The sequence below is a fragment of the Mycobacterium sp. 1274761.0 genome (assembly GCF_001668615.1).
Classification (GTDB): domain Bacteria; phylum Actinomycetota; class Actinomycetes; order Mycobacteriales; family Mycobacteriaceae; genus Mycobacterium.
The window spans coordinates 1-57055 of sequence record NZ_LZMC01000056.1; the positions used below are offsets into that span (position 1 = coordinate 1).

At 66.4% G+C, this 57055-nt stretch carries 53 protein-coding genes and 2 pseudogenes (1 of these 55 cut by a window edge); 34 read left to right on the forward strand and 21 right to left on the reverse strand.

What is annotated here, in order from left to right; all coding sequences use genetic code 11:
- From A5651_RS10030 to A5651_RS10050, 5 genes are all read left to right on the forward strand, one after another.
- A partial coding sequence (locus A5651_RS10030) for an acyl-CoA dehydrogenase (protein WP_066979091.1) occupies positions 1–1719 on the forward strand: 1719 nt, incomplete at its 5' end.
- A 21-nt stretch (positions 1720–1740) separates the two neighbouring features.
- A complete protein-coding gene (locus A5651_RS10035; RefSeq protein WP_082943682.1) occupies positions 1741–2436 on the forward strand; it encodes an esterase in 696 nt (231 codons plus the stop codon).
- A gap of 63 nt (positions 2437–2499) precedes the next feature.
- Positions 2500–2775 carry a hypothetical protein gene (locus tag A5651_RS10040; protein ID WP_066979092.1) on the forward strand — a complete coding sequence of 92 codons (276 nt, stop codon included), beginning with the start codon at positions 2500–2502 and terminating at the stop codon, positions 2773–2775.
- Between the two features lie 16 nt (positions 2776–2791).
- Complete coding sequence (locus A5651_RS10045; RefSeq protein WP_066979093.1) at positions 2792–3115, forward strand: hypothetical protein; 324 nt, start codon at positions 2792–2794, stop codon at positions 3113–3115.
- Positions 3116–3202: 87 nt separating this feature from the next.
- Positions 3203–3694, forward strand: a complete 492-nt coding sequence (locus A5651_RS10050) for a hypothetical protein (protein ID WP_156662788.1) — start codon at positions 3203–3205, stop codon at positions 3692–3694.
- Between the two features lie 11 nt (positions 3695–3705).
- On the opposite strand, the gene fadD2 is transcribed toward A5651_RS10050, so the two are convergent.
- Complete coding sequence (gene fadD2 / locus A5651_RS10055; protein WP_066979095.1) at positions 3706–5397, reverse strand: long-chain-fatty-acid--CoA ligase FadD2; 1692 nt, start codon at positions 5395–5397, stop codon at positions 3706–3708.
- 65 nt (positions 5398–5462) lie between these two features.
- Between fadD2 and A5651_RS10060 the strand changes: the two genes are divergently transcribed.
- The 3 genes from A5651_RS10060 (at position 5463) to A5651_RS10070 (ending at position 7966) form a co-directional block, all read left to right on the forward strand.
- The gene (locus A5651_RS10060) at positions 5463–6716 is read left to right on the forward strand and encodes a DNA polymerase domain-containing protein (protein WP_066979096.1); all 1254 of its coding nucleotides are present in this window, start codon (positions 5463–5465) and stop codon (positions 6714–6716) included.
- Between the two features lie 83 nt (positions 6717–6799).
- Entirely contained in the window at positions 6800–7213 is a 414-nt protein-coding gene (locus A5651_RS10065) for an STAS domain-containing protein (protein WP_066979102.1), read from the forward strand.
- Positions 7214–7318: 105 nt separating this feature from the next.
- Positions 7319–7966 (forward strand): GAP family protein, encoded by a 648-nt coding sequence (locus tag A5651_RS10070; protein ID WP_066979103.1) that lies wholly within the window; start codon positions 7319–7321, stop codon positions 7964–7966.
- Positions 7967–7975: 9 nt separating this feature from the next.
- Here A5651_RS10070 and A5651_RS10075 read toward each other — a convergent pair whose 3' ends face one another.
- From A5651_RS10075 to A5651_RS10085, 3 genes are all read right to left on the reverse strand, one after another.
- Positions 7976–8887 carry a mycobacterial-type methylenetetrahydrofolate reductase gene (locus tag A5651_RS10075; protein ID WP_066979104.1) on the reverse strand — a complete coding sequence of 304 codons (912 nt, stop codon included), beginning with the start codon at positions 8885–8887 and terminating at the stop codon, positions 7976–7978.
- 75 nt (positions 8888–8962) lie between these two features.
- Positions 8963–9586, reverse strand: coding sequence for a TIGR03085 family metal-binding protein (locus A5651_RS10080; RefSeq protein ID WP_066979105.1), 624 nt, complete (start codon positions 9584–9586; stop codon positions 8963–8965).
- A 21-nt stretch (positions 9587–9607) separates the two neighbouring features.
- Positions 9608–10087: a hypothetical protein gene (locus tag A5651_RS10085; RefSeq protein WP_066979106.1), complete on the reverse strand. Its 480-nt coding sequence runs from the start codon at positions 10085–10087 to the stop codon at positions 9608–9610.
- 132 nt (positions 10088–10219) lie between these two features.
- On the opposite strand from A5651_RS10085, the gene A5651_RS10090 reads away from it, so the two are divergent.
- From A5651_RS10090 to A5651_RS10100, 3 genes are all read left to right on the forward strand, one after another.
- Positions 10220–12019: a thiamine pyrophosphate-requiring protein gene (locus tag A5651_RS10090; protein ID WP_066979107.1), complete on the forward strand. Its 1800-nt coding sequence runs from the start codon at positions 10220–10222 to the stop codon at positions 12017–12019.
- Positions 12020–12102: 83 nt separating this feature from the next.
- Positions 12103–12465: a group 1 truncated hemoglobin gene (locus A5651_RS10095; protein ID WP_066979113.1), complete on the forward strand. Its 363-nt coding sequence runs from the start codon at positions 12103–12105 to the stop codon at positions 12463–12465.
- 85 nt (positions 12466–12550) lie between these two features.
- Positions 12551–12793, forward strand: coding sequence for an acyl carrier protein (locus A5651_RS10100; protein ID WP_066979115.1), 243 nt, complete (start codon positions 12551–12553; stop codon positions 12791–12793).
- 7 nt (positions 12794–12800) lie between these two features.
- On the opposite strand, the gene A5651_RS10105 is transcribed toward A5651_RS10100, so the two are convergent.
- Both A5651_RS10105 and A5651_RS10110 read right to left on the reverse strand, forming a co-directional pair.
- Entirely contained in the window at positions 12801–13682 is an 882-nt protein-coding gene (locus A5651_RS10105) for a mycofactocin-coupled SDR family oxidoreductase (protein ID WP_066979128.1), read from the reverse strand.
- A gap of 57 nt (positions 13683–13739) precedes the next feature.
- Positions 13740–14622, reverse strand: a pseudogene (locus tag A5651_RS10110) (LysR family transcriptional regulator ArgP).
- A gap of 72 nt (positions 14623–14694) precedes the next feature.
- On the opposite strand from A5651_RS10110, the gene A5651_RS10115 reads away from it, so the two are divergent.
- A complete protein-coding gene (locus A5651_RS10115) occupies positions 14695–15294 on the forward strand; it encodes a LysE/ArgO family amino acid transporter (protein WP_066979131.1) in 600 nt (199 codons plus the stop codon).
- A gap of 6 nt (positions 15295–15300) precedes the next feature.
- Here the strand turns inward: A5651_RS10115 and A5651_RS10120 are convergent, their stop codons facing one another.
- Together A5651_RS10120 and A5651_RS10125 are read right to left on the reverse strand one after the other, a co-directional pair.
- A complete protein-coding gene (locus A5651_RS10120; protein ID WP_066979335.1) occupies positions 15301–15651 on the reverse strand; it encodes a heme-binding protein in 351 nt (116 codons plus the stop codon).
- Positions 15652–15695: 44 nt separating this feature from the next.
- Positions 15696–15962 carry a hypothetical protein gene (locus tag A5651_RS10125; RefSeq protein ID WP_082943683.1) on the reverse strand — a complete coding sequence of 89 codons (267 nt, stop codon included), beginning with the start codon at positions 15960–15962 and terminating at the stop codon, positions 15696–15698.
- A gap of 212 nt (positions 15963–16174) precedes the next feature.
- Here A5651_RS10125 and A5651_RS25695 point away from each other — a divergent pair.
- The 4 genes and pseudogenes from A5651_RS25695 (at position 16175) to A5651_RS10145 (ending at position 18996) form a co-directional block, all read left to right on the forward strand.
- Positions 16175–16452 (forward strand): annotated as a pseudogene (locus tag A5651_RS25695) (hypothetical protein).
- Positions 16453–16568: 116 nt separating this feature from the next.
- Positions 16569–16856 carry a hypothetical protein gene (locus tag A5651_RS10135; protein WP_231988641.1) on the forward strand — a complete coding sequence of 96 codons (288 nt, stop codon included), beginning with the start codon at positions 16569–16571 and terminating at the stop codon, positions 16854–16856.
- A gap of 60 nt (positions 16857–16916) precedes the next feature.
- Positions 16917–17714: an SDR family oxidoreductase gene (locus A5651_RS10140; protein WP_066979138.1), complete on the forward strand. Its 798-nt coding sequence runs from the start codon at positions 16917–16919 to the stop codon at positions 17712–17714.
- 151 nt (positions 17715–17865) lie between these two features.
- Entirely contained in the window at positions 17866–18996 is a 1131-nt protein-coding gene (locus tag A5651_RS10145; RefSeq protein ID WP_066979139.1) for a YeiH family protein, read from the forward strand.
- Positions 18997–19057: 61 nt separating this feature from the next.
- Here A5651_RS10145 and A5651_RS10150 read toward each other — a convergent pair whose 3' ends face one another.
- The 3 genes from A5651_RS10150 to A5651_RS10160 form a co-directional block, all read right to left on the reverse strand.
- Positions 19058–20020, reverse strand: a complete 963-nt coding sequence (locus A5651_RS10150) for a hypothetical protein (RefSeq protein ID WP_066979140.1) — start codon at positions 20018–20020, stop codon at positions 19058–19060.
- 102 nt (positions 20021–20122) lie between these two features.
- The gene (locus tag A5651_RS10155) at positions 20123–20785 is read right to left on the reverse strand and encodes a hypothetical protein (protein WP_066979338.1); all 663 of its coding nucleotides are present in this window, start codon (positions 20783–20785) and stop codon (positions 20123–20125) included.
- A 13-nt stretch (positions 20786–20798) separates the two neighbouring features.
- Positions 20799–21365, reverse strand: coding sequence for a general stress protein CsbD (locus A5651_RS10160; RefSeq protein WP_066979142.1), 567 nt, complete (start codon positions 21363–21365; stop codon positions 20799–20801).
- Positions 21366–21495: 130 nt separating this feature from the next.
- On the opposite strand from A5651_RS10160, the gene A5651_RS10165 reads away from it, so the two are divergent.
- The 8 genes from A5651_RS10165 (at position 21496) to A5651_RS10200 (ending at position 28114) form a co-directional block, all read left to right on the forward strand.
- Entirely contained in the window at positions 21496–22452 is a 957-nt protein-coding gene (locus A5651_RS10165; protein WP_156662790.1) for an ABC transporter substrate-binding protein, read from the forward strand.
- Positions 22453–22460: 8 nt separating this feature from the next.
- Positions 22461–23156, forward strand: a complete 696-nt coding sequence (locus A5651_RS10170; RefSeq protein ID WP_066979144.1) for a queuosine precursor transporter — start codon at positions 22461–22463, stop codon at positions 23154–23156.
- A 74-nt stretch (positions 23157–23230) separates the two neighbouring features.
- Positions 23231–23896 carry an allophanate hydrolase subunit 1 gene (locus A5651_RS10175; RefSeq protein WP_066979147.1) on the forward strand — a complete coding sequence of 222 codons (666 nt, stop codon included), beginning with the start codon at positions 23231–23233 and terminating at the stop codon, positions 23894–23896.
- Positions 23893–24783: a 5-oxoprolinase/urea amidolyase family protein gene (locus A5651_RS10180; RefSeq protein WP_066979149.1), complete on the forward strand. Its 891-nt coding sequence runs from the start codon at positions 23893–23895 to the stop codon at positions 24781–24783. Before A5651_RS10175 ends, A5651_RS10180 begins: the two co-directional genes overlap by 4 nt.
- Positions 24784–24852: 69 nt before the next feature.
- The gene (locus A5651_RS10185) at positions 24853–25404 is read left to right on the forward strand and encodes a GNAT family N-acetyltransferase (RefSeq protein WP_066979151.1); all 552 of its coding nucleotides are present in this window, start codon (positions 24853–24855) and stop codon (positions 25402–25404) included.
- A gap of 19 nt (positions 25405–25423) precedes the next feature.
- Positions 25424–26209: a class I SAM-dependent methyltransferase gene (locus tag A5651_RS10190; RefSeq protein WP_231988643.1), complete on the forward strand. Its 786-nt coding sequence runs from the start codon at positions 25424–25426 to the stop codon at positions 26207–26209.
- Positions 26210–26297: 88 nt separating this feature from the next.
- On the forward strand, positions 26298–27446 hold the full coding sequence (locus tag A5651_RS10195; RefSeq protein ID WP_066979153.1) for a uroporphyrinogen-III synthase: 1149 nt from the start codon (positions 26298–26300) through the stop codon (positions 27444–27446).
- On the forward strand, positions 27443–28114 hold the full coding sequence (locus A5651_RS10200) for a sirohydrochlorin chelatase (protein WP_066979155.1): 672 nt from the start codon (positions 27443–27445) through the stop codon (positions 28112–28114). The genes A5651_RS10195 and A5651_RS10200 overlap by 4 nt, the downstream gene beginning before the upstream one ends.
- 3 nt (positions 28115–28117) lie before the next feature.
- Here the strand turns inward: A5651_RS10200 and A5651_RS10205 are convergent, their stop codons facing one another.
- From A5651_RS10205 to nirB, 3 genes are all read right to left on the reverse strand, one after another.
- On the reverse strand, positions 28118–28309 hold the full coding sequence (locus A5651_RS10205) for a hypothetical protein (protein ID WP_066979158.1): 192 nt from the start codon (positions 28307–28309) through the stop codon (positions 28118–28120).
- 94 nt (positions 28310–28403) lie between these two features.
- Positions 28404–28751 carry a nitrite reductase small subunit NirD gene (gene nirD / locus A5651_RS10210; RefSeq protein ID WP_066979164.1) on the reverse strand — a complete coding sequence of 116 codons (348 nt, stop codon included), beginning with the start codon at positions 28749–28751 and terminating at the stop codon, positions 28404–28406.
- Positions 28748–31324, reverse strand: coding sequence for a nitrite reductase large subunit NirB (nirB, locus tag A5651_RS10215; RefSeq protein ID WP_066979168.1), 2577 nt, complete (start codon positions 31322–31324; stop codon positions 28748–28750). The genes nirD and nirB overlap by 4 nt, the downstream gene beginning before the upstream one ends.
- A 202-nt stretch (positions 31325–31526) precedes the next feature.
- Between nirB and A5651_RS10220 the strand changes: the two genes are divergently transcribed.
- A complete protein-coding gene (locus A5651_RS10220) occupies positions 31527–31955 on the forward strand; it encodes an Hsp20/alpha crystallin family protein (RefSeq protein ID WP_066979349.1) in 429 nt (142 codons plus the stop codon).
- 24 nt (positions 31956–31979) lie between these two features.
- Here the strand turns inward: A5651_RS10220 and A5651_RS10225 are convergent, their stop codons facing one another.
- Complete coding sequence (locus tag A5651_RS10225) at positions 31980–32477, reverse strand: hypothetical protein (RefSeq protein ID WP_066979171.1); 498 nt, start codon at positions 32475–32477, stop codon at positions 31980–31982.
- 38 nt (positions 32478–32515) lie between these two features.
- Here A5651_RS10225 and A5651_RS25325 point away from each other — a divergent pair, with 38 nt between their 5' ends.
- A complete protein-coding gene (locus tag A5651_RS25325; RefSeq protein WP_156662792.1) occupies positions 32516–32674 on the forward strand; it encodes a hypothetical protein in 159 nt (52 codons plus the stop codon).
- On the forward strand, positions 32675–32896 hold the full coding sequence (locus A5651_RS10230; RefSeq protein WP_066979174.1) for a hypothetical protein: 222 nt from the start codon (positions 32675–32677) through the stop codon (positions 32894–32896). It begins immediately after the preceding gene.
- On the opposite strand, the gene A5651_RS10235 is transcribed toward A5651_RS10230, so the two are convergent.
- Positions 32893–33654, reverse strand: a complete 762-nt coding sequence (locus A5651_RS10235; RefSeq protein ID WP_066979176.1) for an isocitrate lyase/phosphoenolpyruvate mutase family protein — start codon at positions 33652–33654, stop codon at positions 32893–32895. The two genes, A5651_RS10230 and A5651_RS10235, sit on opposite strands and share 4 nt — an antisense overlap.
- Before the next feature lie 108 nt (positions 33655–33762).
- Between A5651_RS10235 and A5651_RS10240 the strand changes: the two genes are divergently transcribed.
- The 5 genes from A5651_RS10240 (at position 33763) to A5651_RS25330 (ending at position 37978) form a co-directional block, all read left to right on the forward strand.
- Entirely contained in the window at positions 33763–34065 is a 303-nt protein-coding gene (locus A5651_RS10240; protein ID WP_066979179.1) for a hypothetical protein, read from the forward strand.
- A 79-nt stretch (positions 34066–34144) separates the two neighbouring features.
- Positions 34145–34966 (forward strand): hypothetical protein, encoded by an 822-nt coding sequence (locus tag A5651_RS10245; protein ID WP_066979182.1) that lies wholly within the window; start codon positions 34145–34147, stop codon positions 34964–34966.
- Between the two features lie 49 nt (positions 34967–35015).
- The gene (locus tag A5651_RS10250) at positions 35016–37013 is read left to right on the forward strand and encodes a fumarate reductase/succinate dehydrogenase flavoprotein subunit (RefSeq protein WP_066979184.1); all 1998 of its coding nucleotides are present in this window, start codon (positions 35016–35018) and stop codon (positions 37011–37013) included.
- Entirely contained in the window at positions 37013–37762 is a 750-nt protein-coding gene (locus tag A5651_RS10255; RefSeq protein WP_066979186.1) for a succinate dehydrogenase/fumarate reductase iron-sulfur subunit, read from the forward strand. The genes A5651_RS10250 and A5651_RS10255 overlap by 1 nt, the downstream gene beginning before the upstream one ends.
- A 60-nt stretch (positions 37763–37822) precedes the next feature.
- A complete protein-coding gene (locus tag A5651_RS25330; RefSeq protein WP_156662794.1) occupies positions 37823–37978 on the forward strand; it encodes a hypothetical protein in 156 nt (51 codons plus the stop codon).
- A gap of 4 nt (positions 37979–37982) precedes the next feature.
- Here A5651_RS25330 and A5651_RS10260 read toward each other — a convergent pair whose 3' ends face one another.
- Positions 37983–38468 (reverse strand): flavin reductase family protein, encoded by a 486-nt coding sequence (locus A5651_RS10260; protein WP_066979189.1) that lies wholly within the window; start codon positions 38466–38468, stop codon positions 37983–37985.
- 134 nt (positions 38469–38602) lie between these two features.
- On the opposite strand from A5651_RS10260, the gene A5651_RS10265 reads away from it, so the two are divergent.
- Positions 38603–39274: a GAP family protein gene (locus A5651_RS10265; protein WP_066979192.1), complete on the forward strand. Its 672-nt coding sequence runs from the start codon at positions 38603–38605 to the stop codon at positions 39272–39274.
- Here A5651_RS10265 and pe read toward each other — a convergent pair whose 3' ends face one another.
- The 4 genes from pe to A5651_RS10285 all read right to left on the reverse strand — a co-directional run bounded on the left by pe (position 39275) and on the right by A5651_RS10285 (position 46667).
- Positions 39275–40414 (reverse strand): acyltransferase PE, encoded by a 1140-nt coding sequence (gene pe / locus A5651_RS10270; RefSeq protein WP_066979194.1) that lies wholly within the window; start codon positions 40412–40414, stop codon positions 39275–39277.
- On the reverse strand, positions 40414–42126 hold the full coding sequence (locus A5651_RS10275; protein WP_066979197.1) for an AMP-binding protein: 1713 nt from the start codon (positions 42124–42126) through the stop codon (positions 40414–40416). Before A5651_RS10275 ends, pe begins: the two co-directional genes overlap by 1 nt.
- A 78-nt stretch (positions 42127–42204) precedes the next feature.
- Positions 42205–45210, reverse strand: a complete 3006-nt coding sequence (locus A5651_RS10280) for an RND family transporter (RefSeq protein ID WP_066979200.1) — start codon at positions 45208–45210, stop codon at positions 42205–42207.
- 35 nt (positions 45211–45245) lie between these two features.
- The gene (locus A5651_RS10285; protein WP_066979351.1) at positions 45246–46667 is read right to left on the reverse strand and encodes a condensation domain-containing protein; all 1422 of its coding nucleotides are present in this window, start codon (positions 46665–46667) and stop codon (positions 45246–45248) included.
- 214 nt (positions 46668–46881) lie between these two features.
- Here A5651_RS10285 and A5651_RS10290 point away from each other — a divergent pair, with 214 nt between their 5' ends.
- Positions 46882–57055, forward strand: the 5' portion of a protein-coding gene (locus tag A5651_RS10290) for a type I polyketide synthase (RefSeq protein WP_082943686.1). Its footprint extends 926 nt past the window's final position; only the first 10174 of its 11100 coding nucleotides appear in the window; the start codon lies at positions 46882–46884; its stop codon lies off the right edge, out of view.

Below are 57055 nucleotides of genomic sequence, written 5' to 3' on the forward strand. Positions count from 1 at the left end.
GATAGCGGTGGGGAGTGGGTCGTGCTCGACGCCGACCAACTCGAGATCGAACCGGTCCAAAGCGTCGACCCGCTGCGCCCACTTGCGCACGTCCGCGTCAACGCCGTCGAGGTCGGCGACGACCGGGTGCTGGCCAACCTGAGCCGCGACCTGGCCCACGCACTGATCACGACGCTATTGGCCGCCGAAGCGATCGGGGTGTCGCGGTGGGCCACCGACACCGCCGCGGCCTACGCCAAGATCCGCGAGCAGTTCGGCAGGCCGATCGGCCAGTTCCAAGCGATCAAGCACAAGTGCGCGGAGATGATCGCCGACACCGAGCGCGCGACCGCAGCGGTATGGGACGCGGCCCGCGCCATCGACGAACACCGAAATGGCTCCGAGGACAGCGCTTTCGAGTTCGCCGCGGCGGTGGCGGCGACGCTGGCCCCGACCGCAGCACAGCGATGCGCGCAGGACTGCATCCAGGTGCACGGTGGTATCGGCTTTACGTGGGAGCACGACACGAACGTGTACTACCGTCGCGCGCTGGTGTTGGCCGCTTCGTTCGGCCGTGGCGCGGATTATCCGCAGCGGGTCGTCGACATCGCGACCTCGACCGGGATGCGCAAGCTCAACATCGATTTGGACCCCGAGACCGAGAAGCTCCGCGAGGAGATCCGCGCTGAGGTGGCCGCGCTGAAGAATCTCCCTTCGGGCGCGGAGCGCAACGCCGCGATCGCCGAGGGCGGCTGGGTGCAGCCGCACCTGCCGAGGCCGTGGGGACGCGCCTCCGACCCCGTCGAGCAGATCATCATCGCCCAGGAGTTCACCAGCGGCCGGGTGAAGCGCCCGCAGATGGGGATCGCGGCGTGGATCATCCCGTCAATCGTCGCGTTCGGCACCGACGAGCAACAGCAGAGGTTCCTGCCGCCGACGTTCCGCGGCGAAATGATCTGGTGCCAACTGTTTTCCGAACCGGGCGCCGGTTCCGATCTGGCCAGCCTGTCGACCAAGGCCACCAAGGTGGACGGTGGCTGGCGCATCACCGGCCAGAAGATCTGGACCACCGCCGCGCAGTATTCGCAGTGGGGTGCACTGCTGGCCCGAACCGACCCGAGCGCGCCGAAACACAACGGCATCACCTACTTCCTGCTCGACATGAAAAGCGAGGGCGTCGAGGTGAAGCCGCTGCGCGAGCTCACCGGCAACGCGATGTTCAACACCGTCTTCATCGACGACGTGTTCGTACCCGACGAATACGTGCTCGGCGACGTGAACCGCGGTTGGGAGGTCAGCCGCAACACGTTGACCGCCGAGCGCGTCTCGATCGGCAACAGCGAGCCGCCGGGCATGGCGAGCCTGGACGGTGTGGTCGAGTTCGTCCGTGCCGGGCAGTTCGATCAGATTGCACAGAACCAGGCGGGGCGACTGATCGCCGAAGGGCACGCGGCGAAGATCCTGAACATGCGCTCGACGCTGCTGACGCTGGCCGGGGGCGATCCCATGCCGGCGGCTGCGATCTCCAAGCTGCTGTCGATGCGCACGGGCCAGGGCTACGCGGAGTTCGCGGTGGCGTCCTTCGGCACCGACGGGGCACTCGGGGATCCAGATTCCGTGCAGGGCAAGTGGGCCGAGCATCTGCTCTACAGCCGGGCCACCACGATTTATGGCGGCACGTCTGAGGTGCAGCTCAACATCATCGCCGAGCGGCTGTTGGGATTGCCCCGCGATCCGTAATCTCGGGGCTACGCTCCGTCCATGATGCGGACGGTGCGCTCGGCCAGCTGGGCGGCGGCGGCGGCGATGGGATTGGTCTTGGGCCCGACGGTGATCCCCGCCAGCGCCTACGCCGCGGACGTGTGTGCAGATATCGGCGGAGCCGTCGACCGGGGCGGGTTGTGTCAGGTGCACGAATCGACGCCGAACTACACGCTCGACATGTCGTTTCCCGTCGACTTCCCCAATCAGGCGGCGGTCAATGACTTCATCACCCAGACACGCAATGGCTTTCTCAACGAGACGAGATCGCCGAATTTCGCGAACGTTCCCTACGTGCTGGACATGAAGGCCACGAGGTGGGCTTCGCACACCACCACCTCGGTTTCGTTCGAAACGTATGAGGACCTCGGCGGCGCGCACCCCACCACGTGGTTCCGCACCTTCAACTACGACATGGTGCGCAACCGGCCGATCACCTTCAGCGACCTCTTCGCGCCGGGCACCGATCCGTTGAAAGCGATTCTCCCGGTCGTGACAAAAAAACTGGAAAGCGAAATGGGAACGGCACCACCGATATTGGATGGTGCAGGGACGGATCCCGCCAATTACCAGAATTTCGCGGTCACGCCCAGCGACGTGGTGTTCTTCTTCGACCGCGGCGCGCTGATGCCCGGCGCCGCAGGCACATATACCGTTTATGTGCCCAGAAATGTCATTCCGCCGTTAAACGTCTAGGCGGCGCAGACGAGGTCTACCCTGGGAAATAGATTCATATTCGACGTCGTTGGCGGTAGTGAAATGACAAGATTCCGACAACGCATAGCGCACGTGATCGTCGGTGTTGCCGCCGCTGCCGCGTTTTTGATCGTCACCCCGGTGTTCAGCCAGGCCGTCCCGCAAGCATCGGCTCAGCCGTGTGTCAACGGGGTCATCCCGTGGAACCCGTATGTGGTGAACTGCAACCTGCCACCGCGAGGACCCCGCGTGCGGGGCGCGGCACCTGATGCCGGCGCGATCATTGCCTGCCACGACCACCCCGGATGTTTGTCGTGGTACGTCAACGGCCCCTGGTAAGCGGTTAGGCCCTCGCATGAGCGACGCCAAAGACGTCGAGAAGAACTGGCGCGACCCTGCTGCGCTGCGCCAAGCCGTGGCATACGGCATCGGTGTCATCGTGGTGGCCGCTATCGCGTTCGCGGTGTTCGCCTTTGTCGACAAGGGCTCGGTCCTGCTGGCCTCCCTGGTGCCCGCGATCCTGTTCCTCGGCGCGATCGGTGCGCTCGTCAAGGCGTACCGCACCTGGAGAGAGGGCGGTACGTGGCCGATCTGGCAGGGCGCAGGCTGGTTTCTGCTGACTCTCATGCTGGTCTGCCTGTCGATTCCCTGGTCAGCTGCCTCTTTTGCTGGTGGGTGAACAACAGAGTTGTTGCGATCGCAAGTAGAAGAAAAGAGTGCGTAAATTGGCCTGTGCTGATCTTGTGGTACTGACAGTCTCGAACGCATGCCAACGCACACCCTGACTCTTCCGGCTTTGCTGATGGGCGCGGCCGCCGCAGGTGCCATCGCCTACGCGCCGATCGCAAGCGCAGATGACCCGCCCTGCGCTGCCGACAATCCGCAATGTCAGCAACAGCCCCCGGTCGGAGCCGGCCAGTTCATCAACCCCGCACTCGACGCCGCAGGACAGCTGCAAGGTATCGGGCAGGGCGGGGTCCCCGGTGCCTACACCCCCAGCGGGGTAGGGACTGGCGGTGAGGCTCTCATCAACGGCGTCCCGACCTACATCCCACCGGAGGGCCTGCGGCTGCCGCCCGGCGCGCAGGTCGGCCCTCCCACCGCGTGGATCGAGAGTGTGAAGCAAACCGGTTGCGCTCCCGGGTGTGTGCCCGAGATGTACCGCTATCTTTTCGAGAAGGCCGGCGGCGCCGCGCAGGATGCGGTCGGCAGCGCGATTCCGCCGCAGCAGCATGAGCAGAAGTCACCCGGCCAGTAGAACCGAAAGCTTTACTCCACTTCCATTTCACGGAGTTCTCGCTTGAGGATCTTGCCCGTCGGGTTGCGCGGCAGTTCGTCGAGGAAGATCACCTCGCGCGGCACCTTGTAGCGGGCCAGGTTCTCGCGCACGTAGCTCTTGATGGTGTCCTCGTCGATGCTGGCCCCGTCGGCCTTGACGACGAAGGCCCGCAGCCGATGCCCCCACTCCTTGTCCTCGACACCCAATGCGGTGGCCTCGACGACCTCGGGATGACCGCTGATCAGGTCCTCGACTTCGGCCGGGAAAACGTTCTCACCGCCGGAGACGATCATCTCGTCGTCGCGGCCGCTGACGTAGAGCAGACCGTGCTCGTCGAAGTAGCCGACATCGCCTGAGGACATCAGCCCGTCGACGATCTGCTTGTGGCCGCCGCCGGTGTAGCCCTCGAATGGGAAGGTGTTGCCGACGAAGATCCGGCCGACTTCACCCTGGGGCAACTCGTTGCCGTTGTCGTCGAGGATCTTCACCTTCACGCCCTTGACGAGCGGCCCGACCGTCGCCGGGTTGATCGACAGATCCTGCGGCCGCGCGATCGTCGCGAACGCGATCTCCGTCGACCCGTACATGTTGTAAACCACCGGACCCAGGTCCTTCAGGGCCCGCTGCGCCAGCTCGGCGCCCAGCTGGGAACCGGACACGAACACGATCCGCAGCGATGACAGGTCGGGCTTCTTGTCGGTCTTCTCGAGCTCGTCGAGGATCCGCGACAGCATGACGGGCACGACGATCAACGCCGTCGCCTTGTTCTTCTCGATGTCGGCGAGCAAGATCGGCGGCTTGAAGCGTCGGCGCAGCACCAACGTGGAGCCGAGCATCATCGCGATCGTCGCGTGCAGGAAACCCAGCGCGTGAAACATCGGCGCGGGCAGCGACGTCACTTCCCTAGCCTTGAACGGGACATGGGACAGGATTCCGCCGATGGGCGCGAGCGTCGGCGGCGTGCTGCGGTTGGCGCCCTTCGGCGTCCCCGTGGTGCCGCTGGTGAGGATGATGATCGACGAGTGCTTGGTCACCTTCGGTGCGGGCCTGCCGCTGCTGCGTGCGATGAGGTCGGCCAGGGTGTCATCCGTGCTGCCCGACGGTTCGTCTTTGTCGGGATTGGTGCCGAGTGCGCGCAGCTTGCCCTGCGGCGGATCGGCCTGTGACACGGCCTTGGTGTACTCGTCGTCGTAGATGATCAGCTTGGCGTCCTCGCGCTCGGACACCTCCTTGATCTGTGGCCCGGAGAACTCACTGTTGAGCAGGATGATGCGGGCGCCGGTACGCGCGGCGCCGTAGACCGCGATCAGAAACCAGCGATGGTTCCTGGCCAGGATCGCCACGCCGTCGCCGCCCTTGATCCCCATGGCCAGCAACCCGTTTGCGACCGCGTGGGCGGCCTCGTCGAGCTCTTTGAACGTGATCTCGCCGTCGTCGTCGACGGCGGCTATCCGGTCGGGCGTGCGGCGCGCGTTGAGCGCCGGGATCATGCCGAACTCGCCCCAGCGTCGCATGTCGGCGAAGAACGCGGCGATGGCCTGAGGTGGCTCCACCCGTAGCGCGCCCGCTTCGAACATCTTGCGGGCGTAGTGGAGTTCGGCTGCCCCGCGGTCGACATATTGTCCGACGGTCTTCTGGATTTTGGCCGCTGCCTGGAAGGGTAAATCGGTGAGCTTCGGCATGACACCACCATATGTGACGGGCGTCGCACCGCGTCGAGAAAGTGCTGCGTACCTACCATGGCGGTATGGCGGCATCATCCTCTTCGGCGGCGGAATTCCTCGAAGTAAATGACGAGCAAGTGCCGGTCAGCCACCCCGCCAAAGTCGTCTTCCCGGCCCTGGGCGTCACCAAGGGAGACCTGATCCGCTACTACCTGGCCGTGGCGCCGGGCGCGCTGCGCGGCGTGGCCGAGCGCCCGATGATCCTCAAGCGGTTCGTCAAGGGCATCGCCGAGGAGGCCGTCTTCCAGAAGCGGGCGCCCGAGAAGAACCGGCCGGACTACGTCGATGTCGCTGAGCTCAAATACGCCTCCGGCACGTCGGCGAAGGAGGCCGTCATTCACGACGCGGCCGGGCTGGCGTGGGTGATCAACCTCGGCTGCGTCGACCTCAACCCGCATCCGGTGCGCGCCGACGATTTGGCCCATCCCGACGAGTTGCGCGTCGACCTCGATCCGATGCCCGGCGTCGACTGGCGTCAGATCATCCACGTCGCGATGGTCGCCCGCGAGGTGCTAGAAGACCACGGCCTGACAGCGTGGCCGAAAACGTCCGGGTCGCGCGGATTTCATATCTACGCGCGGATCGAGCGGCGGTGGCCGTTCAAGTCGGTCCGGCTGGCCGCCCAGGCGGTGGCCCGCGAAGTCGAACGGCGGGCGCCCGATATGGCCACGGCGCGCTGGTGGAAGGAAGAACGCGAAGGGGTGTTCGTCGACTTCAACCAAAACGCGTTCGACCGCACGGTGGCGTCGGCCTACTCGGTGCGAGCCACGCCCGACGCCCGGGTGTCCACGCCGCTGCGTTGGGACGAGGTAATCGACTGCCGTCCGGAAAACTTCACAATCTCGACGGTGCCCACGCGGTTCGCCGAGCAGGGCGACCCGTGGGAGGGCATGGACGATGCGGCCGGCAGGCTCGACCAGTTGCTCGAGCTCGCCGAGCGGCTCGGTCCGGCGGAGAAGGCGCCGAGGGGCGCCAGCCGCAGCGCGGACGGCAGACGTCAATCATCGAAGCCGCTGATCGAAATCGCGCGCACCAAAACCAAGGACGAAGCACTGGCCGCGCTGGAGCGCTGGCGCGCCAAATATGAGGAAGTAGCTAAGAAACTTAAGCCCGCAGACGTGTTACTGGACGGTATGCGTGGCCCGAGTTCCATTTGGTACCGCATCCGAATCAACCTGCAGCACGTGCCGCAAGACCAGCGTCCACCGCAGGAACCGCTGCTCGCGGACTACAACCCGTGGGAAAACTACACCGGCGCGCAGTTCCGAAATCGATAAGCACAGCTCACCAACAATGGTTCTTAGCAAAGTATTACCGGACGCTCCCCAATGCCTTAGATCGGCCGCTTAGCTTTTAAGTCATGTACGGGAACGAAGCAATCGACTGCGACGGCGCACAGATTCGCGCGGTGTGCCGTCAGCTGGCCACCGTGGTGACGGTGACCGGTGACGTCAACGACACCAACGTCGATCACATCAGTGCCTACGCACGGCGCTTCGTTCTCTCCGAGAAGCCCTTTGTGTTGGATCTGACTGGTGTGAATTCCCTTTCACCGGAAAGCATTTCACTGCTGTACACCGTCGACGAGCATTGCCGCAACGCCGGTGTGGAGTGGACCGTCGTCGCCAGCCAGCCGGCGAACCGGACGCTGCGGCTGTTCGGCGAGGGTGACACCTTCCCGATCGTCGGTTCCGTCGCCGAGGCGCTTCACGACTTCGCAGACAGCATCTGTGCCCGCCGCCGCCTGCTGCCCCTCCTGACCAAGACCGCCTAGAGAAAGGGCGATCACGTGCTTATCGATCTCCGTTGGCTGACCGGCCTGCTGCACGGCAGGCACCATTCCGCCGCTCGTCCTGTTTCGCGGTAGTCGGCCACTTACTTGCTCGGCGAGCTGATACCGCTCGCCCTCGTCGTCGCTCTCTCTCCGGTATCGATCATTCCCGCGGTTGTGCTGGTCTTGCACTCCGCCCGTCCGAGGCCTACCGGGCTGGCGTTCATGACCGGATGGCTCGCCGCCCTGGCCGCGTCGACAGCCCTGTTCGTGCAGGTGCCGAACATGGTCGACGGGCTCGGCACATCCCCTCCGTGGATGCCCTGGGTGCGGATCGGTATCGGCGTCGTGCTGATCGGCCTGGGCGTCGGACGTTGGGTGTCCCGCAAGCGCACCACGCGTACGCCCGAATTCCTCGACCGGCTGAGCCGCATCACCCCCACAAGCGCGGCGGTCATCGGCTTCGGGCTGGTGATCGCCAACCCAAAAGTGCTCGTGATGAACGCAGCCGCGGGTCTGATCATCGGGACCGGCGCTACAGGTGTCGGTATCTGGATCGCCACCGCGGTCTACACCGCGCTCGCCGGATCGACGGTGATCGCCCCGATCGTCGCCTACGCGGTGGCGGGTGAGCGGGTCGACCCCCAGCTCGAACGTGCCAAAGACTGGATGCAGCGCGAGCACGCCGCCGTGACCGCCGTCATCTTGCTCGTCGTCGGTGTCCTGTTGTGCTACACCGGGTTTCGCGCGCTCTAACGGGCGGCATCAATCCCCGGCCGCTTCGCGCCTACCCTCCGGAGACCAGTAGTCGAGCATCTCCGCGAACGTCTCGAACGCCGCACCGGAGACCCCGTAGGTCGCCTCGAAGTGCACGCTCAACGGGAAGCCGAGGTCGGCGACACCGTCGATGACCCGCTTGTACAGATCGACCATCAGCTGACGTTTGTCGGCGGGGTCACGACCGGCCAGCGACCGGACGAACGCCTGCTCCTCGGCAACGGCCGCGTTGCCCGGATCCTGGATCAGCCATTCGATCAGGCCCACCCTGGACTCCACCTTCGGCACGAAGCCGAACGACAGCAGGATCTCGGGACGGTGATCGGTGCTCTCGGCGAAATCTTTGAGGAAACCAACGATCGCGTCGGAGTACAGCAGCTGGGTCAGGCCAAAGTTCGCGCCCTGCTTGCACTTGAAGTCGAACCGGCCGCGCTCGCCCTCACGGGTCGGGATCAGAATCACGCCACGGTTTTCCACCGTCTGGCCGTATATCGACAGCGCATCGGTGGGGGCGACGCCGGAACCCTCGCCGTCGTTCATCGTGCGCGGCACCCCGACGAACACGATGCCCTCGAAGCCGGCCTCGCCCAGGGTGGCCAGCCGTCGCCCGAGCGCTTCTTCGTCCATGAACGCGGTGACCTGGGTGCACAACCCGCGCATCCCGGGCAGTTCCGGCCGGATCAGCGTCCAGTAGTCGAGCACGTCGAGCTTCGGCAGCATCGGCACCGGCCGGTCGTCGTCCTCGGCGATCATGCCGGGGATCATCACGTGTTTGATCCGGCTGTCGAGCCCCGACTCGGCGGAGATCCGCGCCACTTTGCGCGCCTCCTCAACCGCATACTCCGGTCCGCGCTCGGTGTTGGAAGGCACGAGTTCGAGCGCGATGGTGTTGAGGGTCACAGCATTGCTCCTGATCAAGACGACCGAACCACGATACAGAGCGCAGCTGCGTAGCCCGAAATCGCCGAATCCGACTCAGAGGCCGCGGCGGGCCGCCCGCACCTGCTCGGCGATGCCGTCATCGCCGCCGAATTCCACCCGGGCGGCGTCGCGGCCGGACAGGAACAGCAGCAGTTCGGGCGCCGACCCCGTGATCGTGCACTGCGGGCCTTTGCCGACCGACGCCAGCGTCGTACCCTCGGGCTCGCGCAGCGTCACCCGCGCCGGGGCGCCGCCGAGGGACATGCGGACCAGGAAGCGCACCTGCCTGCGCAACGCTGATGAAAGGTCATCGTCCAGCTCCCGCGGCTGCCAGCCCGGTGCCGCGCGGCGGACATCTTCGTGGTGGATGAACATCTCCGTGGTGTTGACCAGCGGATCGAGCAGCTTGAACGGCGAATACCACGGCGGACCCGAGGAGACCATCTGCAGCAGGTTGGCCCATTCCGTCCCGTCGGCGAGCTGCTGTTGCTTGCGTGCCGTGTAGTCGGCCAGCTGGGACACCATGATCCCAGCCGCGGCGTCGGGGCGGCGTTCCCGCAGCACGAGGTGGGCGGCGAGGTCGCGGGTCGTCCACTCGCCGCACAGGGTCGGGGCGTCGGGGCCGGCGGTCCGCATGGTCTCGACCAGTGCGGCGCGTTCACGGGCGGCTGCTGTCATGGGGCCCATTCAACGCGCGAATCAGCGATCGCCGCTACCTTTCTCGGCGGCCAGCGGGGGCGGCAACGGCGTCGTCGAGGTCGGCGTGGTGGCTGCCGGGGCGGGCGCCTGCTGGCCGTGATAGTCCACCATCGGTTCGTCGCGGATCAGCTTGTTGCCGGCGCTGATCACGAGTGACTTCGCGGTCACCATGTAGCCGATGCCGTTGTTCTCGGCGAAGAAGTTGCCGTCGCCCGACGGTTCGGCCGCCACGGTCAGCTTCGCACCGTCACTCAGCCGCACGCCGCGGTACTGGTACGCGCCGGCGGGTGTCTTGCAGATGGCGACGCGCGAGGAATCCGTGGCGCCGAATACCACCGCGGTATCGGGAGCGGTGCACCGCGCGGTCGAGTTGACATAGCCACCGTCGTCGGCGGTAGGGGCTGCTGTCCCCGAGGGCACAGCACCGAGCACGCCGATCGCGCAGGCCGCCAGACCGGCCGCGACCAGAACCATCCGCATCACCCGTCCACCAGACCATTGCGACGGCGGATCGGAAGAACCGGCTCCGGTAACGCCGGAAATTGTTAGCCGGTCGAGACCACAGTGAGCTCCAAGGCGTAGATGCTCCCGCGTGCGGGTACGGCTCACCTCATGAGCCAACACGTCGCCGACTTCGTCCTCGACCGGTTGCGGCGATGGGGTGTCTCGCAGGTGTTCGGCTATCCGGGCGACGGCATCAACGGGTTGGTCGCAGCATTTGGGCGCGCCGACAATCAGCCGCGCTTCGTGCAAACCCGCCACGAGGAGATGGCCGCATTCGCCGCGACGGGCTACGCGAAATTCTCCGGCGAGGTCGGCGTGTGCATGGCCACGTCAGGACCGGGCGCGATCCATCTGCTCAACGGCCTCTACGACGCCAAGTTGGACCACGTTCCCGTGGTCGCCGTCGTCGGTCAGACCGAACGCAGCGCGATGGGCGGCAGCTACCAGCAAGAGGTCGACCTGCAGGCACTGTTCCGCGACGTCGCCAGCGACTATCTCGTCGAGGTCAACGTGCCCCAGCAGCTGCCCCTGGCGATCGACCGGGCGATCCGGACCGCGCGCGCCAGGCGGTCACCGACGGCCGTCATCATGCCGTCCGACCTGCAGGACGAGAAGTACAGCCCGCCGGCGCACGCATTCAAGCAGGTGCCCTCCAGCGATCCCGTCGACGATGTCGGTCGGGTGACGCCGACCGACGAGCAGGCACGCGCCGCGGCCGAGATCCTCAACGCCGGTGAGAAGGTCGCCATCCTGATCGGCCAGGGCGCCCGAGGAGCCGCCGACGAGGTCGCCACCGTCGCGGAGTTGACGGGCGCGGGTGTGGCGAAAGCGTTGCTGGGTAAGGACGTCCTGCCCGACGACCTGCCGTATGTGACCGGGTCGATCGGTCTGCTCGGCACCCGGCCCAGCTACGAGCTGATGCGCGACTGCGACACGCTGCTGATCGTCGGATCGAACTTCCCCTACAGCCAGTTCCTTCCGGACTACGGGGCGGCGCGGGCGGTGCAGATCGATGTCGACGGCAGCGGCATCGGTATGCGCTACCCCACCGAGCTCAATATCGTCGCCGACGCGAAAGCCGCTCTGAGCGCGGTGATTCCGCACTTGCGGCCCAAAGCCGATGGGTCATGGCGGGCCGGGGTGGAGCGCAATGTCGCCCGCTGGTGGGAGGTCCTTGAACGACAGAGCAAGTTGACCGCCAAGCCGGTCAACCCGATGCGGGTGGCCTGGGAGTTGTCTGAGCGGCTGCCCGACGGCGTGATCGTGACGGCCGATTCCGGGTCCTCCACCAACTGGTTCGCGCGCTGCGTCAAGCTGCGGGCCGGTATGCGCGCCTCGGTGTCGGGCACCCTGGCCACAATGGGTTGCGGTGTGCCGTACGCGATCGGCGCGAAGTTCGCACACCCCGACCGGCCGGTGATCGCGCTCGTCGGCGACGGCGCCATGCAGATGAACGGCCTCGCCGAGCTGCTGACCATTCGTCGCTACCGCGAGCACTGGGCGGACCAGCGACTGGTGATCTGTGTGTTCCACAACAACGACCTGAACCAGGTGACCTGGGAGCTGCGCGCGATGGGCGGCGCGCCGAAATTCGAAGAGTCACAATCGCTTCCCGACCTGTCCTACGCCGATGTGGCCCGAACCATGGGGTTGCGGGCGGTCGCGGTCGACTCCGACGACGCCGTGGCCGCCGCCTGGGACGAGGCGCTGTCCTACGACGAGCCGGTGGTCCTCGACGTCAGGTGCGATCCGGAGGTGCCGCCCATTCCACCGCATGCCACCTACGAACAGGCCAAGGAGCTGATGTCGGCAATACTCGGCGGGGACCCCGCCGCCTGGCACCTCATGTATCAAGGCGCCAAGACCAAGCTGGCTGAGTTCGTCCCCGGTAGTCGCTCCGGCGAGTGAGCGCTGGTGCTGTGAGCCGTCGTTTGCGTCGACGCAACCGCGGGACAACGGCCATGCAATGGCGCAGTCGTTCACTGAGCCACATGACAACCGTCTACGACCAGATCGGCGGTCAGGAAGCCCTCGAGGTTGTCGTCGCCGACTTCTACGAGCGCGTTCTCGCCGACGACGAGCTCGCCGGGTTTTTCACCGGGACCAACATGTCGCGGCTCAAGGGCAAGCAGGTGGAGTTCTTCGCTGCCGCGCTCGGCGGGCCGCAGCCCTATACCGGCGCAGCCATGCGCCAGGTGCATCAGGGCCGCGGCATCACCATGCACCACTTCGACTTGGTGGCTGGTCATCTCGCCGCCAGCCTCGGTGCCGCGGGCGTGCCACAGCAGACGACAGACCAGATTCTGGCGGCGATCGCACCGCTATCGAAGGACATCGCTACCAGCGTGGCCTGACGCAGAAATGCTGTCGCCGTGTCGTTTATGTCCACGCCGACTGGGTAGCCGACGGCTTCCACACCCATCTATATAAGGAGTCGACATGCCTGCTGGTGAAACAGGGTTCGATGATGTGACGTTCGACCTGATCTCGGTTCAGTACCACTCGTTGAAGGCGGGTCACGACTACGGGCAGTACGTGCGAGACGCCAAGAACGCCGGCTTGGACGACGTCGCCTCGTTCTTCGAAGAGGTGATGAGTCAGGACGCGCAGCGCGCACGCCGGTGCCACGAATTGCTCGGCAAAGTGCAGGGTTCGACCGTAACCGGTCCGGCGATCAGCTAAAGCGTGGCTAGGCCCCGGGACCATTGGGCCACTTGAGCATCGAACCGGCATCCACCCGGATGTGCTGGCCGGTGATGTAGCGGCTCTCCTCGCTGGCCAGGAACACCCCGAGGTTGGCGATGTCCTCGGGCTCGACGTACGGGATCGGCATGGCGTTGAAGTAGGTGAAGGCCGGCTCGGCGTCCTCGCGGGTCGGCTTCTTGCCCTCAGCTGTCATGTCGGGGCGGAACACGCTGTAGATGCCGTCGTTCTGCAGGAGGTGGGTGTTGACGTTGGTGGGGTGAATCGCGTTGACGCGCATCATCTTCGGCGCCACCTGCAGACACAATGTGTCGACGTACTCGATCAGCACGCGCTTGCTCCAGCCGTAGCCGGCACCGCCGGGGCCCATCATCGGGTTGTCGCTGGTGCCCTTGATCATGCCCGCGGTCGAACCCGTGATGATGATCGAGGCACCGTTCGGGAGGTGCGGAAGCGACACCGCGACGGTGTTCATCACGCCCAGCAGGTCGACGTCGGTGGCGTCGACGAAATGCATCGGGTCGAACTCCTTGCCGTATGCCATCGGAAGGATGCCCGCGTTGGCCACCACGATGTCGAGCTTGCCGAGGTCGGCGACACCGGCTTCCAGTGCATCGCGCAGCTCATGGCGTTCGCGTACGTCGGCGATCCTGGCGAAGACGCGGCGCCCCAACTCCTTGATCGACCGCTCGACTTCGGAGAGGTCGTCGGGGGTGGCCAGCGGGTAGGGATTCGAATCGATGTTCCGGCAGATGTCGACCACGATGATGTCGGCGCCTTCTTTGGCCATCGCGAGCGCGTGCGCACGTCCCTGACCACGGGCTCCGCCGGTGATGAAAGCGACTTTGCCCTCGAGCCGTCCAGCCATTGTTCCTCCGCGTAAATGATGTTCTCTTGATACGCGAACCTAATTTACGTCGGCCGTTTAATCAATGGCAGGGCCCAGGCCCGTTGCGGCGAATCGCACCGCTTCGGTGATGGTGTCGACCAGCGGACTGTCGAGCTTCCAGCACTGCCAGAACAGCGGAACGTCGAGATATTCGTCGGTGATCCGGACAAAGGTGCCGTTTGCGATGTGCGGAGCGGCGAGTCTCATCGGGAACATTCCCCATCCCAGGCCCGCACGCACCGCGGCTTCGAAGCCCTCGGCGGTGGGAACGTAGTGCACCGGTCGCGTGATGGCGCGCCGAAACACCTTGCGTACCAACATTTCCTGTAGCGCGTCGTCACGGTTCCACGCCAGAGACGGCGCCGTAGCCACGGCCCCGGCGGTGAAGCCGGCGGGAAGATTGTCCTGGACATAGCCGGGGGCTGGCCACGGCGACGTAGCGCATGACCCCGATCGGCAGGACCCGGCAACCGGGGACAGGGCGTCGCTCGGTGGTGACGGCTCCCATCACGGTTCCTTCGCGCAGCAGGCGCGCCGAGTGGTCCTGGTCCTCGATCCGGATATCGAACAACACATCGGGTACCCGGGCGAGGACATCGGTGAACCATGAGCTCATCGAGTCGGCGTTGACCGCGATCGCCACCCGGGCCCGATCGCCGGGGCCGCCGCGCATGTCGGCCAACGCCTCCGACTCCAGCAGCGCGGTCTGCGCGGCGAGTCGCAAGAGCGGAATCCCAGTCGGGGTTGCCGTGCAAGGCTTTTCGCGGCGGACCAAGACCTGGCCGACGCGCTGCTCGAGCGACTTGATGCGCTGGCTCACCGCCGACGGCGTGATGTGCAGGCGTTCTGCCGCGGCGTCGAAGCTTCCGTGCTCGATCACGGCGGCGAACGCAGTGAGTTGCTGGCCGTCGAGCTCCACATTAGAGATGCTAATCCACCCGAAGAAACATTAGCTGTACTGATGTTCCCCATTAACCCTAGCGTCGGTGACGTGGACTCGCCCCTGATCATCGGCTTCCTGGCCTCGTTCACACTGATCGCCGCCATCGGCGCGCAGAACGCATTCGTCCTGCGGCAGGGCGTTCGCGGCGAGCACGTGCTGCCGGTGGTGGCGATGTGCACGCTGGCCGACGTCGCGCTGATCGCCGCGGGGATAGCGGGCGTGGGCGCGTTGATCACTGCCCACCCGGCGGCGATCAACGTCGCCAGGTTCGGCGGCGCACTGTTCCTGTTCTGCTACGGGGTACTCGCCGCACGGCGTGCCTGGCGGCCGTCGTCGCTGACACCGTCGGACGCCGCGCCGGCCCGGCTGGCCGAGGTCCTGGTGACCTGTGCGGCGATGACGTTCCTCAACCCGCACGTCTACCTCGACACCGTCGTGCTGCTGGGCGCGCTGGCCAACCAGCATCACGACGGGCGGTGGCTGTTCGGCGTCGGCGCCGTCACCGCCAGCGCGGTGTGGTTCGTCAGCCTCGGCCTCGGCGCACGCCGGCTGGCCGGGTTGTTCGCCACGCCGCTGACATGGCGCATCCTTGACGGGCTCATCGCCGCGACGATGATCGGCCTCGGTTTCGCGATGATCGCGTCGTGAGCCCTATCAGGGTGTTTCGGGCGTCACCCCGCACCGGTTGCGGAAGTCGACCGACGGCTGACGGATGGCCTGCAGGTCGCTCTTGGTCGTCGGGTTCGCGTTGAGGTAGTCCTGCACCTTCTGGCCGATCTGGTCCTTCGGCTGCCCTTTGAGGCTGGTGAAGAAGTCGTTGACGTCGGGATGCTCGGTCAGATAATTCGACGTTTCGAACGTCACGCCCGACATGACGCGCGCCAGCTCGGCGGCGGTGCACGGTGGCGGCACCGGCGGGTCGGCGGAGGCGACCGCGGTGCCAAAAGCGGCTGCGCCGGCGACGGCTCCGATCCCGATCACTGCCTTGATCGCTGGGGACAACATGTTGGCTCCTCGGTGGTGTGGTTGACGCTTCACGATGCGCTTGGTCATCGACGTGGACCGATCCCGCCGGGACGCCCGGGGCCGCCGATGCCGGGACGGCCCGGATCCCAAGAGATGTCGAGATCCCAGTCACTGCCGCAGTACCAGTCGTACTCACACGGATACGGCACGACAGGCGTGGCGGCCCTCGGCACGCCGTCGGCTCCGCGTACGTCGCCCTGGGCGCACACCGTTGCGCCGCCGTTGTAGGTGCAGTCGGCCGCCGCCGGGGGCGCGACCACGAGCGCCGTCGGAACGATGGCGATCGCCATTGCTGTGATGCACCGATATCGAAGTCGCACGGCCGCTCCCTAGTTGTTATTCGAAAGACTAGGTAGATGCTCGACAAACCGTGGCGGAATCGCTCATTCTCCGGATTTCCGTTGATTCGCTTCGCGGCTACATACATCTGCGTCAATGGCCAGCCCAGACGCGGTGCGCGGCGTTACGCTCGCCGCACCGGGCGCTCGAAATGAGGCAGTAGATGGTTGCGACTCAACAGGATTGGGCGCGGCCGGCGGCTATGCCCCTTCCCAAGGACGGTTACATCGAACTCGAACGGGGCCGGTACGGGCCGGTTTTCCCGAGCACACCTGCCTGTCAGGGCTTCTCGATCATCGCCACGATCATCAAGTTCGTCCGCGATCACCAGGTGCCCAGCTTCCTGGAATACGGTGAGCACCCCTACGTCCCGCCGACGAAATAAAGAAGGCATTGCGCCCGAAGGCCGCCTTCTCGGCCATGCTCGACCAGATGCAATAGATCGTGAGCGCTCCGAACCCACTGGCCGCCGTCGCCCAATACATCGATGCGTTCAACTCTGGCGCGTCGAGACCATGACAGCGACGTTCGCAGATTCAGCTGCGATTCTCAACGGCATGGCACCGCATCTGTGGATGGGGCCGTCCGCAACCCGCGACTGGTACCGCGACGTGCTGGCCGAGGCCCAATTGCACGGCGCGTCAGACTATTTCGTCACCATCGAAGAACCTCTACACAACCAGGTGACCGGCGACAGCGCGTACGTCGTGGTACCCGCAACCATGACATTCCAGCTGAACGGCCAGCAGGTTACCCAGACTGGCGCATCGTTCACCGTGGCGTTGCACGAGCAGTCGGACGGGTGGCGGATCGCTGCGTGGGCATGGACGAAGGGCCGGCAGTAGCCCCATGCTCGAGCTCCACGACATACAGCACAAAACCTCGCGACGATGCGATCATGACGTATGCCCGTCACCAAAACCGTCTTCATCACCGGCGCAGCCGCAGGTATCGGGCGCGCCACCGCGCTGACGTTCGCCCGTCGCGGCTACACCGTCGGAGGATATGACCTCGACCAGGCGGGCCTGACATCGCTCGCCGACGAGATCGCAGCGCTGGGCGGCACAGCGGTCATCGGCCACCTCGACGTCACCGATTACGACGAAATGGCCCAGCGGCTGGGCGAATTCGCCGCGCGGACCGATGGCCGGCTGAACGTGATGATCAATAACGCGGGCATTCTGCGCACCGGCCTCTTCGAGGACATCCCCATCTCCGAACAACTCAAGGAGATCGACATCAACGCCAAAGGTGTCGTCAACGGGTTGCACGCGGCGTTTCCCTATCTGCGGGCCACGCCCCGGCCCGTCGTCGTCAACCTGGCCTCCGCGTCGGCCGTCTACGGTCAGGCGGAGATGGCCGTCTACAGCGCCACCAAGTTCTTCGTCCGCGGACTCACCGAGGCGCTCGACATCGAATGGGATCGATACGACATCAGGGTCATCGCGGTGTGGCCCGTCTACGTGCAGACCGCGATGACCGAAACGATCAAGACGGGCACGGCGGAATCGCTGGGCATCCGGCTGACTGCCCAGGATGTCGCCGACGCGATCCTCGCCGCCGTCGAACCGTCGGTTGTGCGCCGCGTGCTGCACCAGGTGCACTTTCCGGTCGGCGCGCAGACGAAGGCGTCAGCGGTTTCCACCAGGTTGCTTCCCGCCTGGTTGCAGCGGACGCTCAACAAACGCGTGGCAAAGATGTGATCGTTTGAATTCGCTGTGATCGCAATCGTTCACGGCGACGGGCCCGGTCATTACCGTCTGCGCGCATGAATGAGGATTGGCTCGCGGTCATCGTCGGCCTGACCCTGTTGGCGCTGGTACTCGTGGGCGCCATCCCGGGCAGCGTGATCCCGTGACCGAACAGACCGAGCAGAGCGCCAACCAGACCACCACCGAGTCGGCCCCATCGCGACCCGTCGCCGGCTATGCGATCGCCGGCGTCATCGTCGTCATCGCGCTCGGGGCGCTGACCCGTTTCCTCGAGCAGGAAGTTCCGTTGTGGGCGGCGGGTACACCGTTCGCACGGGTGGCCAAGTCGATCGAATTCCCGGTCTATGCCATCGCTTTGGGGCTCATTGGCAACGCCGTACTGACCAAGCTCGCGCTGCGCGACGCCCTCTCTGGGGGATTCCGCACCGAGTTCTTCATCAAGACCGGCCTAGTGCTGCTTGGGGCGTCAATCAACCTGAAAGTGCTCGTCACCGCCGCTGGGCCTGCGATCGTTCAGGCACTGCTGCTGATCTCGATCGTGTTCGGCTTCACCTGGTTGCTCGGCGGACGGCTCGGGCTCGACGACAAGCTACGGGCGCTGCTGGCCTCGGCGGTGTCGATCTGCGGTGTGAGCGCTGCGATCGCCGCGGCGGGCGCGGTGCAGGCCAAGCGCGAACAACTGGCCTACGCCGCGTCGCTGGTGATCGCCTTCGCGTTGCCGTCGATCTTCCTGCTGCCGTGGCTCTCTGAGGTCTTCGGCCTGTCCGACGCGGTGGCCGGCGCATGGATCGGCGGCAACATCGACACCACGGCCGCCGTCGCGGCGTCGGGTGCGATCGCCGGTGAGAAGGCGCTTCAGATCGCGACCATCGTCAAAACCACTCAGAACGCTTTGATCGGCGTGGTGGCGATCGCGTTGACCGCCTACTTCGCGCTGAAGGTCGAGCGTCGAAGCGCACAGGACGCACGCCCGACGATCGGTCAGTTCTGGGAGCGGTTCCCGAAGTTCGTGCTCGGATTCATCGCGGCCTCGATCATCGGCACGCTCTACCTGCAGTGGGTCAGCAGCGGCAAGGCCGAGATCGCTACGATCAACGACCTCCGCACCTGGTTCCTGATCTTCGCGTTCGTGTCGATCGGGCTGGAGTTCTCGCTCAAGGGATTACGGGAAGCGGGCTGGCGGCCCGTCGCCCTGTTCGCCTCCGCGACGGTGGTCAACATCGTCGTCGCGCTCGGCTTGGCCCTGTTGCTCTTCGGCCACTTCACGACCTGATTCCAACGTGGGAAATGCCCCGGCACCGGGTGGGTGCCGGGACATTCGCCGTCACGTTGGGTCAGCTGATGCCGACGACATCCTTCGCGATGTCGGCCAGCCTGGTCTGCGCCGCGGAGACGACGCCCTGCCTATTCTTGTGCGCCTCCTCGAACGCGATGATGGTGCGGATGTCGGCCGGCTCGGTCAGGTTTTTGACCGCGGCGACGGCCTGGCTCACGTTCAGGTCCTCGTAATCGGCGATCGGCAGTTCCTCGGGATCGAGGACGCCGGTGGCCGCCCGCACCGAGTGCAGCGCGTCAGCAGCGTCGTCCGCGCCTTCGCGGCGCACGACCCGCTCGGCCGCCTCCAGGGCGGCGTCGCGCGAAGCCGCCAGCGTCTTGATCGTCACGTCCCGGGCCTGAACACCACGGCTGAGCAGTTCACCCAGCGCGGGCGGCGCCGTGCGGACCGAGTCGATGGCCCTGTCCAGGCCACGCGCAGACCACGACATCGGGATGTAGGCCAGCCGAACGGCTGCCCCCGTAGCGGCCTGCAACGGCGTACGGCGCAGCGCTGCAGGGCCGCCGAGCGCGTCCTCGGCGAGCACGGTCGTCAGCCAGTCAACGGTCGCGCTGTGTGCGGTGATGAGCCGATCAGCCAGACCCTGAATATCCTTGTGGCCCACAGCGACCGCGAGCGCCTTTAGGTAGCGCGCCCGATCCAGCAGCTGGTGTTCGAGTGCAAGGTCACCGAGAAGGGCCTCGTCGAACGGTTGCGCCTGCTCGGTCAGCGCCTTGACAGCGGCGGCAGCGCGACCGATGAAGGGGCCGATCACGTCCGGGTAGCCACCGAGCTCTCGGATCGCCGACTCCAGGGCGGCCGCACGATCACGGCCGTTGGCCGCGTTCTGCGAAAGCTCGCGCTGCACCGCCTCGGTGCGGGCCTGGGCCACGCGGGTCTCGGCCACCTGGATCTCGGTGTTGGTCAGATCGAGAATGGCGCGCAACTGCGCCAGCAAGGTCGTGGTATCGGGTGTAGTCATTTTATGTTTCTCCCTCAGCGTTGACTTGGGTTGTCGGCGCGAGGTGCACCACTCATCGCCTACCCTTTGATCTTTGGGTGCTAACGGCATCCGCCATGTGCGCTACGTCACTGGTTTTTCGCTAGCCTTCTCTTTAGCCAACTGCTCGACCCGGTCGGCCTGTGCCAGCTCGGTCGCTGCGGCAATCCGCTTGGCTTGAGCGTCTTCGGCTTTGGCGTCGGCAACGTCGACCTCGCGCTGCTCGGCAGCGCGGATCTTGTCCTGCTTCTCGCGTTTGGCCGCCTCCACCGCGTCCTTCCGCTTCGCCGCCGCCTGATCGGCCTGCTTCTTGGCTGTCTCGACGGCCTCCTCGGCCTCGTTGATCGCCGCGACCTTCTCATGCGCGGCGGCCGCGCGCGCCCGCGTGACTTGGTCGATCTTGTCCGCCTGCGCCTCTTGACGCACCGCCGTCGCGGCGGCTTGGGCGTCCCTCAGGTCGGTTTCCGCCTCCTCGACGGCACGGTCGGCGGCCTCGTCGAGCCGGGCGGCGCGCGCCAACGCATCGCTGCGTTCGATCAACGCCATGCCCCGGCGCGCTACGTCGGGAGCGCCGAGCACAGACCCGACTGCAAGGTCGAGCTTGCCCACAGAGCGCTCGTAGAACAGTCGCGCCGGTGCCTCGTCGCCAAGGCGGCCGACCACGCGGTCCTCGAAGAGCTGCAGCGGAACCCGGGCCAGCTGGTATTGCAAACGCAGTACGGCGAACGGAACATCGGTGATCTTCATCGGCAGCCCTTTCTCAGCGGTCCCGGGGGACATCGGCGTTGTCGGCGAGCGCGTCGGCCTGACGTCTGATGCGGTCGGCCTCCTCGCGGGCGGCGGCCGATTCTCCGACCGCTTGGCGATGGCCGTCGAGCGCATCGGCGACTTCGGCCTGCGCCGCGTTGACCTCGATGTTCTCCTCCGCATTCGCCAACTGCTGTTGGCGCTGGGCGGCGCGCTCGGCCTCCTGCTGCCCTACAGCGGCGTCTCGTGCGCCGGCTTGTTCAGCCTGCTGTTTCTGCGCCGCCTGATCACGTCGAATCGCGTCTTCGCGAGCCCTGGCAACCTGGCCCGCCTGCACCCGGGCCTCCGCGGCGTCCGACTTCGCTTGCGCCCGTTGGGCTTCCGCCTCGGCTGTCTCGGCATCGGCGACGGAGTCCAGCCTGCTGGCTTCCTTGCGCTGCTTGGCCTGGGCCTGTTCGACCTGGCCCTGGGCGGTCAACTCGTCGTTTTTGATCACCGCCCCGACGACTTCCTTGGCCTTGCCCTTGACCGAATCGATCAATCCCTTGCGCGCCTGGTCGGCTTTTTCGTGCTCGGTCATCTGGTCCTTCCCACAGCGCCCCCACAGCGTCGTTGTCGGGCATACAAGTTCCACATATGCGCCGAACCAAACATGTGGCCCGCCCGGCACGCTTCACACTTGTTAGCTGGTTGCGCGTTACGCTCCACTGGTGCGCAAGGATTGGTCGCGGCGACGTTTCCTGGCGATGACCGCAACCGTCGCTGCCGTCGCCGCATGCAGCTCCCACAAACCCGGCGAGGTGGCTAAGGACGGTTCCGTCACGGTCAAGCACACGTTCGGGGAGACGAAGGTTCCCGCTCCGCCGAAACGGGTGGTGAGCGCCGGCTTGACCGAGCAGGACGACCTGCTGGCAGTCGGGGTGGTGCCGATCGCGGTCACAAACTGGTGGGGCGACCAGCCGTTCGGTGTGTGGCCGTGGGCGGCGCCCAAGCTCGGCGATGCGCGGCCCGAGGTCCTCGATCTGTCCAACGGCATCCAGATCGACCGCATCGCCGCGTTAAAACCTGACCTGATCGTGGCCACCAACGCCGGCGTCGACCAGGACACCTACGCGAAACTGTCAGCGATCGCCCCGACCATCCCGCAGTCCGGGCAGGACGCCTTCTTCGAACCGTGGAAAGAGCAGGCCGCCGCGATCAGCCAGGCGGTGTTCAAGTTCGAGGACATGTCGGGTCTTGTCAAGAAAGTCGAGGACACGTTCACCGAGATCGGCAAGGCGCACCCGCAATTCACCGGGCGCACGGCCCTGCTGCTCGAGGGCGCCATCGTCGGCGACGCTGTTCAGGTCCTGACCCCGGGCTGGCGTAACGAATTCCTGACCCAGATGGGCCTCACCGTCCCCGACACCGGCGGCAGCGTGATCGCCCCCGACCGGATGGAGCAGGTCCTCGACGCGGCCGACGTGCTGATCTGGGCGACCGAAAACGAGGACCAGCAGGCGGCGCTGCTGGCCGATCCGACCATCGCGAAGCTGAGGGCCACCACCGCGCAGCGACACGTTTTCACCGGCAAGGACCTTGCCGGCGCCATCGCCTTCGCCTCACCGCTGTCCTATCCTCTGGTCGCCGACCAACTCACACCCTCATTGGCCAAGGTGCTGGGCTGAGGAGTTTGATGTCTCCCGTGGAGGGCAGCACCCCGGTCAAGGAGAAGCACGCGGCGTTCGCCCAAGTCGGCTCCGCTTATTACCCGGCACTGGCCGCCGTGTTCACCGCGCTGGTGATCATCTCCAACGTCACGGCCACAAAAGGCGTCGCGTTCGGCCCGATCATCACCGACGGCGGGTTCATCGTCTTCCCGCTGACCTATGTGATCGGCGACGTGCTGAGTGAGGTATATGGATTCAAGGCCGCCCGCCGCGTGATCGTCCTCGGCTTTGCGATGAATATCCTGGCCGCGCTTGCCTTCTGGGTCACCATCTATCTGCCCGCAGCGGACTTCTACACCAACCAGGCGCACTTCGAGAACGTCGTGCACGCCTACACGCAGTTGATCATCGCCGGGCTGGCCGGCTTCATCGTGGGCCAGACCATCAACGCGTGGGTAGTCGTGCTGATCAAGGAGCGCACCAAGGAGCGGCACCTGTGGGCCCGGCTGGTCGGCTCGACGTTCGCGGGACAACTCGGCGACACCCTGGTGTTCTGCAGCATCGCGGCCAGCGCCATCGGCATCACCAGCGTCGGCGACTTCGCCGTTTACACCGCGCTCGGATGGTTCTATAAGACCGCCGTCGAAGTGGTGATGCTGCCGGTGACCTACCGGGTGATCGCGTTCATCAAGCGACGGGAGCCGACATACGGCGAGCTCTGAGGCTTCGCTAAGGCACTTCTGGCAAACCTCATAGAGGTGCAGTTTTGTACCCTACTCGCGAGTAGCTTAGTGGCATGACCGTGACAACGGACGCGATGATGATCGGCACAGTCACCGACTACGGCGATCAGGCGTTGCTGCTTCAGTTCGACAGCGCCGCGGAGGTATTGGCGTGGAGCGGCGTCCTGCACGACGCTGATCTGCTCGGTGTGGTGGACATCGTTCCGGGCGCAAGGACGGTGCTGGTCAAGCTCGACGGCCCGCGCTACCAGGCGATGGCGCGCCAGCAGCTGAGCAAGCTCAGGTTGGCGCCCGAATCCATCGAGCAGACCGCCGGCGACGGGCGCGTCGATGTGGTGATCGACGTGGTCTACGACGGGCCGGATCTCGACGGGGTGGCCCGGCTGACCGGCCTGGCGCCGCGCGAGGTCGTGGCCGCGCACACGCAGATGCCCTGGCGGGTCGGATTCGCTGGATTCGCACCGGGTTTCGGCTATCTGGTCGGCGGTGACGAACGGCTCCACGTGCCACGGCGATCGGAGCCGCGGACCAAGGTGCCAGCCGGCGCGGTTGGTCTGGCAGGTGAGTTCAGCGGCGTCTACCCCCGGCAGTCGCCCGGCGGCTGGCAGTTGATCGGCCGCGTCTCCGACACTCAAGCCGCACTGTGGGACGTCGACCGCGACCCGCCCGCCCTGCTGATGCCGGGCCTTTGGGTGCAATTCCGGGAGGTGTCATCGTGACCACCACGCTGGAGATCCTGCAGACCGGGCCGCTGGCGCTCGTCGAAGACCTGGGCCGAAAGGGCATGGCCCACCTGGGGGTCACACGGTCGGGCGCCGCCGATCGCCGCGCGCACAAGCTGGCGAACCGACTGGTGGCCAACCCCGGCGATCGCGCCACCATCGAAGTGATGTTCGGCGGGTTCAGCGCGCGGGTCCGCGGAGGCGACGTCGCCATCGCGGTGACCGGCGCCGACACCGACCCCGCGGTAAACGGAATTCCGTTCGGCACCAACAGCATTCACTACGCCCATGACGGCCAGGTGATCACCCTGGGTCCGCCGCATTCCGGGCTGCGGTCCTACCTCGCGGTGCGCGGCGGCATCGACGTCGCGCCCGTGCTCGGCTCCCGCAGCTATGACGTGATGTCCTCCGTCGGTCCGAAGCCGCTGCAGCCCGGTGACGTGCTGCCGGTGGGCGAGCACACCGAGGAGTTCCCCGAGCTGGACCAGGCGCCGGTGGCGGCAATCGAGCACGAGATCGTCGAGCTGTCGGTGGTGCCCGGACCCCGCGACGACTGGTTCACCGACCCCGATGTGCTGGTGCGGACGAACTGGCAGATGACCAACCGCAGCGACCGGGTCGGGATGCGGTTGGTGGGCATGCCGCTGGAGTACCGGTACCCCGACCGCCAGCTGCCGAGCGAAGGGGCGACGCGGGGCGCAATTCAGGTGCCGCCGAACGGCTTTCCCGTGATCCTCGGACCCGACCACCCCGTCACCGGCGGCTATCCGGTGATCGGCGTCGTCGTCGACGAGGACATCGACCGCATCGCGCAGGTCAGGCCGGGCCAGACCGTCCGGCTGCGCTGGTCACGCCCACGCAAGCCCTTTCACAACGGGTCATGAGCGAGTAGACACGATGGTGTGTCGGCCTTCAGCGCTCCACACGCGCCCGGAGCCTTCAATGCTCCGCATGTGCGCGGAATCCTGACGGCACGCCTGGTCCACACCTCCGACCTCGACAACGAGACCCGCGACGATGCCTGTCGCATGGTCACCGACGCCTTCCGCGACAGCGAGACCGGCTTCACCGCCGCTGATTGGGAACACACTCTCGGCGGTATGCATGCGCTGATCTCCCACCACGGTGCGCTGATCGGCCATGCCGCGGTCGTGCAACGGCGGATCCTGTACCGCAACGCGGCCCTGCGGTGCGGCTATGTCGAAGGCGTTGCGGTCCGCTCAGATTGGCGGGGCCTGGGCTTGGCGAGCGCCCTGATGGACGCCACCGAACAGGTCATCCGCGGCGCCTACCAACTCGGTGCGTTGAGTGCCACCGCGGCGGCCCGCCCCATCTATGCGGCGCGCGGCTGGTTGCCATGGCGTGGCCTGAGCTCGGTGCTCACGCCGTCCGGGGTGCGCCCCACCCCCGAAGACGACGGGTCGATCGTCGTGCTGCCGGTGTCGGTTCATCTGGACACCGGCGAGGCCATCGCGTGTGACTGGCGTGACGGCGACGTGTGGTGACACGCGTACGTTGGATGACGTGACCGACGACGTAAGAGCGCCGAAACCCTTTCAGCCAACCCGGGAATCGTTCGACAAGATGTACCGCGGCGAGCCCCCGGCGGAGGGAGCGCCCGCGCCCACCGGCGTGCCATGGGACATCGGCGCAGCGCAGCCGCGACTGATGGAACTCGAAGCGCTCGGCGGGTTCGCCGGCGAGGTGCTCGACATCGGCTGCGGCCTCGGCGACAACGCGATCTTTTTGGCCTCCCGCGGTTACTCGGTGACCGCATTGGACGGCTCGCCCGCGGCGATCGAGCAGGCCCGCGAGCGGGCGGCCCGAGCGGGCGTTTCGGTGCGCTTCGAGGTCGCCGACGCCATCAACCTGACCGGCTACGACGGGCTATTCGACACGGTCATCGACAGTGCGCTGTACCACTGCCTCGACGACGACGGACGTCAGGCCTACGCCGCGGGCCTGTACCGGGCCACACGGTCCGGTGCGCGATGGCACCTGTACTGCTTCTCCGACGGCAACGTCAACGGCCTCGTCGCGCCGATGGGTTCCGTGCCGGAGGAGAACCTGCAGGACACGTTGACCGCAAATGGTTGGCGCATCGATTTCCTCGGCCAGACAACCTATCTCGCTAACGTGACGGGCTTCGGTGACCGCGAGGTGTTCCCTGCCGAGTCCGCCGACGTGCCGCCCGAGGTGCTGGAGCAGATGCGCGACGTCAGGGCGCGGTTTTCCACGATCGCTGAGCTCCTCGACGGCAACCACGTCCACCTGCCGTTCACCGTCGTGCACGCACACCGGGCCGACTGAGACGTAACTCACCGCGCACCGGGCGGCGACATACCAAGGCAATGGCCGGTTAATCGCCCGGAAACACACATTGCAAACACTGGAACGTATGAGTGAGCCTGACTGGGCACCGCTCACCGGGTTTCGGGTGGCGGTGACCTCCGCCCGTCGCGCCGACGAACTCGCTGCGCTGCTGCGCAAGCGAGGCGCAGCCGTGACCAGCGCTGCGGCCATCGAGATGGTGCCGCTGCCCGACGACGACGAACTGCGGGTGCACACGGAGTCGCTGATCGAGACGCCGCCCGACATCGTCATCGCCACCACCGGCATCGGCTTTCGCGGCTGGATCGCCGCCGCCGACGGGTGGGGTTTGGCCGGCGACCTGATCACCGCGCTGGGCAAGGCCCGCGTCGTGTCCCGCGGCCCCAAAGCCACCGGCGCGTTGCGCGCCGCCGGTCTGCCCGAGGAGTGGTCACCGGAGTCCGAGTCGTCCCGCGATCTGCTGCAGTACCTGGTCGAGGGCGGAATCTCGGGCCAGCGCATCGCTGTTCAGCTGCACGGCGCCACCGACGAATGGGATCCGTTCCCCGAGTTCCTCGACGAGCTGCGCGCCGCGGGGGCGGACGTGGTGCCCATTCGGGTGTACCGGTGGCATCCCACGCCCCGCAACGGCGACTTCGACCAGCTGGTGGCGGGCATCGCCGAGCAGAAGTTCGACGCGGTGAGTTTCACCTCCGCCCCTGCGGTCGCGGCGGTGCTGCTGCGGGCGCGGGACCTGGGCATCGAAGATCGAGTGCTCACCGCGCTACGCACCAATGTGCACGCGATGTGCGTCGGGCCGGTCACCGCCCGCCCCCTGGTCCGGCTGGGCGTGCCCACCTCCGCGCCGGAACGGATGCGGCTGGGCGCGTTGGCCCGTCACATCACCGACGAGCTGCCGCTTCTACAGTCGCGCACCTTGGCTGTGGCCGGGCATCGATTGGAGATCCGGGGAACATGCGTGTTGGTCGACGGCGCCGTCAAGGAACTGTCGCCGGCCGGCATGGCGACCATCCGTGCGCTGGCTAAACGTCCGGGCACCGTCGTGTCCAGAACCGATCTGCTGCGCGCACTTCCCGGCAGCGGCACCGACACCCACGCGGTGGAGACCGCCGTGTTGCGGCTGCGAACGGCGTTGGGCGACAAGAACATCGTTGCGACAGTGGTGAAGCGCGGTTACCGGCTTCCCGTCGACGAGCCCGGGGTGCATGCGCAATGAGCATGCTGCTGGTGGCCCACGGCACACGCAAGGCCGAAGGGGTCACGATGGTCCGCGGTCTGGCCGATCGGGTGTCGAAACTGCTCGACCGCCACGTGGACGTCGCGTTCGTCGACGTGCTGGGCCCGACGCCAAGTGAACTGCTGCGGCCGGGCTGCGTCGTGGTGCCCGCTTTCCTGTCCCGCGGGTATCACGTCAACACCGACATTCCGGCCCACGTCGCCGCCGCCGGTCACACCGATGTAGTGATCGCCGAGGCCCTGGGGCCGAGCCCACAGATCGTGCGGGTGCTGGCTGATCGTCTCGTCGAATGCGGTTGGCGGCCCGGGGATTCGGTGGTGCTGGCGGCGGCGGGCACCTCCGACAGGGCCGCGCAGCGCGACCTGCATACCACCGCGGCGTGGCTGTCGGGCACGATCAGCTCGCGGGTGGAGTTGGCCTTCGCCGCGACTGGGACGCCGCGGGTGGCCGACGCGGTCACGACCCTGCGGGCACGGGGTGCCGGGCGCGTCGTGGTGGCGTCGTATCTGTTGTCCGACGGGCTTTTCCAAGACAGGCTGCGCTGCAGCGGAGCCGATCTCGTGACCGAGCCGCTCGGCCCCCATCCGGGCACGGCTGCTCTGGTGGCGAGTAGATTCCGCCGCGCCCGGCTGCTCGCCGCGGCGTGACGGTCAGGCGGCCAGTGCGTGGTCGCCACCCAGGCTGGCCGCCACGCACATGCGTGCGGCGGCCTCGATCGACTCACAGTGGCGTTTGGCCACTTCCACCAGTCGGGCAACGGCCTGGCCGGCATCGAGATCGAACTCATCCATCAGCACCGACGTGGCGTCGTGGATGACCTCCGCACGCCCATACCTGCGCATAGGCCGCCTCCGCTGTACAGCGATGCGGTTTTGGGACATGCGTGCTGGTTACCCGGAGAGCGCGGGAGCAAACCCACACGCGGGACAGTCTGCGTTAGGAGCCGATCTCGACGATCCCGTCGTCGGTGATCCTCGTCGCATACACCGGCACCGAGCGCGTCTCGTCGTCGAGGCAGGTGCCGTCATCGAGGGCGAACGCCTGCTTCTTGATCGGCGACTGCACGGTGGCCCGGCCGTGCCGGTCGCCGACGATGCCGCGCGACATCACGGCTGCCCCCGAGAACGGGTCGATGTTGCCGATCGCATGCACGCTGCCGTCGTCCAGACGGAACAGCGCAGCTTGTTCACCGTTGGGCAGCAGAACACCGACGCCGCGGCACGGCATCAGGTGCTCGTAGGGACAGGCGCTGGTCCATACCTGAATATCGTTGAGCAAGCTCATTTTTCGGCTACCTTCGGCATAGTCGGCATCGGCATGGGGACGATGCGGCCATCACGCTTGGTGAACGTGACGGTGGGGTCGGGCGCACCGGGCGCGTTGACGAACGAGACGAACCGCGACAACTTCTCGGGATCCTCCAGCACGCCTTTCCACTCGCATGCGTAGCCAGAGACGTGGCGGGCCATGGCGTCTTCGAATTCCGTTGCCAGACCCAGGGAATCGTTACACACCACGTCGCGCAAGTGGTCCAGCCCGCCATCGAGGGACTCCACCCACGGCGCTGTGCGCTGCAACCGGTCGGCGGTGCGGATGTAGAACATCAGGAACCGGTCGATGTAGCGGATCAGCGTCTCGTCGTCGAGATCACCGGCCAGCAGCTGCGCATGTTTGGGCGTCATGCCGCCGTTGCCGCCGACGTAGAGGTTCCAGCCGTGCTCGGTGGCGATGACGCCGACGTCCTTGCTGCGGGCCTCCGCGCATTCGCGGGCACAGCCGGAGACACCCATCTTGATCTTGTGCGGAGCGCGCAGGCCGCGGTAACGGAGCTCCAGGTTGATCGCCATCTGCACCGAATCCTGTTGGCCGTAGCGGCACCAGTCGCTACCCACGCAGCTCTTCACGGTGCGCAGCGCCTTGCCGTAGGCGTGGCCGGACTCCATCCCGCCTTCGACCAGGCGCCGCCAGATCTCGGGCAGCTGGTCGACCCGCGCGCCGAACATGTCGATGCGCTGTCCGCCCGTGATCTTGGTGTAGAGGTTGAAATCCCGTGCGATCTCGCCGATCAGAATCAACTGCTCCGGAGTGATGTCGCCGCCGGGCACTCGCGGCACCACTGAGTAGCTGCCGTTCTTCTGAATGTTGGCGAGGAAATGGTCGTTGCTGTCCTGCAACGAGGCTTGCTCGCCGTCGAGGATGTGCTCCGAACTCGTCGAGGCCAAGATCGATGCGACCACGGGTTTGCAGATGTCGCAACCCTTTCCGGTGCCGAACCGTTCGATCAGCGCGGTGAACGTCCTGATGGATGTGGCCGACACGATCTCGTACAGCTCGGCCCGCGACTGATTGAAGTGCTCGCACAACGCCTTGGACTGTTCGACGCCCTGTGCCTCGAGCAGCTGCTTGAGCAGCGGCACGCAGGATCCGCAGGAGGTGCCGGCCTGCGTGCAGGCCTTCAGGGCGGGCACGTCGCAGCAGCCACCCGCGATGGCGCCGGTGAGATCGCCCTTCGTGACGTTGTTGCACGAGCAGATCTGGGCGCCGTCGGGCAGCGCGCCGACGCCCAATCCTGAACTGCCGCCCTCTGTTCCGGCCGGAGAGATCAGTGCAAGCGGATCGCCGGGCAGCGGCTCGCCGACCATCGGGCGCAGGATGCCGTACGCCGAGGCGTCGCCGACCAGGATTCCGCCCAGCAGCGTCTTGGCGTCGTCGGAGAGGACCAGCTTGGCGTAGGTCTGGTTGACTGCGTCGTTGACCACAACTTCGAGGCTGTCCGGGGTGACACCCATGGCATCACCGAAGCTGGCCACGTCCACGCCGAGCAATTTGAGCTTGGTGGACATGTCGGCTTCGGGAAATTCTGCGGCGCCGCCGAGCAGCCGGTCCGCGACGACTTCCGCGCTCGTGTATCCCGGTCCGACCAGGCCGTAGCAGCGGCCCTCGATCGCGGCCACCTCGCCGACGGCGTAGATGCTGCAATCTCTTGTGGCACAGGACAAATCGGTGAAGATGCCGCCACGCTCGGCGATCTCCAGTCCTGCCTCGCGGCCCAGCTCATCGCGGGGCCGCACACCTGCCGCGAAGACCACCACCCCGGCGTCGATTTCGGTGCCGTCGCTGAGCGTGACCCTCACCGCCTCGTCGTCGGCCGAGCGCCGCACGGGTTTGTTGCGTAGCGCCGGCTTGATCGACTCTGTGCCGACGCCGATGTGCACGGTGATGCCGAGCTCCCCGATCATCCGGCTCAGCAGCGCGCCGCCCGCCTCGTCCAGTTGTTGGGCCATCAAGCGCGGGGCCATCTCGACGACGTGGGCGTGCAGGCCGAACGACCGCAGCGCGTTGGCGGCTTCCAGGCCGAGCAGGCCGCCGCCGATCACCACGCCCACCGGGTGTGACGAGGTGCGCTTGGCGCGTTCGGCGTCGGCGCGGATCGCGTCGAGATCGTCGAGGGTGCGGTACACGTGGCAGGACGGCAGGTCGCGGCCGGGCACCGGCGGAACGAAGGCATACGAACCCGTCGCGAGCACCAGCGCGTCGTAGTGGAATGTCTCGCCGCCGGCGGTGACCACGGACTTGACCTCACGGTCGATGCCCGACACCTTCGCGCCCAGCCGCAGGTCGACGAAGTCGTCGCCGGCGTAATCGTTGCCGGGCAACGCGAGAAGTGCGCGGTCCCAGTGCTCCGTGTAACTGGTCAGGCCGACCCGGTCGTAGGCCGCGTCGGCCTCTTCGGCCAGCACCGTGATCCGCCACTGCCCCTCTGTGTCGCGGGCACGCATGGCTTCGACGAACCGGTGGCCGACCATCCCGTGCCCCACCACGACGACGTGTCTGGCCTGTGTTGACTCTGACGACATGAAAGCGAGGCTAAGCAGCCGATATTGCCGCGATGTCGCGTCGTGTGACGCCCCCATCACGGTGTTCTCACCATCGCGCTGCCGATTCTGTGAGCGGTTCGCTGATGGCGAACACCCTGGTAGAACATGAGCGTGATCGACTCAAGTTATGCAGAGTGAGCCGACCGGTGTGGTGCCGGTGAGGACAAGCGAGGAGGACATGATGAGCAATCTGACGTTGTGGGGCCGTCCATGGGACACCGAGCGCTGGATACGCGATTACTTCGGCCCGGCCACCGCCGACGACTGGTTCAAGGGCTTCCGGCCCGCCACCGAGATCACCAGAGACGGTGACGACGCGGTGCTACGGCTGGGACTCGCCGGCGTCGACGTCGAGAAGGACGTCAACGTCGAGGTCGAGCACGGACAGCTCGTCATCCACGGTGAGCGCCGCGACGAGCACACCGAAAGCAAGGACGGGCGCACGCTGAGCGAGGTGCGCTACGGCTCGTTCCGCCGGTCGTTCGGACTGCCCGCGCATGTCAGGGCCGATGCAATTTCGGCGTCGTACGACATGGGCGTACTGACGGTCCGGGTGGCCGGCGCCTACAAGGGCGTCGAGACGCAGCGCATCGCGATCGAAAGCAAGTAGTACCCGCGTGCCTTCGGGGCTCGCTTACTTGAGGCTGGTCGGCAGGTCCGAGGTGTAGAACTCACCGCGGATCTGGCCGACGTCGGGCGGACCGTCGATGAACACCCACGCGTTGGTGGCGCCGGGCCGGACGGTATCGCGAATGGTCAGCTGACCGGTCCCGTTGCCGTCGGTGTTCAGCACCGCGCTCGCGACACCCGGGTCGCCGCCGTTGCACATCTGCGTCGACGGTCGCGGCCCCTGGATGAGCCTCACCTGATACACCGTGTTGGGGCGGCCGATCATGAAGAAGAGGTCGGCGGTGATATTCGAGCCTTGGGTCGAAATCACCACCGTGCCTGAGCCGGTGGCGTCCGTGCCGACGTGGTCGATCTTGGAGAAGTCGCAGGCCCGATAGTTCGCCGTCAAAGGCGTCATTGTGCCGTTGGCAACCTCGGAGGCCGCCGATGCCGTACCCAACCCCGCCCCCAGCAAGCCGACTGCGGCCACAGCGGGCGTCACGAAACGCGTCGAAGTACCCATTACGCCAGCTTAGGTCACATTTCCGTCGAGGTGCAGGGGTGAATTACGGCGGAGGCGGCAACAACGTCGCCGTTTCGGTGACGGTCCCCGGTTCGGAGGTGTCCTCGGTGGTCGACGTCGGCGACCGGCTTTCGGCGCTCGACGGAGTGGTCGTCGGCAAGTTCTGCTCGCTGGTGCGGGGGCTGGGCGTGGTGTAGGTGGTTGTGGCCGTGGTCGAGGTGGTCCGGGAGCTCGACGCGATACTGGTCGTCGGCGGGACGAACATGTCGGGCGGCGCTGAGGAGCCTTCGGCGGTGCGCATCACCGCGAAGATCAACACCCCGACCAGCAGCACGGCAGCCGCCCCGGCGACGAAGATCGTCCCGGGACGGTTGATCCAGTGCTCGGGGTCATGGTCGGGCGGCACGCCGGAATGTTAAGCCCATCGGGCCAGGATCTCGCCGGCGTGACGGGACAGCGCCGCCTGCAGAAACGGGCCGAAGCTGATTCGCGCCACGCCGAGCGGGCCGAACGCCGCGGGATCCGACTGGTCCGGCAGCGCGATCGCGTTGACCGGCAGCCGAAGTTCGGATGTCAACCGCCGCAACGTATCCGGGCCGTGCCGGCCGACGGGATACAGCACATCGGCACCAGCATCCGCGGCCTCGGTCAGCCGGCCCACCGCACGGTCGACGCGGTCGGCCTCGTCACCGTCCTGACGCAGGAACAGGTCGGTGCGCGCGTTGATCACCACGTGCACGCCCGCGGAGTCGGCGGCGGAACGCAGGGCTCTGACGAGGTCAGCGTGCTCGGCCGACGAGCGCAACCGCCCGCCCTCGCTGTGCACGGTGTCCTCGATGTTCAGGCCGACGGCGCCGGCGTCGAGCAGACCGTCGATGAGACGGGCGGGCGGTTCACCGTAGCCCGACTCGATGTCGACACTCACCGGAACATCGACCGCCCCGGTGATCTGGACGACGCGGGTGAGCAGGTCGTCGAACGTCATGCCCTCGTTGTCGGGCCTGCCGATCGAATCGGAGACGGGGTGACTGCCGACGGTCAGCGCCGCGAACCCGGCGTCCACGGCGAGCTTGGCCGACCACGCGTCCCACACCGTCGGCAGCACCACAGGGTTGCCCGGTTGGTGCAACGCCAACAGAGCGGTGGCCCGCTGTGCGAGAACCTGCTTGTCCGTCATGTCGCCTCCGTCTCCGGCGTGACCGGTGTCACGTCACGACTCCATGATGTCGATAGCATCGATTGTCGTACTGTGATCCGCGACACCCTTCAGCCCCCAGGAGGTCTGATGTCGAGCACTACCGAATTTGCCGAATTGCACGAGCTGATCGGTGGCCTCCGCCGGTGCGTGACATCACTGGCGTCGCGGTATGGAGACAGCCCCGCGATGCGGCGCATCGTCAACGACGCCGAACGCATCCTCAACGACATCGACCGCCTCGATATCGATGCCGAGGAGTTGGAGCTCACCCGCGGCGTGACCAGGCACCGGCACTCCGCCGAGAAGATCGCCATCCCCGATACCCAATACGACTCCACCTTCTGGCGCGACGTCGACGACGAGGGTGTCGGCGGTCACAGTAGGGGCTGAATTAGGCTCAGTCTCACTACGCAGTTCCACTGCGTAGGTCCCTCTGTGGACGACCACCAAGAGGCTTGGAAGGGCTACTGTGAGCGCACCCACCGCCGACCGTCAGGCCACCGGCGTCTTCTCGCCTACCCGCGCTGCCATCCCCCAGCGCACCCTGCGCACCGATCGGTGGTGGCAGTCACCGCTGATCGTCGACATCGGTTTCCTGATCTTCCTCGTCTACGCGACAGTGCGGGCGTTCCTGCAGAACAACTACTACGTCGAGGCCTATCACTACCTGACGCCGTTCTACTCGCCGTGCATCAGCAAGGGCTGCGTCCCGGAGGCCAGCCACTTCTGGCCGCAGATCCTGCCCGACGTCTGGTGGCTCCCGTACGCGGCGGGCACGTTGCCGTTCCTGCTGCTGTTCCGGTTGACCTGCTACTACTACCGCGGCGCCTACTACCGGTCGGTGTGGCAGGCCCCGACCGCCTGCGCGGTGGCCGAACCGCATACCACCTACACCGGCGAGACCCGCTTCCCGCTGATCGTGCAGAACTTCCACCGGTACTTCTTCTACATCGCCGCGATCATCTCGGTGATCAACACCTACGACGCGATCATCGCGTTCCAGTCGCCCTCGGGCTTCGGATTCGGTTTGGGCAACATCATTCTCGTCGTCAACGTGATCCTGCTGTGGACGTACACGGTGTCGTGCCACTCCTGCCGCCACGTCGTCGGCGGCCGGCTCAAGCACTTCTCCAAGCACCCGGTCCGCTACTGGATGTGGACGCAGGTGAGCAAGCTGAACACCCGTCACAAGACGTACGCGTGGATCACGCTCGGCACGCTGATCCTGACCGACCTCTACGTCGCCCTGGTTGCCAGCGGCACCATTTCCGACCTCAGATTCATCGGCTGAATCTGACTGGCTGACAGCCCCTTTCATACAGCCCAGCAAGTGAGGATTCATGGCTGAACACGACGCTCTTCGCGCAAGCGGCTCATCGGAACACGATGCCCTTAGCGCGAGCGGCCCATCCGAAGTCGAGCGCCATCAATACGACGTCGTCGTCATCGGTGCCGGCGGCGCCGGACTGCGCGCGGTGATCGAAGCCCGCGAACGCGGCCAGAAGGTCGCCGTCATCACCAAATCGCTGTTCGGCAAGGCCCATACGGTGATGGCCGAGGGTGGCTGCGCCGCGTCGATGGGCAATGCCAACTCAAAGGACAACTGGCAGGTCCACTTTCGGGACACGATGCGTGGCGGGAAGTTCCTCAACAACTGGCGGATGGCCGAGCTGCACGCCAAAGAGGCACCCGACCGGGTGTGGGAGTTGGAGACCTACGGCGCGCTGTTCGACCGAACCAAAGACGGCCGCATCAGCCAGCGCAACTTCGGTGGGCACACCTACCCGCGGCTGGCCCACGTGGGTGACCGCACCGGGCTCGAGATCATCCGCACGCTGCAGCAGAAGATCGTCTCGCTGCAGCAGGAGGACAAGCTCGAGTACGGCGACTACGACGCCCGTATCAGGGTCTTCCACGAGTGCGTGGTCACCGACCTGATCCTGGACGACTCGGCCGGCGAGAAAAGAGTGGCCGGTGCGTTCGGTTACTGGCGCGAGACGGGGAAATTCATCCTCTTCGAGACGCCCGCGGTGGTGCTGGCCACCGGTGGCATCGGCAAGTCCTACAAGGTGACGTCGAACTCGTGGGAGTACACCGGCGACGGGCACGCGCTGGCTCTGCGGGCGGGCGCGACGCTGATCAACATGGAGTTCGTCCAGTTCCACCCGACCGGCATGGTCTGGCCGCCGAGCGTGAAGGGCATCCTCGTCACCGAGGGTGTGCGCGGCGACGGCGGTGTGCTGAAGAACTCCGAGGGCACCCGGTTCATGTTCGACTACATCCCGCCGGTGTTCAAAGGCCAGTACGCCGAGTCGATCGAAGAGGCCGATCAGTGGCTCAAGGACAACGACTCCGCCCGCCGCACACCGGATCTGCTGCCGCGCGACGAGGTGGCCCGCGCGATCAACTCCGAGGTCAAGGCCGGCCGTAACTCACCGCACGGCGGCGTCTTCCTTGACATCGCGTCGCGGCTGCCTGCCGAGGAGATCAAGCGCCGGCTGCCGTCGATGTATCACCAGTTCATGGAGCTGGCCGAGGTGGACATCACCAAGGAGGCGATGGAAGTCGGGCCCACCTGCCACTACGTGATGGGTGGTGTCGAGGTCGACCCGGACACCGCGGCGGCCACCACACCGGGCCTGTTCGCGGCCGGTGAATGCGCCGGCGGCATGCACGGCTCCAACCGCCTTGGCGGCAACTCGCTGTCGGACCTCCTGGTGTTCGGCCGACGCGCCGGCCTCGGTGCCGCTGACTACGTGCGCGCGCTGGACAACCGGCCCGCGGTGACCGACGAGGCCGTCGACGACGCCATCAAGCGGGCCGTGCTGCCGTTCGAGACCGCGACGAACGGGGAGGAACCGGAGAACCCGTATACGTTGCAGCTCGACCTGCAGGACACGATGAACAGCCTGGTCGGCATCATCCGCAAGGAAGAGGAGATCACCGAGGCGCTGGACAAGCTGGCCGAGCTGCGCGAGCGGTACAAGCGAGTGCGCATCGACGGCGACCGGGCGTTCAACCCCGGCTGGCATCTGGCGATCGACCTGCGCAACATGATGCTGGTCAGCGAGTGCATCGCCAAGGCCGCGCTGACGCGCACTGAAAGCCGCGGCGGACACACTCGCGACGATCACCCGTCGATGGAAGCGGATTGGCGCAAGACGCTGCTGGTGTGCCGCGTCGACGGCGACCCGGAGGCGTTGGTTCCCGAGGTCAGCGTCACCAAGCAGGACCAGATTCCGGTCCGCCAGGATCTGCTCGACCTGTTCGAGCTGTCCGAACTCGAGAAGTACTTCACCGACGGTGAGCTGGCCCAGCATCCAGAACGGAGCAAATAATGGCCTACCAGGCGAGCATGCGAGTGTGGCGCGGCGACGACGACGGCGGCGGCCTCCAGGACTACACCGTCGAGGTCAACGAGGGCGAGGTGGTGCTCGACATCATCCACCGCCTGCAGCAGACCCAGACCCCCGATCTGGCCGTGCGGTGGAACTGCAAGGCAGGCAAGTGCGGGTCGTGCTCGGCGGAGATCAACGGCCGACCGCGGCTGATGTGCATGACCCGGATGTCGACCTTCGGGCAGGACGAAACCGTCACTGTGACGCCGCTGCGGACCTTCCCGATCATCCGCGATCTCGTCACCGACGTCTCGTTCAACTACGAGAAGGCGCGCGAGATCCCGTCGTTCACCCCGCCGAAGGATCTGCAGCCCGGCGAGTACCGGATGGCGCAGGAGGACGTGAACCGCAGCCAGGAGTTCCGTAAGTGCATCGAGTGCTTCCTGTGCCAGAACACCTGCCACGTCGTGCGTGACCACGAGGAGAACAAGCAGGCGTTCTCCGGCCCGCGTTACCTCATGCGGCAGGCCGAGCTGGACATGCACCCGTTGGACACGCTGGAGCGGCGGCCCGAGCAGGCGCAGGATGCCAACGGCCTCGGCTACTGCAACATCACCAAGTGCTGCACCGAGGTGTGCCCCGAACACATCAAGATCACCGACAACGCGTTGATCCCGATGAAGGAGCGCGCCGCCGACCGCAAGTACGACCCGATCGTGTGGCTGGGCAACAAGCTGTTCAGGCGTTAACCGCGGCACTTGGTGGGTAGCCTTTCGTCAGCGGCCAATCAACGACGAAAGGCAGCCACCATGACTGCGACGCACAGCGTCAACGACATACGCACCGCCATCCGTAAGCTTTCTGCACGCGCCGACCTGGCCCGCAAGGAGGGCAGGCCCGACGATGCGGCGGAGATCGAACAGCGCATCGACAACTACCGCAAAGAACTCAGCGAGCGGCCCTAAACCGTTACGCGCCGAGTTTGCGAAACGCGCTGCGGTGAAAGACGATCGGCGGCACGGGCGAGTGCACCGTGATGTCGGCAACCCGCAGAATCACGATCGTGTGATCGCCCGCAGGCACCAATCGTTCGATGGCACTTTCCACCCACACGCTGGTGCCTTCGATGAAGACTGCGCCGCTGTTGCTCGACACCGTTGACAGTCCGGCGAACCGGTCACCGGTCTTCGCCGCGAGAGTGCGGGCGGCTGCGTCGTGCGCTTCGCCAAGGACGCTGATGCCCAACCGCGGCAGGTCCTTGAGCCTGGGCCAGGTCTCCGAGGTGTTCTGCACGCAGAACGACACCAGCGGCGGATCCAGTGACACGGGCACAAACGTGCTGGCGGCCAGGCCGACCCGCACACCGTCCACCTCGGCCGCAATCGCGATCACACCGGATGGGAAGTGCCCGAATGCCTCGCGCAGTGCTGCGGGGGTCAAGTCGGTGGAACTCATCGCCCCTCATCTTCCCACGGCCGCATCGGCCGACGCCATCGTCGAGTTCTGCATTAGGGCTGCGATTTGCGACCGGCGACGACCCTGATGCAGATCTCGGCGCAGACGACGCAGGCGGTAACGTGACGCAAGACATGTGGATCACGCTGCTGGCGATGGCCGTTGCCGTGAGCCTGGAGCCGTTCCGGATCGGCATGACAGCCCTGATGATCAACCGGCCCCATCCGCCGCTGCAACTGCTGGCGTTTCTGGCCGGCGGGTTCACGATGGGCCTAGCCGTGGGCGTCATCGCGCTGTTCATTCTGCGGCCCGCCGCGGGGTCCGCCCATTTCACGCTGCCCGTGGTGCAAATCGTCGTCGGTGCGGTGCTGTTGCTCAATGCGGTGGTGGTGGCGACGGGCGTGCTACGTCGACGGAAAGAGGAGTCCACGACGTTCGGCTCAGGCAGATTCGAACCGCTCGCCGCCCGCGCGCGCCAGCTGCTCAACGGAGGCTCGCTGTGGACCGCAGGCGTCGCGGGCCTGGGCATCGCGCTGCCGTCCGTCGACTACCTGGCCGTGCTGGCGCTCATCGTCGCCTCGGGGGCCGCGGCGTCGGTGCAGATCGGCGCGTTGGTCATGTTCAACGTGGTGGCGTTTGCATTCGTGGAGATCCCGCTGATCTCCTACCTCGTGGCCCCGCAGCGCACCCGTTCAGCGCTGTCGGCGCTGCAGGAATGGATGCGCTCGCAGCGTCGCCGCGCCCTCTCGCTGCTGCTGACCGTCGTCGGCTGCGTGCTGCTCGGCGCAGGCCTGGCGGGGCTCTAGCTAGCCGCCCTGGTGGTTCAACACGTACTGCATGCCGGACAGCAGCTGCGACACCGGATCGGAGCCCCCGCCGAAGGCGGCCTGGGTGGCGGGCGCGGTGACGGCCGCCGGGTCGTAGCCATTCACCGGGTCCACCGTGATCGGCGCAGTCAGCGGATCGTCGTTGCGCGAGTAGCCCGCGTCGACCATCGGCTTGAGCACGCCGTCGAGCCGGTTCAGCGTTCCTTCGTCAACCCCGAGGTATTTGAACGGCAACACCAACGGTAGGTGCTGCTCGGGGATCATGTAGGTGGTCGTCTTCGCGCCCTTGGAGTTGACGTTGGTCCGGATGTTCTGCGGCGGCACCATGCTGGGGTTGGTGAATGCCACCGCGGTGTGACCGGTCGCAAGACCCACCACGGCGTTGGCCAGCGACATCCAGTTGTCCGGCCGGTCCGGCCAGTCGGCGATGCTGTCGTAGGCCGAGACGAATTGGTAGGTGTCGTATTGGCTTTCCACCGGCGCAGGAATGCGGTAGTCGAGGGCGGGAACCACGCTGCCGACCGGGAACATCTGCGTCAGAAAGCTCTCACCGAAGGCGTGCTTGGCCACCGGATCGCCGTACATCGCGAAGCTCAGCTTGTCCGGCGGCGGCGCGGTGGGGTCGTTGGCGAGCTGCGCCTGCACTTCGTTGAGCACCATCGCACCCTCGGACAGGCCGATGACGGTGCCGGGGCCGCCCTGGCGGATCGCGCGGATGGTGTTGGGCGCTCCCTCGTCGACCGACTCGCCGATGCTCGGCCCGTCGATCCCTATGCCGGGAAAGTTGTCGTCCAGCCGGCCGATGCCGGGGAACAACCGTTCCAGCACATGGCCCTGAACCTGACCCGCCGGGTAGTCGACGATCTGGCGGTCCAGCCCGGGGAACCATTCGGCGCCGGTGCGCTTGATGTACTCGTCGTAGGGGATGCCGAGCACGTGTGCACCGCCCAGCGCGTAACCCCGCCCCGGAGTCCCCAGCGGCGGCGGGCCGTTGTCGGGTGCGCCGTGGTCAGCCGTCCAGCCGGATTGCGTGTCGTCAGCCGACGCGACGCCAACGCCGAAAAGCCCTGCGCCGCCGGTGATTACCAGCGCGGTGAGCGATGCCAGGAGCCGCCGCATCACGCGTCCAGCCGCACGAACTCGTCCTGCCGATACTGCTCGGCGCACGCGGCGCGCCGGATCTTGCCGCTCGTGGTTGTCGGAATCGAGCCCGGTTGCACGAGGACGAGGTCGCCGACGTTGAGGCCGTGCGCATTGGATATCGCCGACGTGACGTCGCTCTTGATTTCGTCGAGCCAAGCCACCGTGTCCCCGTTGAGGTCGTTGCGCTTCTTCAGCTCGACGACGGTGACCAGCTTCTCTGTGCTGTTCACCGGAACCGATATCGCCGCCACCCTGCCGCGGGTGATCTCCTGAACCGTCGCCTCGATGTCCTCAGGATAGTGATTGCGCCCGCGGATGATCAGCAGATCCTTGATGCGGCCGACGATGAACAGATCACCCTGGTAGATGAATCCGAGGTCGCCGGTGCGCAGCCACGGCCCGTCGGGGGTTCCGGGTGACGGGTCGACAAGCGTTGCGCCGAAACAGGTTTGCTCGTCCGCCGGCCTGCTCCAGTAACCGGCGGCGACATTCTCGCCGTACACCCAGATCTCACCAACGACGTCGCCCGCGCATTCCCGGTGCGAGTCGACGTCGACGATCCGCACCGCGGGTGACCGCGGCAGCGCGTACCGCACCAGCGCTGAACCGCCGGCGACGCACCGCGCTACGCGGCCCGCAGCCAACTCGTCGGCATCGAAACGAACATCCCCGGACGAATCGCACCACGTGCCGCTGGTCACGAACACCGTCGCCTCCGCAAGGCCGTACGACGGACGCAGCATGTGATCGCGGAAATTGAAGTGGGCGAACCGATCTGCGAAGCGTCGCAAAGAGGCCGGTTCGACACGTTCGGCACCGTTGATGATGCCGGCCACTCCACCGAGGTCAAGCTCGGCGAGGTCGCTGTCCTTGGTTTTGCGGGCAGCGAGGTCGAAGGCGAAATTGGGTGCCGCCGAGAAGCTGTTCGGGTTCTCCGCGAGCGCCCGTATCCATCTGGACGGTGTCTCCAGAAAGGCGACCGGACTCGTCAACTTGGCGGCATACCCGCCGAGGATCGGCGCGCAGACCCCCAGCACCAGTCCCATGTCGTGGTAGAAGGGCAGCCACGAGACAATCGTGAGATCGGTCGCGGACTTGACTTTGGCGTCCGCGAACAAGCTCCGCATCAGTTGCTCGAAATTCACCGTGAGGTTGCGGTGCGACAGCATCACCCCGGTCGGGAGCCGCGTCGAACCCGAGCTGTACTGCAAATAGGCGATGTTCGGCTGATCAATCAGCGGAAGACCGAAGTCGACGTCGGCATCCAGATTCAGCGAGTCGATCGCCACGATCTTCGCCGCCGTGTCCATCGGCGACTGATCGACGTAATCGCCGACGTCCTCCGCGGCCGCCGTCGACGTCAGGACAACCGACGGCTGGGTGTCGGCGAAGACGGCGCTCACCCGGTCGTAACTCGAGCCGCGATGCGGCAGCGGGAGCGGCACCGCGATGAGGCCGGCCTGCATCGCGCCGAGGAACGCCAGGATGTACTCCGGGCCCTGCGGGGCCAGGATCATCGCGCGGTCGCCGACCGACGCGTGAAACGCGAGCTCGCGCGCCACGTTCAAGGTTCGCCGCGACAGCTGACTCCAGGTAAGCGTCTGCGAAACGCCGTTCGGGTCGCGGTCGTATTCGGTGAACGTGAACGCCACGTCATCGGGACGCATACTGGCGCGTCCGTGCAGCATCGACAGGATTGTTGACTGGGGGTTAGGCGTCACGTTCTGTCCGTACTCGTTCGGCTTCGTTCATTAGTTTCACACATTTCATGCCGGCACACTGAACCGGTCGCTGCTGCGCGCGTCCACTCGAGACGGCCACCAGTTCGCCGGACCGAGCAGCGCCGCGATCGCGGGCACCGTCACGGTCCGCACCAGGAAGGTGTCCAACAAAACACCGACACCGATCACGAAGCCGCCCTGCACCACCGTGGTGATGCTGGAGAACAGCAAACCGCCCATCGAGGCGGCGAAGATCAGACCGGCCGCGGTGATCACCCCACCGGTCGAGGTCAGGGTGCGGATGACGCCGTAGCGCGTGCCGTGCGGCGACTCATCGCGCATTCGCGATACGAACAGCAGGTTGTAGTCGGCGCCCACCGCCACCAGAACCACAAAAGCCAACGGCGGCACGCTCCAGTGCAATTGCTGGTCGAGCAGGTACTGAAAGGTCAGCACGCCGATACCCAGCGCCGCGAAATACGACACCACCACAGAGGCAATCAGATACAGCGGCGCGATGATCGCCCGCAGCAGCGCGATCAGGATCAACAGCACGACTACGAGGGTCATGACGATGATGAAGCGGATGTCGTGCTGGTAGTAGTCGCGGGTATCACGTAACGCGGCGGGGAAGCCGCCCATCGAAATCTTCGCGTCGGCCAGCTGGGTGTTCGGCTGGGCGCTTCGCGCGGCGTCGGTGATCGCATTGACCTGATCCATCGCTTCGGCGCTGAACGGATTGAGGGTGGTCTGCACCAGATACCGGGCCGAATGGCCGTCGGGCGAGATGAATATCTTCGCCGCCTTTTTGAAGTCGTCCAGTGCAAGAATCTGGGACGGAATGTTGAATCCGGCCATCGACGGATCGGAGGCGTCGTTGCGCATGGCCAGCAGGAACGCGGCCGCCTCATCAAGACCGGCCCCCATCAGCTTGACCTGGCCTACGAGCTGGTCCACGCCACCGGCCACCTGCTTGCTGCCGTCGGCCAAGCGGTTGGCGCCCTGTCTCACCTGATTCAAGCCCGACTGCAGGCCGCCCGGCCGGTCAAGACCCATCGCGCGCACCGCCGAGCTGAAGTTCGACAGCGCGTCGTTGAGTTGTTTCACCGTCGAGTTGAGGCTTTGCCTGTCGCCGAACCCCTGCAGTTGTCCGGCCAGGGTGTTGATCTGGTCGAGGCGTCCGTCATCGCGGGCGTCCATCAATTTCTGGAACTGGGCGCGGGTTTCGCTGCATGACGGGTTGGCGTCGCAGACAGCGTTGCCGTTCAGCGCGGCCAGCACCGGCCCCACCCAGGCGAACATGTCCTTCACAGCGGCGAAGTTGACGCCCATGGCGTTGCCGAGCGCGTTGATGCTCTGCACGAGTTTGGCGGCGGTTTCGACGTCGCGCACCAGCTTGTCGCCGCCCATCTGGCTGCGCACCGACGAGAACGCGTCGATGAGCCGCTGCATGCTGGGGGCGATGCGGTTGATCTGCGCGCGCACATCGGCGAGGTTGGTGGCCAGCGTGCCCGCCCCGTTCGCCAGCTTGTTGAGGTCGCCCGTGTTGTTGGTGATCAGCGCCGAACCGGCCGCCATCCGGTCGCCAACGATGCCGGCCTGATAGGTGGCGCGGAACTCTTGCGGCACAACCCCGGTGGGCCGGGTGATGCCGCTGACAAGGCCGATGTTCGGCAGCTGGCTGACCCGCTGCGCCATCTGTTCCAGATCGGCAAGGGCCTGCGGGGTGCGCAGATCGCGGGGGGACCGGACGAGGATGTATTCGGGCACGGCCTGGCTGATGGGGAAATGCCGTTCGAGCGCGGCGTATCCGATCGAGCTCGGCGCCGACGGTCCCAACGCTTTGCGGTCGTCGTAGTTGAAGTGGACCAGGCTGGCGGCACTGGCGAGAAAGGCCAGCACCAAAAGGCTCGCCACGAGATGGAGTTTCGGCCGCCGCACGATGCGGATGCCGGAGCGTCGCCAGAACCGGGTGGTGAGTTCGCGGCGCGGCTTGACCCAACCGCGCGGTCCGGCCAGCACCAGAATCGCGGGCAGCAACGTGATCGCGGACAGGTAAGCCACACCGACACCGATCGCGCACGCGACACCGATCGTGGAGAACACCCCCATCTTGGCGAAGCTGATTCCGAGGAAGGTGATTCCCACGGTGGCCGCCGACGCGGTGATCACTTTGCCGATCGAGCTCAGTGCCCGCCGGACCGCGTCGTCGAGATCGGCTCCCTGCCGCAGGTAGTCGTGATAGCGGCTGATGAGAAAGACCGCATAGTCCGTGCCCGCGCCGGCGATCATCGCGCTGAGGAAGATGACGGACTGGTTCGAGACACCCAGCCCGAAGAGATTCGAGACGCCTGCCACCACTGCTTGCGCGGTCACCAACGCCGCCCCAATCGTCGCCAACGGCAGCAGCATCGTGACCGGGTTGCGGTAGACGACCAGCAGCACGAGCAGCACCAGGACGGCGATCGCGAGCTCGATGGGCATGCGGTCGTGTTCGCCCGCGACGGTGAGGTCGGCAACGGTGGCCGCCGGGCCGGTGACCTGCACGGTGAGCGGCCCCTGGGAGGGGGCTTCGGAGGGGGCGTTGTGCTTGACGATGTCGGCGACCCGGTTGAACGACTCGTAAGCACGTGGCGTGCCCAACTCTCCGGCGAGGCCGACGGGCAGCACCCACGTCGTCTTGTCCTTGCTGGTGAGGAAGGGCCGCAGCTGCGGTGTGGTGAAGAAGTCCTGCACCATCACGACGTCGGTCACGTCGTCGCGCAGCGCGTCCACGACCTTGCGGTAGCTGCCTTCGTCGGCCTGCTTGAGCCCGGTTTCGTTGATGAAGGCGACGACGAGCAGGTTGTCGGAGCCTGATTCGTGAAACGCTTCGGTCATCTGCCGGGCGGCGACGCTCGATGGCGCGTCGCTGGGCAGGATGGACAGCGGATGGCGTTGGGCCATGTCGTTGAGGCTCGGGAACGTCAGGGGCAGGGCGACGGCGATCGCGATCCAGACGCCGATCACCGCCCAGGGCCACCGCACAACGAAATCGGTCAGCCGTCGCATGTCGTCCTCACCTGGCCATCGTGTAGTGCTCGTCGCTAGGCGACGCGTCCCCAGTCACCGCTGTCGGCGACCCGTACGGAGACCGACTTCATCGCCTCCATGTAGCGGGTGACCGATTTGAGGGCGACGGGGTTGTCGGGATGCATGATCGCCATGACCGTGCCCTCCCCGTACCGGAAGATGTAAATCGTCAGCTGGTAGGAATACCGGCCGTCGGGGTAGATGCCGATGTTGTTGGCCAGGCCCATGTCGGCGGCCGCGAGGATCGCGTTGAGCGGAGCCGCGCCACCGTGGAAGAAGTTCGACACCGGGAAATTGGGTTGCGGCCAGTTCAACGACGGGGCCAACTCCATGGCCCGGTAGTACGGAACCCGCGCCATGTCCAGGCCGGAGTCGAAGGACGCCTGCGCTGCCCACGCGGCATCGCTGAACGAGGTTGCCGCGATGGGGACGGTGATGGGAATCAGACCGGTGAACCACCCTTGGGTCATGAAATTGTCGCCGGCGGTCCGCGAATCCCTCGGCGTGAGCCCGTAATACGTCAGGGCGCCGGTGAGCTCATGCTCCACCAGGCCGAGACAGGCGAACAAACCGCCGACGAAGCGCGACCCGGCCGCCGTGCAGGCCGATTCGAAGCGTTCCGTCTGTGCCGGGCTCATCAAGGTTTCGGAGGTCATGGTGCTGCTGGTCGACTCCAGCGGATTGCCCAGCGGAAGCGGGAACTCGGGAAACCCGCCGTTGTTGTTTTCGGCGAATTCGATCCACGCCCGCACGCCCGGCGAATCCACCGTCAACTCTGACGTATATTGACGCTCCCGTAGGCAGAAATCGTCAAAACTGCCTGCGTCGGGCAGCGTCAGCGCCTCTCCACCCGTGCTCATCGCCGAATACATCCCATTGGCTTCCAGCATGGTCGTGCCGATCAGCGTCGCATCGCCGTGGACGTGATCCATCGCGGCGAAGAACGTGAAGTGGTCGTCGTTCTGGATGACCCCGAAGGTGAAACAGCCCCACTCCAACGGATTGGGTATCGCCACGACGTGCGCGTGGATCTCGTCGATGGTCAGGTTGCCTTGCGCGATCGGCTCGAACTCGATGTCCGCGGGGTCGGCCAACGCGTGCCGGATGAATTCCCCGTCACCGGTTTGCTCGAACCAGCTGCGGAAGGTGTCGTGCCGTCGCAAATACGCGTTGACCGCGTGATCCATCGCCGCGATATCGCAGTTTCCAGCAACTTCACAACTGGCGATGATCTGCCGGGAAAAGCTGAGCCCTTCGGCTGTGCGTTCGCAGTAGTTCCGAAGGTGTTGGTCCTGCATGTAGCTCACCGGCACCGGACTGACCGGGGCTTTGCGCGCTTTTTCCTGTGAAGCCGATGTCGGATGCCAGGAGGTGACCGCGCCTGGCTTCACCGACCACTCGTCAAGTGCGCCAACCGTGATCTTGCCGATCCGCAAAACGTCGTCCTCCTGGTTGTCCGGCTCTAGTCCGGCACCACCCCCCGGGACCAACATACCCAAGGTCCAACCGCGCTCGCCTCTCAGCGGGTGGGCCTCTGCGCAACAACATCGCAGTCGCAAGATCAACGTGCAATAGTTTTCGACGGCGTTGATTTCGCGCGCCACTTCTTCCGAGTAAGCAAATATTGACGCCGAATCAGGAGGACACCGCATGGGAACCGCGGATCGTCCGACCGGGCGGAACGCCCGCTTCGCAATCGTCGGTTACGCGGCGCGCTTTCCCGGCGCGCCGGATGCTGGCGAATTCTGGGACCTGCTGCGCGAGGGTCGCGACGCGACATCGGAGGTGCCCAGCGACCGCTGGGATGTCGACGAGTTCTTCGACCCGGACCCCAGCACGCCCGGCAAGGTGGTGACCCGTCGGGCCGGCTTCGTCGACGACGTGACGGGGTTCGACGCGCCCTTCTTCGGTTTGTCGACGCGCGAGGTCAGGTTGATGGACCCGCAGCACCGGATCTTGCTGGAGACGGCGTGGCGCGCGGTGGAACATGCCGGCACCGCGCCGACGGCTCTGGCCAATACGAACACCGGGGTCTTCGTCGGTCTGGCCACTCACGACTACCTCGGCATGGCCTCCGACGAGCTGACCTATCCCGAGATCGAGGCCTACATGGCCATCGGCACATCAAATGCTGCAGCAGCGGGACGTATCAGCTACCGGCTGGGACTGCAGGGGCCCGCCGTCGCCGTCGACACCGCATGCAGCTCGTCGCTGGTGGCGATCCACCAGGCGTGCCAGGCGCTTCAACTCGGCGAATGCGACCTCGCCCTGGCCGGCGGCGCGAACGTGATGCTGACTCCCGCCACGATGATCACCTTCTCCAACGCCCACATGCTCGCACCCGACGGCCGGTGCAAGACGTTCGACGCCGCCGCCGATGGGTACGTGCGCGGCGAGGGTTGCGGTGTCATCGTCATCAAGCGGCTCGAGGACGCGATCGCCGACGGTGACCGGATCCGGGCCGTGATCCGCGGCAGTGCGATCAACCAGGACGGCGCATCCGGCGGGTTGACGGTGCCCAACGGCGTTGCGCAACAACGGGTTATCGCCGACGCGCTGAAGCGCGCCGGCCTGCGGCCCAGCGACGTCGGCTACCTTGAAGCGCACGGCACCGGAACCTCGCTGGGCGACCCGATCGAGGCCCAGGCCGCAGGAGAGGCGCTCGGCGTCGGCCGCGACGCCGCCCAACCCCTGCTGATCGGTTCGGTAAAGACCAACATCGGACACCTGGAAGCGGCCGCGGGCATCGCGGGTGTCATCAAGGTCATCCTGTCGCTCGAAAACGAGTTGCTGCCAGAGCATCTGCATTTCACGACCCCGTCCCCGCACATCCCCTGGGATCGCCTTCCGGTGGAGGTGGTCAAGGAGGCCAGGGCGTGGAAGCGCAACGGCCAGCCCCGGATTGCGGGGGTCAGCTCGTTCGGGTTCGCCGGAACCAACGCTCACGTCATCCTCGAAGAGGCGCCTGACGTCCCGGCCACACTGGGCTCTTCGGAGCCGACGGCCGCCGATCGGTTCAGCATTCTCCCGATCTCCGCACGCACGCCCGCTGCCCTGGTGCAGGTCGCCAACCAGTACCGCAGCTGGCTGACCGCGCATCCGGAGGCCTCGCTGGCCGACGTGTGCTTCACCGCGGGGGTGGGCCGCGCACACTTTGAGCACAGGGCCGCATTGGTCGTCAAGTCAAAAGACTCTGCGATCGAGCTGCTCGGCGCGCTCGCCGACGACCGGCCCGCGCCCGGACTGGTGCGCGGGGAATCCCACGACACCCCGAAGACGGCGTGGCTGTTCACCGGACAGGGCAGCCAATACACCGGCATGGCTCGCGAGTTGTTCGAGACCGAGCCGGTGTTCGCCGAGACGGTGAAGCAGTGCGCGGCCGCGGTCGCCGACGTTCTCGAAAAGCCGTTGCTGGACGTGATTTTCGATGTCGACGGTCCGGACGGCGACGAGACGCTGCGGCAGACCAGCTACGCCCAGCCCGCCTTGTTCGCTATCGAGACAGGCCTGGCACGGCTGTGGCAGTCGTGGGGCTTTGAGCCTGAGGTGGTGCTGGGTCACAGCGTCGGTCAGTACTCAGCGGCCTGCGTCGCAGGCATGTTCAGCCTGGAGGACGGCGCGCGGCTGATGGCCGAGCGCGGCCGCCTTTTCGGCAGCTTGCCTGCGGGCGGTCGGATGGTCGCGGTGTTCACCACCGCCGAGCGTGCCGAAAGCGTGGCCGACGAGTTCCCGAGTGTGTCGGTAGCCGCCTACAACGGAGCCAACACCGTATTGTCCGGTCCCGCAGGTGATCTGGAAAGAGCGGTGGCGGGCTTGGCCGCCGACGGGATTCGGTGTGACTGGCTCGACACCAGCCACGCCTTCCACTCGGCGCTGTTGGACCCGATTCTCGACGAGTTCGAGCGGTATGCCGACGGCCTCACGTTCAATGCGCCGCAACGCATGTTGATCGACAACCGCACCGGTGAAACCCTCGGCAGGAGCGTCAAACTCGATGGCGCCTACTGGCGTCGGCATGCGCGCCAGCCGGTGCAGTTCGCCAAGAGCGTGCGCACCCTGGCCGACTTGAATTGCAAACTGCTGGTGGAGATCGGCCCGCAACCGGTGCTCACCGCGGCCGCGCTGCGGGCATGGCCGGACCCGGCCTCCGCGCCGCGGGCGATTGCCTCCTTGCGGCGAAACACCACAGACCACCGCCAGATCATCGAGGCCGTCGCCGAGGCCTATACCTTGGGCCACCTTCCCGACTTCGGCGCGTTCCGGCAGGCCGGCGCCCGCAAGCTCGACCTTCCCACCTATCCGTTCGAGCACCGCCAGTACTGGTACCGGGACAACAGAGAGCGCCCCAACCCGCTGCAGAATCAGGCCGGCCCGCGCACCGAGACCGTTCGTCTTCTCGAAGACGGCCGCATCGAGGAGCTCGCAGCGCTGATCGACGGTGCCGACGAGCAGACCCTGCGCGTGCTGAACAAGCTTGCCGCGCAGCATAATCAGCAGCGGACAAGCCAATCCATAGCCGACGACCGCTACGAGTTCCGCTGGGAGAAGTCAACTGCGTCCGCCGCGGGCGCCGGCGAGGGCTCCGCCTGGATTCTTGTCGGTGACAATCCCGATGTGCTAGAGCCGTTGGCCGATGTGCTGACGGCACGGGGCCATCGGCACCGGATCGTCGGGTTGCCGTTGTCCGACGCGGACGCCGACGAGCTCGCTGAACAGTTGCGCGCTGCGGCGGCAGACGAGCCGACGCTGCGGATCGTGCATGTTGCGGCGCTCGACGCGGATCCGACTGCCACGACCGCGCCGTCGATGCGGTCACTGTTGCGGATGCAACACACGGTCCTGGGTGGCACACGGCGGTTCTTCCGCGCCGCGATCGCCGCCGGTCTGCGGCGACCCGTCTGGGTCGTGACCAGGGGCGCTCAGCCCGTCACCGACTCCGACACGGTTTCGCCGGAACAGAGCTGCCTGTGGGGCTTCGGCCGCGCCGCAGCACTGGAGCTTCCGCAGATGTGGGGCGGTCTGGCGGATCTCGCCGACGGCTCCGCCGAGGAATGGTCGCTGTTCGTCGACCGTGCCGCGGCATCGGGTTCCGAGGGTGAAGACCAGATCGCGCTGCGCGGCGAGGCGGTCTATGTCCCCCGGCTGGTTCGGCGGGTCGGACCGCCGAACGCTGCGCCGTTGCAATTGCGAAGCGATGCAACGTATCTGGTCACTGGCGGGCTGGGGTCGATCGGGCTCGAGATCGCAGGCTATCTGGCGGCGCGCGGCGCGAAAAACCTGGTGCTGACCAGTCGGCGCGCGCCGAGCGACGCCGTGCAGCAACGCATCGATGCGCTCGCCGAACAGCACGGCTGCAGCCTCCGAGTCGTCACAGCCGATGTCGCAGATGCGCACGATGTTGCTCGCGTGTTGGCCACCGTGACTGCGGAGCTGCCGCCGCTCGCCGGCGTCGTCCACGCCGCGGGCGAGATCGGCACCACCCCGCTGGCGAGTCTCGACGACGCCGAGGTGGACCGTGTCTTTGCCGGCAAGGTCTGGGGGGCATGGCATTTGAGCGAAGCCGTCGCCGGCATGAACCTCGATTTCTTCGTCAGCACGTCGTCGATCGCCTCGGTGTGGGGTGGCTTCGGCCAGACCGCCTACGGCGCGGCCAACGCCTTCCTCGACGGGTTGGCGTGGCGCCTGCGTGAGCAGGGCGTCCCGGGGATCAGCGTCAACTTCGGTCCGTGGTCGGCGGGCATGGCCGACGCCGAATCGCGCGCGCGCCTGGCGAAGCGCGGCGTCACCACCCTGTCACCCGCTGACGCCCTGGCCGGTCTGACCGATGTCATGACTTCTGCTTCCGCGGCTTCCGCGCAGGGTGTAGTGGCCCGGATCGACTGGGCCCGCTTCCTGCCGATCTTCCAACAGGGCGGCAGCCGCGGGTTCCTTGCCGAGTTGCAGCGGGAAGCGCCGACCCCCGTGACCGCCGCGCCGGCGGTGACGGCGTCGGGCAAGACCGAGCTGGTCGAGCGGCTCACCAATGCCCCTGTGCAGCAACGCAAGAAGCTGTTGACCAATTACCTCCTCAATGCGGTTGCCGAGGTGACGCGCGTCGACGCCGCCGAGATCCGCGAGGACGCGGGGTTCTTCGACCTCGGCATGGATTCGTTGATGGCCATCGAATTGCGCCAACGCATCGAACAAGGCGTGGGCAAGCAGATACCGGCGACGCTGGCGATGGATCACCCGCGTCTGTCCGACGTGGTCGACTATCTGCTCGACGACGTGCTCGGCCTCACCGAGCAGGCCGCCACGTCGGCGCCGAAACTGGCCGCGGTGGTGGCGACGCGCACCGACGAACCGATCGCGATCGTCGCGGTGTCGTGCCGCTTCCCCGGTGCACCGGACCCTGAGGCGTTCTGGGAGGTGTTGTCCGGCGGTGTGGATGCGATCCGAGAAGTTCCGGAAGATCGCTTCGACATCGATGAGTTCTACGACCCGGATCCCGATGCTCCGGGCAAGACCTACACCCGTTTCGGCGGATTCCTCGACAGCATCGACGAATTCGATCCCGAATTCTTCGGCATTTCCCCGCGTGAGGCGGTGTGGATCGAGCCGCAACAACGGCTGATGCTCGAAACGGTGTGGGAGGGCCTCGAGAGGGCGGGGTACGCGCCTGCCTCCTTGCGCGGCAGCCGGACCGGGATCTTCGTCGGGGTGGCGGCCAACGAGTATGCGCATCTGCTCTCCGGCGAGTCGATCGACAAGATCGAACCGCACTTCATCACCGGCAACGCGCTCAACGCGATCTCGGGCCGGGTGGCCTTCGCGCTGGGATTCGAGGGACCGGCGGTGGCGGTCGACACGGCGTGCAGCTCGGCGCTCGTGGCCGTGCATCAGGCATGCCAGGCGTTGCACTCCGGTGACTGCGATCTCGCGGTGGCCGGCGGTGTGAACGTCTTGCTGAGTCCGGTGACGGTCGTGGCCGCCTCCCGCGCGAGGATGCTTTCGCCGGTCGGGCGGTGCAAGACGTTCGACGCCTCGGCCGACGGGTATGTGCGCAGCGAGGGCTGCGGAGTCCTCGTGCTCAAGAGGCTGAGCGACGCGCAACGCGACGGCGACCGGATCGCGGCCGTCATTCCCAGCAGCGCAGTCAACCAGGATGGCGCCTCCAGCGGTTTGACCGTGCCCAACGGCGGTGCGCAGCAACGGCTCATCGGCTCGGCGCTGGCTCGTGCCGGTTTGACCGGCGGGGACGTCGACTACCTCGAGGCGCACGGGACCGGTACCCCGCTGGGCGATCCGATCGAGGTTCAGGCCGCAGCGGCGGCCTACAGCGGGTCGCGGGACGCAGACCGGCCATTGCTGATGGGGTCGGTGAAGACCAACATCGGCCATCTCGAATCTGCCTCGGGGGCGGCAGGTCTCATCAAGGTTGTGCTGTCGCTGCAGAACGAGCTGTTGCCGCAGACCCTGCACTTCGACAACCCGTCGCCCCATATTCCGTGGGACTCGCTTCCGGTACGCGTCGTGGACAAGGCAATTCCGTGGCAGGCCAAGGGGCGTCCGCGCCGCGCAGGCGTGAGCTCCTTCGGCTTCACCGGCACGAACGCGCACGTGCTCGTCGAAGAGGCGCCGGCCCAGCCGGTGAGCACCGAAGATGCACCGGTTGAGTCGGGCACTCGCCCGGTCCATGTGCTTCCGCTGTCGGCGCGGTCACCCGACGGCCTGGTCGCCTTGGCGCAGCGGTACGACGCATGGTTGACCTCCCACCCCGACGTCGACCTCGCCGATGTCTGCCTCACCGCAGGAACGGGCCGCTCACACTTCGAGCATCGCGCTGCGCTGGTGGTGGATTCGGTGCAGAGCGCCTGCGACGGCCTGGCCGACCTTGCGCAGAACCGCACTCGCCCTGGCGTGTTGCGTGGCGAGCACCTCAACAGGCCGACGACGGCATGGTTGTTCACCGGACAGGGCAGCCAGTATCCGCGGATGGCGCGTGAATTGTTCGAAGCCGAGCCGGTTTTCGCCCAAACGGTGACGCGCTGCGCGGACGTGGTCAGCGCGATCGTGTCGCGCCCACTGCTGGATGTCCTGTTCGCCGACGGCGGTGACGCCGCAGATGCACTGCGCCACACGTCGTTTGCGCAGCCGGCACTGTTTGCCGTCGAGATGGGGCTGGCCCGGCTGTGGCAGTCGTGGGGCATTGAACCCGATGTCGTGCTGGGACACAGCGTCGGCCAGTATGCTGCGGCATGCGTGGCCGGGGTGTTCAGCCTGGAGGACGGCGCGCGGCTGATCGCCGAGCGCGGCAGGCTCTTCGGCAGCCTGCCCGAAGGCGGGCGGATGGTCGCCGTGTTCGCCGACCCCAAGCACGTCGAGCAGATCGCCGGCGAACACCCGCGAGTGTCGGTCGCGGCCTACAACGGCCCCAACACCGTGCTGTCGGGGCCGGGTGAAGACCTCGAACAGATCGTCGCCGCCTTCGCCGACGAGGCGATCCGCTGCACCTGGCTGGAGACCAGCCACGCATTCCACTCCGAACTGCTGGAGCCGGTACTCGACGAATTCGAGTCCTACGCGGCGCAATTGACCTTCGATGTGCCGACGCTGCCGCTGGTCTGCAACCGCACCGGCGCCGTGCTCACGGCCCAGACCCCGCTCGATGCGCAGTACTGGCGGCGGCATTCCCGCCAGCCGGTGCAGTTCGCCGAAAGCGTGCGCACAATTGCAGCACTCGGATGTTCGGTGCTGATGGAGATCGGACCGCAGCCGGTTCTCACCGGCGCGGCCGTGCAGGTATGGCCGGAGCATCTCGCCGCACCGCGGGCCATCGTCTCACTGCGCAAGGGCGTCGGTGATCGTCGCCAGATCGCCGACGGGCTCGCCGCGACCTACGTCGCCGGCCACCAGCCTGATTTCGCTGCGCTGCACCGTCAGCCGCGGCGCAGGGTCGAATTGCCGACCTATCCGTTCCAGCGTCGCCGGTTCTGGCCCAAGACGTCGAGCATTCCTTCGGAGGGTGGGGTCGGGCCAGCGGTGTCCGGAATTCTCGGCAATGCCAAAGACCTCGCCACCGGCGACTCGGTCTACACCAGCAGGTTGTCGGTCAAATCGCAACCGTGGCTGGCCGACCACGTCATCTACGGCACCGTCGTCGTCCCCGGGGCGACGTACGCGGCGATGGCGTTGGCCGCGGTCGGAGCGCCAGCCAGGGTGAAAGAGATCTTCTTCTACGAGCCGATCATCCTGCCCGAGAAGAGTTCCCGCGAGGTGCAGCTCACGTTGCACCCGCTGGAAGGTGCGGGCGAGTGGAGCTTCCAGGTGCACAGCCGTCCCTACGGCGATCGGGATGCCATCTGGTCGCTCAACGCCGACGGCGCCGTCGTCAGCGGAATCGACGACGCGGTTGATGATGGCGATCCGGTCGACGAGGCCATCGAACGGTTGGATCGCATGCGGCCGCAGGAGTTGTTCGAAACCTTCGCCGATATGGAGCTGGCATGGGGACCCAATTGGTCGGGTTCCCTGAAGTCGCTGTGGCTGGGTGAGGGCGAGGCGATCGGCGACATCCTCGTCGGTGAAGAACTCGCCGAACACCTCGGCACCGAACCTATGCACCCCGTGCTGATGGACCTGTGTACTGGCATCGCGTTCCCGGCGTTCCCGGCACTGATGGCTGCTGAACAAGGCGTCAACGATCTGTTCCTGCCGTTGCGGTACGGGCAGGTGTCGCTGCGGGAGAAGATGCCGCGCCGGTTCTATTGCCGCGCCAAGTGGCACAACAGCGCGCTCGACGGCGAAACCCAGGTGTTCGATCTGGACTTCCTCGACCGGGATGGCCGCCGGCTGGGCGGAATTCGCGAGTTCACGGTCAAGCGTGCGCCCCGCGAGGCGTTGTTACGCGGCCTCGGCGGCGATGCCACCCGGCTGCTGTACACGCTCGGCTGGCACGAGGTGCCACTGCCGGCATCGAGCGGCGACACCGCAGGCGGCACCTGGCTCATCGCCGGGTTCGATGAACTGGCCGCCAAGGTTGCGGGCTGCATCCCGTTCGACCGGGCCGGAGATGCGGAGCCGTTGGGACAGCTGCTGACTCAGGCGCAGGAGCGGGGCATGCCGTTCTCCGGCGTCGTCTGGCGCGCGGCGGCGCCCGGTGCGTCCGAGTCGACGGAAGACGTCGCCGCGCGACTGGAGACCGAGATCAGCCAGCTGCTCAGCGCCGTGCACACGGTGCAGGGTGGCTCACAGAACGGCGGTGTGAAACTGCCTGGCGGGCTGTGGATCGTCACTGAGCGGGCCGTCGCGTGCGAATCGGGCGAACCGGTGGACCCCGTGCAGGCCGCACTGTGGGGATTCGGGCGCACCACCATCAATGAGGAACCCGCGTTGCGGGCCAAGCTGGTGGATTGCGACGGATCCGAGGAGGCCGTGGCCATCCTCGCCGATCTGTTGGGCACACCTGTCGAGGAACCGGAACTTGCTGTGCGGCAAGGGAAGCTGCTGGCGTCGCGGTTGTTGCCGTGGGCGCGCAGCGGTCATCTCACCGTGCCGCGGTCGTCCGACTACGTCCTCGCGCCGACCGAGCGGGGCGCGATCGACAATCTGCGGCTGACCGAGGCCGACGTGCCACCGCCGGATGAAGGCTACGTACAGGTCCGGGTGGAGGCCGCCGGCCTCAACTTCCGCGACGTGCTCAATGTGCTCGGCCTCTACCCGGGCGACCCCGGGCCGATCGGTGGGGACTTCGCGGGTGTGGTCACGCAGCTGGGTAGCGGCGTCGCCGGACTCGAGGTGGGCCAGCGCGTCTACGGCTTCATGCAGGGCGCGTTCTCCAGCCGATTCAATGTGCCGGCCCAGCTGTTGGCGCCGGTGCCTGCCGGTCTGGACCCGGTGGCAGCGGCCACCATTCCCGCCGCCGCGCTCACGGCGCGGCTCGCGTTCGACTGGGCGAAGTTGCAGCCGGGCGATCGCGTGCTGATCCATGCCGCCAGCGGCGGTGTCGGTCTGGCGGCGATCCAAATGGCGCAGCAGCACGGCGCCACGGTGTTCGCCACCGCCAGCACCTACAAGCGCGCGGCGCTGCGCAAGATGGGCGTCAAGTACGTCTATGACTCACGCACAACGGATTTCGCCGACCAGATCCTCGCTGACACCAACGGCGCCGGGGTTGACGTGGTGCTCAACAGCCTGACCAATGAGGGTTTCCTCGAGGCGACCGTGCGGGCCACCGCGCAGAACGGCCGGTTCGCCGAGATCGCCAAACGCGACATCTGGACCCCTGAGCAGATGGCGGCGGCGCGACCCGATATCTCCTACGAGATCGTGGCGTTGGATGTGACCACGCTGCAGAACCCCGACCACATAAAGCGGCTGTTGACCGAGGTGTCGGATGGGTTGGCCAGCGGCGTCTGGACGCCACTACCCGCCGAGATCTACCCGTTGACGGAGGCCAGGGCGGCGTTCCGCCGGATGCAGCAAGCGCGCCATATCGGCAAGATCGTGCTGCAGATACCGAATCCGCTGCAGCCCAAGGCTGATCGCAGCTATCTGATCACCGGCGGGCTGGGCGCTATCGGCCTGCACACGGCGGCCCATCTGGCCCAACTCGGTGCCGGTGACATCGTATTGACCGGCAGGCGGGCGCCCGATGCGGACGCACAGCGGGTGGTCGACGAGATCACCGAGCAGTACCGGTGCCGCATCCACGTCTTCAACGGCGATGTCGGCGAGGAGGCCGATGTCGCCGGGCTGCTGCAGCGGATCCGGGCGGAGCTGCCGCCGCTGGCCGGTGTGGTGCATCTGGCCGGCGTGCTCGACGATGCGTTGCTATCACAGCAGA

What these genes read in the sequence shown, in the direction of transcription:
- fadD2 (WP_066979095.1), bottom strand. Translation starts at nt 5,397, where the DNA reads ATGCCGAAGCTCACCGATTTACCCTTCCAGGCAGCGGCCAAAATCCAG.
- pe (WP_066979194.1), bottom strand. Translation starts at nt 40,414, where the DNA reads ATGCGGCGGCTCCTGGCATCGCTCACCGCGCTGGTAATCACCGGCGGC.
- A5651_RS10150 (WP_066979140.1), bottom strand. Translation starts at nt 20,020, where the DNA reads ATGACTACACCCGATACCACGACCTTGCTGGCGCAGTTGCGCGCCATT.
- A5651_RS10105 (WP_066979128.1), bottom strand. Translation starts at nt 13,682, where the DNA reads ATGGCTGGACGGCTCGAGGGCAAAGTCGCTTTCATCACCGGCGGAGCC.
- A5651_RS25330 (WP_156662794.1), top strand. Translation starts at nt 37,823, where the DNA reads ATGACTGCGACGCACAGCGTCAACGACATACGCACCGCCATCCGTAAG.
- A5651_RS10065 (WP_066979102.1), top strand. Translation starts at nt 6,800, where the DNA reads ATGTACGGGAACGAAGCAATCGACTGCGACGGCGCACAGATTCGCGCG.
- A5651_RS10155 (WP_066979338.1), bottom strand. Translation starts at nt 20,785, where the DNA reads ATGAAGATCACCGATGTTCCGTTCGCCGTACTGCGTTTGCAATACCAG.
- A5651_RS10280 (WP_066979200.1), bottom strand. Translation starts at nt 45,210, where the DNA reads ATGCGACGGCTGACCGATTTCGTTGTGCGGTGGCCCTGGGCGGTGATC.
- A5651_RS10160 (WP_066979142.1), bottom strand. Translation starts at nt 21,365, where the DNA reads ATGACCGAGCACGAAAAAGCCGACCAGGCGCGCAAGGGATTGATCGAT.
- A5651_RS10120 (WP_066979335.1), bottom strand. Translation starts at nt 15,651, where the DNA reads ATGTTGTCCCCAGCGATCAAGGCAGTGATCGGGATCGGAGCCGTCGCC.
- A5651_RS10135 (WP_231988641.1), top strand. Translation starts at nt 16,569, where the DNA reads ATGGCACCGCATCTGTGGATGGGGCCGTCCGCAACCCGCGACTGGTAC.
- A5651_RS10060 (WP_066979096.1), top strand. Translation starts at nt 5,463, where the DNA reads ATGGCGGCATCATCCTCTTCGGCGGCGGAATTCCTCGAAGTAAATGAC.
- A5651_RS10085 (WP_066979106.1), bottom strand. Translation starts at nt 10,087, where the DNA reads ATGCGGATGGTTCTGGTCGCGGCCGGTCTGGCGGCCTGCGCGATCGGC.
- A5651_RS10100 (WP_066979115.1), top strand. Translation starts at nt 12,551, where the DNA reads ATGCCTGCTGGTGAAACAGGGTTCGATGATGTGACGTTCGACCTGATC.
- nirD (WP_066979164.1), bottom strand. Translation starts at nt 28,751, where the DNA reads ATGAGCTTGCTCAACGATATTCAGGTATGGACCAGCGCCTGTCCCTAC.
- A5651_RS10035 (WP_082943682.1), top strand. Translation starts at nt 1,741, where the DNA reads ATGATGCGGACGGTGCGCTCGGCCAGCTGGGCGGCGGCGGCGGCGATG.
- A5651_RS10205 (WP_066979158.1), bottom strand. Translation starts at nt 28,309, where the DNA reads ATGCGCAGGTATGGGCGTGCGGAGGTCATCCACGACGCCACGTCGGTG.
- A5651_RS10045 (WP_066979093.1), top strand. Translation starts at nt 2,792, where the DNA reads ATGAGCGACGCCAAAGACGTCGAGAAGAACTGGCGCGACCCTGCTGCG.
- A5651_RS10275 (WP_066979197.1), bottom strand. Translation starts at nt 42,126, where the DNA reads ATGCTGCACGGACGCGCCAGTATGCGTCCCGATGACGTGGCGTTCACG.
- A5651_RS10095 (WP_066979113.1), top strand. Translation starts at nt 12,103, where the DNA reads ATGACAACCGTCTACGACCAGATCGGCGGTCAGGAAGCCCTCGAGGTT.
- A5651_RS10175 (WP_066979147.1), top strand. Translation starts at nt 23,231, where the DNA reads ATGACCGTGACAACGGACGCGATGATGATCGGCACAGTCACCGACTAC.
- A5651_RS10235 (WP_066979176.1), bottom strand. Translation starts at nt 33,654, where the DNA reads ATGACGGACAAGCAGGTTCTCGCACAGCGGGCCACCGCTCTGTTGGCG.
- A5651_RS10225 (WP_066979171.1), bottom strand. Translation starts at nt 32,477, where the DNA reads ATGGGTACTTCGACGCGTTTCGTGACGCCCGCTGTGGCCGCAGTCGGC.
- A5651_RS10125 (WP_082943683.1), bottom strand. Translation starts at nt 15,962, where the DNA reads ATGGCGATCGCCATCGTTCCGACGGCGCTCGTGGTCGCGCCCCCGGCG.
- A5651_RS10140 (WP_066979138.1), top strand. Translation starts at nt 16,917, where the DNA reads ATGCCCGTCACCAAAACCGTCTTCATCACCGGCGCAGCCGCAGGTATC.
- A5651_RS10255 (WP_066979186.1), top strand. Translation starts at nt 37,013, where the DNA reads ATGGCCTACCAGGCGAGCATGCGAGTGTGGCGCGGCGACGACGACGGC.
- A5651_RS10195 (WP_066979153.1), top strand. Translation starts at nt 26,298, where the DNA reads ATGAGTGAGCCTGACTGGGCACCGCTCACCGGGTTTCGGGTGGCGGTG.
- A5651_RS10050 (WP_156662788.1), top strand. Translation starts at nt 3,203, where the DNA reads ATGCCAACGCACACCCTGACTCTTCCGGCTTTGCTGATGGGCGCGGCC.
- A5651_RS10265 (WP_066979192.1), top strand. Translation starts at nt 38,603, where the DNA reads ATGTGGATCACGCTGCTGGCGATGGCCGTTGCCGTGAGCCTGGAGCCG.
- A5651_RS10090 (WP_066979107.1), top strand. Translation starts at nt 10,220, where the DNA reads ATGAGCCAACACGTCGCCGACTTCGTCCTCGACCGGTTGCGGCGATGG.
- A5651_RS10080 (WP_066979105.1), bottom strand. Translation starts at nt 9,586, where the DNA reads ATGACAGCAGCCGCCCGTGAACGCGCCGCACTGGTCGAGACCATGCGG.
- A5651_RS10260 (WP_066979189.1), bottom strand. Translation starts at nt 38,468, where the DNA reads ATGAGTTCCACCGACTTGACCCCCGCAGCACTGCGCGAGGCATTCGGG.
- A5651_RS10250 (WP_066979184.1), top strand. Translation starts at nt 35,016, where the DNA reads ATGGCTGAACACGACGCTCTTCGCGCAAGCGGCTCATCGGAACACGAT.
- A5651_RS10040 (WP_066979092.1), top strand. Translation starts at nt 2,500, where the DNA reads ATGACAAGATTCCGACAACGCATAGCGCACGTGATCGTCGGTGTTGCC.
- A5651_RS10240 (WP_066979179.1), top strand. Translation starts at nt 33,763, where the DNA reads ATGTCGAGCACTACCGAATTTGCCGAATTGCACGAGCTGATCGGTGGC.
- A5651_RS10220 (WP_066979349.1), top strand. Translation starts at nt 31,527, where the DNA reads ATGAGCAATCTGACGTTGTGGGGCCGTCCATGGGACACCGAGCGCTGG.
- nirB (WP_066979168.1), bottom strand. Translation starts at nt 31,324, where the DNA reads ATGTCGTCAGAGTCAACACAGGCCAGACACGTCGTCGTGGTGGGGCAC.
- A5651_RS10170 (WP_066979144.1), top strand. Translation starts at nt 22,461, where the DNA reads ATGTCTCCCGTGGAGGGCAGCACCCCGGTCAAGGAGAAGCACGCGGCG.
- A5651_RS10200 (WP_066979155.1), top strand. Translation starts at nt 27,443, where the DNA reads ATGAGCATGCTGCTGGTGGCCCACGGCACACGCAAGGCCGAAGGGGTC.